This window comes from Glycomyces paridis, from assembly GCF_004912155.1.
GTDB lineage: Bacteria > Actinomycetota > Actinomycetes > Mycobacteriales > Micromonosporaceae > Glycomyces > Glycomyces paridis.
Genome location: NZ_STGX01000024.1, coordinates 1 through 57,671, shown reverse-complemented (window position 1 = coordinate 57,671; position 57,671 = coordinate 1). Strand labels below are relative to the sequence as shown.

Below are 57,671 nucleotides of genomic sequence, written 5' to 3'. Positions count from 1 at the left end.
CGCCCCGCGCCGGCGCCGGGCCCAAGCCGGCCCCGGTCGACCCGCGCGCGTGGTGGACCGACCGCGTCAACGAGCTGTGCGACCGGACCGGGGCGGCCGAGCCGCAGCGGGTGCCGCCCACGCGGCTGTTCAACGAGCTGCTCAAGGCCGCCGCGGACGGCAACGCCGAGGCGTACTGCAAGCGCCTGCGCGACGCCGGGCCCGAGACCGGCGTCAAGATGCCCGGCCTCGCCTGGCCGCTCGTGCGCACCCTCGCCGCCGAGCACCTCGGGCGCACCCCCACCGGCCGCGACGCGGCTGCGCTGCGCGACAAGTGCACTGACAAGGTCCGCTCGCTCGTGCCCGGGGCCGAACCCGACCACATCGGAGCGGCGCTCGCGTCCGCCTGCACGCTCGGGCGCGGCGACGACGCCGGGGACGCCGCCCGCACCGCGGCCCTCGGCCCGGTCCTCGTCGCCGCCCTCCACCGACTGAGCAAGACCGAGCGGAAGGCGTGAACATGAGCAGCTGGCGCAGAAGACTGGTGGCGGCCATGGGCGACGAGCTCGGGCGCGCCCGCGGCGAGGCCCGGCTCCTCGCCGAGCGCGCCGCGGCGCGGGCGGAGACCGAACGCGCCGGCGCCGAGCGAATCATCGCCGAGGCGGGCCGCAAGCAGACGCAGCTGCGCACCATCCACGAGAAGATGACGGCCACACTCGAAACCCGCCAGGCCGCCGCGGTCCGCGGCGGCCACGCCGCCGCACTCGCGGCGGCGGCCGCGGCCGCCCCCGCCGCGGCGGGGGAGCCCTGGCCCGCATGGCGACTCGATTCAGGGCTCGGCCGCGGGCCCGCGCCGCTGTTGCGGGTCGGGCGCATCCAAAGCAGCGAACTCCCTCCGGGGGCCCCCTCCCCCCTCCCCACCCCACCCACCCAGTTGCATGCTCGTTCGAACGGCTTGCCTAGTGCGGTCGGCGATGCGGGGGCCGAAGCCGTGGACGGCTCGTACGGGGCCGGGGCTTCGGGTCGCGGTGCCGCTGACGGTGCGGGTTTCGCGAATGGGGTATCGGGTCGTTTCGCCTCGTCTCCTTCCTTGGCGCCGTCGGGTGACGTAATCGTGACAGAAGGGTACGACAATTCGGGGGCTGCGGTGACGACGGTCTCATTGCCGGCGCTCGTGCCGTTGCTCGACCGTGCTCATCTGCGCATCGATTCCGATGCGGTCCATGCGCTTCCGGGGCTGCTGCTGCGCGCGGTCGGGTCCGTTCCGGCCGGGCTCGTGCGGCTGCACGTCTACGACCCCGAGCACCTCGGGGGGTCGCTGTCGGCGTTCGCGGCGCTCGGCAAGGCCGGGCTGCTCTCCTTCGTGGGGCCCTCGGGCCTGCGGGAGGCGCTTGACTCGCTCGTGGAGACCGTCCGGCGCGTCAACGCCGACGTGCTCGCCGGCGAGCACGCCAGCCTCGCCGACCTCGCCGAGGCCACCGGCAGGCGCCCCGAGCCCTGGCGCGTCCTCGTCCTCCTCAACGCCGACCTCGCCGCCTGGCCCGCCCACGACCAGGCCCAGCTCGCCCGCCTGCGCCGCACCGGCGTCGCCGCCGGCGTCCACCTCCTCGTCGTCGGCGACGACACCGCCGGGCCCGCCGACCTGCCGCGCCTGTGCGCCACCGGCTACACCGGCCTCCACGCCAAGGAGCCCGCCGCGCTCGTCCTCGACGGGCCGCCGCCGCAGCGGACCGTCACCGCCGCCGCCAAAGCCGTCGCCGAGAAGCACCGCGCCGGCAGGGAACCCGCCCGGCTCGTCGACCTCCTCCCGCAGCGCCTGTGGTCCGCCTCCTCCGCCACCGGGCTCACCGCCGCCATCGGCGAGACCCCCGCCGGCGACGTCGCCCGCCTCGCCCTCGGCGACAACCCGCCCCACGCCCTCGTCGGCGGCCCCTCCGGCTCGGGCAAGACCAACCTCCTCTACGCCTGGATCGCCGGACTCGCCTCCCACTACAGCCCCGACGAACTCGCCCTCTACCTCCTCGACTTCAAAGAAGGGGTCTCCTTCGCCCGCTTCGCCTCCGGGCGGCGCGACCCCACCTGGCTCCCGCACGTGCGCCTCGTCGGCGTCAACATCAACGACGACCGCGAGTTCGGCCTCGCCCTCCTGCGCCACCTCAAGGACGAGCTGCGCCGCCGCGCCGAGGCCGCCAAAGCCCACGAGGCCACCAAGCTCGAAGAGCTCCGCGCCGCCGACCCCGAAGGCCACTGGCCCCGCATCGTCGCCGTCGTCGACGAGTTCCAGGTCCTCCTCGAAGCGCGCGACGCCGTCACCGACGAGGCCGTCCAGCTCCTCGAAGACCTCGCCCGCCGTGGACGCAGCCAAGGCATCCACCTCGTCCTCGCCTCCCAGGACATCGCCGGGATCGAAGCGCTCTGGGGCCGCCCCAGCCTCGTCGCCCAGTTCACACTCCGCATCGCCCTCCCCAAGGCCCGCAGGGTCCTCGCCGAGAACAACCACGCCGCCGACACCGTCGCCCGCTTCCACGCCGTCGTCAACGACGAGTCCGGCCACACCGCCGCCAACACCCCCGTCGCCCTCCCCAACGCCGGGCACGCCGACGCCTGGGAGCCCCTCCAGCGCCGCCTCTGGGAGGCCCGGCCCGCCGGGAACCTCCCGCCCGCCCTCTTCGACGGCGACCTCGTCCCCGACCTCACCGCCGCCGCCCCGCCGCCCGAGACCGCGCTGCTGGGCCAGACCATCGACGTCGCCGCCGGCGGCGCCGCCCTCGCCCTCCACCGCGCCCCCGGCCGCAACCTCGCCGTCCTCGGCACCCGCGCCGTCGAAGCCGCCGACATCCTCGCCTCCGCCGCGCTCACCGCCGCCATGGCCGCCCGGCGCGACGGGCACCGCATCGGCGTCGACCTGTGCTGCCTCGAACCCGACACCGCCACCGCCGCGCTCGCCCTCGCCGCCGCCCTCGAAGCCGAGGACGCCGAAGTCGACTGGCACGACGACCTCGCCTCCCTCGCCGGCGACTGGGAGGCCCGCTGCGACGGCGCCATGCGCCTCAACCTCATCTACGCCGTCGACGCCGGGTCCGCCCGCCTCGACGCCCCCGGCACCGCCCGCCTGCGCGCCATGCTCATCGACGGGCCCGAACGCCACCTCCACACCCTCGGCTGGTGGCGCTCGGTCCCGCGCCTGCGGGAAGACCTCGGCGGCTTCTCGGCCCGCTTCGACGCCGTCGACGCCTGGCTCGCCCTCGACGTCCAGGGCCCCGAACTCGCCCCCCTCTCGCCCGCGAGCGGCGGCCCCGCCTGGTACCCGCGCGAGCGCCGCGGCCTCTACTTCGACCGCGCCCGCCACCGCGCCCCCCAGGTCGTCATCCCCTACCGCACCGCCGCCCTCCTGCCCCAGCCCGCGGCCGTCCTCGACCCGTCCTGAAAGGCGCGCCATGCCCAACGACACCGCGTACACGGACGCCGTCACCGCCTACATGCGCGAACGCGCCGAAGCCGAAGCCGAGACGCGCGCCGCCGACGCCGCCTACCGGGCCGAGACCGAACGCCTCGCCGCCGCCGTCGAGGACGCCCGCAACGCCCGCGACCAGGCCAACCGGGACGCCGTCGCCGCCGCCACGCTCGTGGCCGAGACCGACAAGAACGTCGCCGTCCTGTGGCGCTCCCTCGGCGACTTCGTCGGGCACCGCCGCACCGGCCCCACCCCCTCCGCCGGGACGCCCGACCCCGCCCCCGACGCCGACCGCGTGCGCGCCCGACTCGAACGCTCCGGGCGCCTCCTCGCCCTCGCCCGCCAGGGCGAACTCCCCATCGAGGCGCCCCGCCACACCGAGGCCACCGCCGCCGCGATCGGCGCCGGCCTCGGCGCGCTCGCCGTCGCCGCGGCACTGTGGATCCTGCACGGCGACGACTCCGCGGTCCGAGGGGCCCTCGCCGCGCTGACCCTCTTCCTCGGCGTCGCGACCGGCCCCGTCGTCCTCGGCGTCTGGCTCACCTGGCAGTACCGGGTCCGCCCGCGCCCCGGCCAGACCCTCGCCTGCGTCGGCGCGGCCGTCGCCGCCGTCTGCGCGCTCGCCGGAGTGTTCATGCGGGGACTGTGAGTCGAATCCGGGGCGCCGCTTCGGGGCCGCGGGCCGCGGTGAGCACGGCCTGGGTCGCGGCGGCTTGCCGCGATGGGGTACACCTGGAGCGTCACCGAAACGTGAGGAGACCCGTCAATGGCCGCCAACGACGACACCGGCTCGTGGCACTACGGACCTCTGCCGTCCACTGACGACGCCCCGGCCTGGATCTACGGGATCGTCCCCGACGGGTGGATCGCCGGCATGCCGGAGGTGACCGTCGACCGCGACGAGATGATCATCATCTGCCCGCTGCCGACCCCCGACCACCCCGCCGACGCCACCGAGTCCGACCGCGCCGCCACCGAGGAGGGGCGCATCTCCCGGTTCCGGGAGGCCACGCGAGACATGCGCGTCCAGATCGCGCAGCAGCTCCAGTACCGCTACCACCGGCAGTCCTCGTGGGGCGCGCGCTGCGGCAGCACCACGATGGTCTTCACCCACCAGTCCCTGCCGGTCACCACGCGCCTGCGCCAGCCCGAACGGCTCGTGCTCGACACGCTCGTCGGCTCCGGCGTCGCCGCCTCCCGCTCCGACGCGCTCGCGTGGTGCGTGCGCCTGGTCGAGCAGCACGCCGAGGACTGGCTCAAGGAGCTGCGCGAGGCGATGCTCAGCGTCGACGAACTGCGCCGCCGAGGCCCGGTCGTCTGAAGCGGCAAGGTCTGCAACAGCATGGTCTGAAGCTGCATGGTCCGAACCGGCACTGTTTGAAAGAGCACGGACCGGACGCATACGACGATCCGCGAGCGGCGGAGGCGCCTCAGGCGCCTCCGCCGCTCGCGTGTTCAGCGCAGCAGGAGGTAGAGGGCCGCGAGCGCGGCGAGCGCCAGCACCGGGAGCGCCACGCCGACGGTCAGCGTCTTGGCCCGGCTGGGGTGCGACTGGGGTTCACGGTGCGCCATGGACTGCTCCAACGGTTCGACACTCTGTTCCTGTTGTGCATCTTCGCGCACGGGGGACCGCCGTGCGGTGATTCGGGGCAAATGGGCGTGCCGTGCGGGCGTCATCGGGTCGTGATCGCGATCTAACGCGCTCGTTCCATGATCGAAACCGATCGCATTAGTTGCGAGTATCCGTCAAATTCAGTCGACGGTGATCGATACTGAGCGGTAAAGCAGAAACGACAGGTATTTGTGCTCGTTGCGAGCTTGAATGCGCAACTTGTGGGAATCCTCTGGTGGAGGCCCTGATCAGCGCGGGACCAATCGAGCACGAGTCCCTGCGCGTTCGCCGGAGTTCCCGTAGCGTCCGAAGGACCGGCCCCGGCCGGAGCGCCCGCGACAGTGCCTTGCGCCGCCCGGCGGCGGCGCACTCAGACCGCAGAGCACCGAAGGAGCCACCGTGAGCACCGAAGCAGCCGAACCCGCGACCGGACTGACCGATCCTCCGACCCGCCACGCCCGGCTGGTCGCGTGGGTCGGCGAGGTCGCCGAACTGACCGACCCCGACCAGATCGTGTGGTGCGACGGCACCAGGGCCGAATGGGAGCGCCTGACCTCGGAGCTCGTCGCGTTCGGCTCGCTCGTGCCCGTCCCGGCGAAGCCCGACTCGTTCCTGGCGCGGACCGACCCCGACGACGTCGCGCGGGTCGAGGAGCGCACCTTCATCTGCTCGGCCGACCCCGAGGACGCCGGGCCCACGAACAACTGGACCGCGCCGGACTACATGCGCGAGACCATGACCGGGCTGTACCGCGGTTCGATGCGCGGGCGCACGATGTACGTCGTCCCCTTCTGCATGGGTTCGCTCGACGCCGAGCAGCCGATGTTCGGCGTGGAGCTGACCGACTCGGCGTACGTCGCGGCGTCGATGCACATCATGACCCGTATGGGCGCCGAGGTCCTGGAGCGGATGGGCGAGGACGCCGAGTTCGTGCCGTGCCTGCACTCGGTGGGCGCGCCGCTGGAGGCGGGCCAGACGGACGTGCCGTGGCCGTGCAACGAGACGAAGTACATCTCGCACTTCCCCGAGTCGCGCGAGATCTGGTCGTACGGTTCGGGTTACGGCGGGAACTCGCTGCTGGGCAAGAAGTGCTACGCGCTGCGGATCGGCTCGGCGATGGGCCGCGACGAGGGCTGGCTGGCCGAGCACATGCTCATCCTGCGCATGACCAGTCCCGAGGGGAAGGTCTACCACGTGACGGGGGCGTTCCCTTCGGCGTGCGGCAAGACCAACCTCGCGATGCTGGAGCCGACGATCCCGGGGTGGAAGGTGGAGACGCTCGGCGACGACATCGCCTGGCTGCGGTTCGGCGAGGACGGGCGCCTGTGGGCCTCCAACCCCGAGTTCGGCTTCTTCGGGGTCGCGCCGGGCACCGACTACAAGACGAACCCGAACGCGATGCGCACCATCGAGAAGGGCCACACGCTGTTCACGAACGTGGCGCTCACCGACGAGGGCGACGTGTGGTGGGAGGGCATGGGCGAGCCGCCGGCGCACGCGACCGACTGGAAGGGCCGCGACTGGACCCCGCAGTCCGAGGAGCCCTCCAGCCACCCGAACAGCCGGTTCTGCACGCCGGTCAAGCAGTGCCCGGTGCTCGCCGACGAGTACGACGACCCGCGGGGCGTCCCGATCGACGCGATCCTGTTCGGCGGGCGCCGCGCCACGACGATCCCGCTGGTGACGCAGGCGCGCGACTGGGTGCACGGGGTGTACATGGGCGCGACGCTGTCCTCGGAGACGACCGCGGCCGCGGTCGGCCGGGTCGGCGTGGTCCGCCGCGACCCGATGGCGATGCTGCCGTTCATCGGCTACAACGCCGCCGACTACTTCGGCCACTGGATCGAGATGGGCAAGGCCGCCACTGACGAGGCGCTCATGCCGCAGGTGTTCTACGTCAACTGGTTCCGCCGCGGCGAGGACGGCCGGTTCCTGTGGCCGGGGTTCGGCGAGAACTCCCGGGTCCTCAAGTGGGTGGTCGAGCGGCTCGAAGGTCGCGCCGAGGCCGTCGAGACCCCGATCGGGTACTGCCCGACCCCGGAGTCCCTCGACGTCGACGGGCTCGACCTGGACGAGGCCGACCTCAAGGCCGCCCTCCTGGTCGACCACGAGGAGTGGGCCGCCGAGGTCCCGCTCGTCGAGGCCTGGTTCGCGCGCTTCGGCGACAAGCTCCCGGCGACGCTCTGGAGCGAACTCGACGCGCTCAAACAGCGCCTCGACGTCCGGTAGCCCAGGGGCGCAACGAGAACGCGAATCACAACAAATCGGGGCCGGGGCGGCGGACGCCCCGGCCCCGCCGTGCGCGGGCCGCCACCGGGCGAAGCCTGCGAGCCCCGAACGCGGGGAGCCTACAATTGCCGGTTGTGGCGATCTCGAACCTGCTTTACCGGATCTACGAGCGTCGGCTCGCACGCGAGCTGACCGGCCAGCCCCTGCCCAGGCACATCGGCGTCATGGTCGACGGCAACCGGCGCTGGGCCCGCGACATGGGGCTCACCGACCCCAACGACGGCCACCGCGCCGGCGCCCGGCACATCGAGCGGTTCCTCGGCTGGTGCGACGAGCTCGGCGTCGAGCACGTCACCATCTGGCTCCTCTCCACCGAGAACCTCACCCGCCCCAAAGACCAGCTCGACCCCCTCCTCGACATCATCGACGAGCTCGCCGGCGAGCTCGCCGACGACGACCAGCCCTGGCAGCTGCGCATGGTCGGCGCCCTCGACCTCCTCCCCGAGGAGCACCAGGCCGCCCTCAAACGCGCCCAGCAGCGCACCGCCGACAAACTCGGCATGCAGGTCAACCTCGCCGTCTGCTACGGCGGCCAGCGCGAGATCGCCGACGCCGTGCGCTCCTTCATGCACGAGCAGGCCGCCGCCGGCGCCAGCCTGGAGGAGGCCGCCGACGCCCTCGACGCCGACTCCATCGCCCGCCACCTCTACATGACCGGCCAGCCCGACCCCGACCTGGTCATCCGCACTTCCGGCGAGCAGCGCATCTCCGGGTTCCTGCTGTGGCAGTCGGCCTACTCCGAGTTCTACTTCTGCGACTCCAACTGGCCCGACTTCCGCCGCGTCGACTTCCTCCGCGCCGTCCGCTCCTTCGCCACCCGCGACCGCCGCTACGGCAAGTAGCGCCGCCGCGGATTCCTGCGCATCGGGCTGCGTCAGCTCGGGCGGCCGCCGCGTGTAAGCGGGTATGGCACATCCGACCCCTACCCGAGGAGTCCGCTTGGCGCGCCTTTGCGATGCCGATCCGCCCGCTGCGACGGCGGGCGGATCCCCCCGAACCGACCGCCACGCCGACTTCGACGAGTTCTACGCCGCGAACGTCCGGGCCCTCACCGGCCAGGTCTACGCCTATACGGGCGACTTCGCCGAGGCGGAGGACCTCGTGGCCGAGGCCTTCTGCCGTGCGCTGGCCCGCTGGAAGCAGGTCCGGGGGTACGAGCACCCGGTCGCCTGGGTCCGCCACGTCGCCTGGAACCTCGCCACGAGCCACCTGCGCAGGCGTACCGTCGCGCAGCGCTTCCTGCGGCGCCAACGGGAGGTTCCGGCCGCCGAGGGGCCTGACGGCGACCGGGTCGACCTGGTCAAGGCGCTCGCAGGGATCGGCGACCGGCACCGCAAGGCCTTGATCCTGCGCTACATGGCGCAGATGACGGCCGCCGAGATCGCCGCCCAGGAGGGGGTCGCCGAGGCGACCGTCCGCTCCTGGCTCACCCGGGGCAAGAAGGCCGTGGCCGAGCGCCTCCACTTCGACTTCGAGAGGGACCTGTGATGAGCACGCCCGAGCACCATCGCCTCGACCAGGCGTTCGCCGACCTCGCCGACGCGGCCGCCGTCATGGCCGACCCGCCCGCCACCGCGATGCTGCGCCGCCGGGTGCGCCGCCGCCGTGCCCTTCGCGGCGCGGCCGCCGCGGCGACGGCGGTCCTCGTCGCCGCGCCCGCCGTGTGGCTGCTCCAGCCCTTCGCGGGGGAGGAGCCACCGCCCGCCGACCCGGCGCCGCTGGCCACCTACGGGGATCTGGTCGACGCTTCGATCGACTTGCCCAGCTTCTATGCGGAGGGACACGGGACGTGTCGGGGCGAGGGTCCGGTGACACTGGCGGGTGGAGCCGACGGCAATCCCGGCATTGTCCCGTACGAGGAGGCGGGCGAGTTCCCGCCCGATGGGCCGACGCTGGTCAAGGTGATCCATGCGCCGCTGGAGGAGGGCGGTCCGGCATCGGCGGTGGCGTTGGTCCGATGCTGGAGTGACGGTCCCGAGGCGAGTCAGGTCTTGGTGATCGAGCCGGACGGCGCCGGCGGCTGGGCGGTCGCCGATCGGCTGCTGACCTCCGTCGAGGCCGGTGCGGCCCTAGCGAACATCGCGGTGGATCCCGCCTACGGTGTGGTGGTGCTCATGGAGCCGCCGCTCTCCGAGTACTCGGAGGACCAGGATCTGACCCGGTTCGTGCGGCTCCGGCCCTTCGACGCCGAGCCGCGGGTGGAGCTCGAAGTCCCTGAGGCGCCGCCGGCTGATCTGTCGTTCGGCTTCCATCGAGTGGAGGACCCTGACGGCACCTGGGCGGTGACCGCCGAGGTGGAGAACACCGGCGAGCAGGCCACGGCCGCGACCGAGCTGCTGCTCTGCGGCAACCAGCAGATGTGGCTCGACGGAGTGGAACTGCCGGAGTGCGGTGACGACCCGGTGCTGCTGGAGGTCGGTCCGCTGGAGCCGGGCGAAGCGTGGACTTCCTCATGGACGTTGGTCGTGGACGAACCGATGGAGCTCCACTACGGGGTGACCCTCTTCGCGATGGCGGTCGCACCCGTCGAGGTCGACAGCGGCCTGGTACACGGCCTGTACGGCAGCTATAACAAGCACTCCATGATCGCGGAACTGAGGGGCCTGTTGTAGCGGCGATCCCTGCGGGCCCCGGACGGCACTGCCGTCCGGGGCCTTCCGTGTCGCCCGGGGGATGATCGGGACGCGTTGAAAAATCCTGTTCGGCGGTGCGTCATTTTCGCGGCGGCGTTCGTGTGGGGGGTGCGATCGGACGGACTGGGTGCCGATCCCGTGAGGAAAGGAACCGGATGACCGCCAGACCGATGGACCGACAGTCCACTGTGTCTCACTTTTCGGCCGTGTCCTCCGCGGCCGGGGCCGACTTCGACGGGTTCTACGCCGCGAACGTCGGGCAGATCACCGCGCAGATCCGCGCGTACGTGGGGGACCTCGCCGAGGCGGAGGACCTGGTCGCGGAGGCGTTCACGCGGGCGCTGGCGCGTTGGAAGACCATCAGCGCCTACGACAACCCCGCCACGTGGGTGCGACGGGTCGCCTGGAACCTGGCGACCTCGAAGCTGCGCCGGGGCGCGGTGCTGCGGCGGCTGCTGCGCACGCAGCGGCAGGCGAGTGCCGAAGGGCCGCAGCCCGATCGGATCGACTTGGAGTACGCGCTAGCGCAGTTGAACGTTCGCCATCGCAAGGCGGTGATCCTGCGCTACATGGCGGGGATGACGACCGCCGCGATCGCCGAGCAGGAGGGCGTGGCCGAGTCGACCGTCCGCTCCTGGCTCACCAGAGGAAAGGCGGCGCTCGCCGAGCGCCTCCGCATCGAGGAATACGAGGAGCAGCGATGACCACCCCGCGACGAGACCCCCTGCACGCCATGTTCGACCGCTACGAGGAGCGCACCGTCGCCGAGACCGAGCCGCCCACCTCCGGGCAGCTGCGGGTGCGCCTGCGCCGCCGCCGCGGCGCCCAGGCCGCGGTCGCGGGCATCGCCATGGCGGCCCTGGCCGTCCCCGCGGGATGGGCCCTCCAGCAGGCCGGCGCCCAGGGTGACCCCGCCCTGGAGACCGCCGCCGCCGGGGCCTCCGGCGGCTGCACCGAGGACCCGGTCCACGGCCAGGTCCCGACCGGCGGCGAGCAGCCGACCGACAGCGGCGAACAGCCCACGGACGACGGAGGCGACTCCACTCCGGGCGGCGAGCAGCCCACCGACGATGGCGAGCAACCCACGGACGACGGAGGCGACTCCACTCCGGGCGGCGAGCAGCCCACCGACAGCGGTGAACAGCCCACCGAGGAGGCGACGCCTTCCGGCGAGACGCCCACCCCCGGGGAGGAGGGGACGCCGTGCGAGGAGCAGCCCACGCCGGACGGCGAGGAGCCGACGCCGGGGGACGGGCCGGTCCACGACACCGTCGAGTCCGTCGTGGGCGACCTGACGGTGTACACCGACGTCACCGCGATCGAGGGCGGCTGGGAGGTCGCGGTCACCATCCGCAACGAAGGCGACGAGACCTCCGCGCCGTACGTGATCGTCGACTGCACCGCGTCGGGTGTCGAGGACGTCTACCGCGAGGTCGGGGAGTGCGCGTCGGTGGTGCTCGACGACGAGGGCGAGACCCTGGAGCCCGGGTCCGAGCACATCGTCATCTACAGCGTCACCGAGGCCTGAACCTGAACGCGAAGCGCCCCCCGGAAGCCGTGCTTCCGGGGGGCGCTTCGACGTGTCTAGGCGACCGTCACGCCGGCCTCCTTGAACTCCTCCAGGGTCGCCGCGCGGGTCTCCTCGGCGACGGCCGCAGTGTAGTCGAGCAGCACCGTCGTCGCGTAGCCCTCGGCGACCGCGTCGAGCGCCGTGGCCCGCACGCAGTGGTCGGTGGCGATGCCGACGACGTCGACCGCGTCGACGCCGTGCTCGCGCAGCCACGCGTGCAGGCCCGTCTCGCCCGCCGAGCCCTCGAAACCCGAGTACGCGGCCTCGTAGGCGCCCTTGTCGAAGACGGCCTCGGCCAGCGAGTGGTCGAAGTCGGGGTGGAAGCCCGCGCCGGGCGTGCCGACCACGCAGTGCGGGGGCCAGGAGTCGCGGAAGTCCGGTTCGGCCGAGAAGTGCGGGCCGGGGTCGATGTGCCAGTCGCGGGTCGCGACCACGTGGTCCCAGCGTTCGGGTTCGGCGCCGATGAGCGAGGTGACCGCCGCGGCCACGGCCGCGCCGCCCGCGACGGGCAGCGACCCGCCCTCACAGAAGTCGTTCTGGACGTCCACCACGATCAATGCCCGGCTCATGTCTCCGATCCTATTGGCATTCGCGCACCGCTTCAAGCCGCGGGGAGGCCGCGACCCGGTCGAAGGGGCCCGAACCGCCCGCGGCGGACAGGGAAACGGCCCGGGAGGCTCCCCTCCCGGGCCGTTCATGTCGCAGCGGGGTCAGTGACCCTTGACTTCCTTCACCAGATGGCCCCACTTCTCGTCGAAGACGGGGCGCTCGGAGCGGATGCGCGGGAGGCGGTCGAAGTTGCGCAGCGGCGGCGGGCAACTGGTCGCCCATTCGAGCGAGCCGCCGTAGCCCCACGGGTCGTTCGTCTCGACCACGCGCCCGGCCTTCCAGGACTTGAACAGGTTCCAGATGAACGGCAGCGTCGACAGGCCCAGCACGAACGCGCCGATCGTCGAGATCATGTTCAGCGTCGTGAAGTCGTCGGTCTTCAGGTAGTCGGCGTAGCGGCGGGGCATGCCCTCCGCGCCGAGCCAGTGCTGGACGAGGAACGTGGTGTGGAAGCCGATGAACGTCAGCCAGAAGTGCACCTTGCCCAGCCGCTCGTCGTACATGCGGCCCGAGACCTTCGGGAACCAGAAGTACACGCCCGCGTAGACGGCGAACACGATGGTGCCGAACAGGACGTAGTGGAAGTGCGCCACCACGAAGTAGGAGTCCGAGACGTGGAAGTCGACCGGGGGGCTCGCGAGCAGTACGCCCGAGAGGCCGCCGAGGAGGAACGTCACCAGGAAGCCGATGCTGAACAGCATCGGCGTCTCGAAGGTCAACTGCCCCTTCCACATGGTGCCGATCCAGTTGAAGAACTTGACGCCCGTGGGGACCGCGATGAGGAAGGTCATGAGCGAGAAGAACGGCAGCATGACCGAACCGGTGGCGTACATGTGGTGGGCCCACACCGCCATCGACAGGCCCGCGATCGCCAGCGTCGCGGCGACCAGGGTCTTGTAGCCGAAGATCGGCTTGCGGCTGAAGACCGGGAAGATCTCGGAGACGATGCCGAAGAACGGCAGCGCCACGATGTACACCTCGGGGTGCCCGAAGAACCAGAACAGGTGCTGCCACAGGATCGCGCCGCCGGTCTCGGAGTCGAAGACGTGCGCGCCCAACTGGCGGTCGGCCATGACGGCGAGGAGCGCCGCGGCCAGGATCGGGAAGACCAGGATCACCAGGAGGCTCGTGATGAGGATGTTCCAGGTGAAGATCGGCATCCGGAACATGAGCATGCCCGGGGCGCGCATCGTCACGATCGTGGTGATCATGTTGACCGCGCCGAGGATGGTGCCCAGACCCGAGATGGTCAGGCCCACGAACCACATGTCCGCGCCGATCCCCGGGGAGTTCACCGCGTTCGACAGGGGCTGGTAGGCGAACCAGCCGAAGGACGCCGCGCCGCCGGGGGTGATGAAGCCCGAGACCGCCAGGAGCGAGCCGAGCAGGTACAGCCAGTAGGCGAACGCGTTCAATCGCGGGAACGCCACGTCGGGCGCGCCGATCTGGAGCGGCACCAGGTAGTTGCCGAACGCGAACACGATCGGGGTCGCGAACATGAGCAGCATGATGGTGCCGTGCATCGTGAACAGCTGGTTGAACTGCTCGGAGGACACGATCTGGAGTCCCGGCTGGAACAGCTCCGCGCGGATCAGCAGCGCGAGCACGCCGCCGATGGCGAAGAACGCGAACGACGTGACGAAATAGAGCAGGCCGATCTGCTTGGCGTCGGTCGTTCGGAGTGTGCGGGCGAGCCAGGAGCCGTTCGGCTCGCGGCGCACCGGCCACGGCCGCGCGACGACAGGCGTTGGCTCCAGCTTGGGCTCAACCGTGGTCACCTGTGGGCCTCCAGATTCGTTTTCCAGGTAGCGAACGCAGCATAGCTCCGCGAACGGCCGCCAGTGCGGAGGGGCGTTGCGGAAGCGGCGTGGCGGTGCGTGACCGCCTACTGCGTTTTCAGTGGTACTCCCAGGTCGACCGAGCGACCGGGCATAGGGGAGGGGCGCCGCGCGCGGTACGTCCGAGGGCGTGCCCGCGCGCGGGTGAGCAATGTCCCAGCGGTTCAGATACCGCCGCGGGCGTCGGGTTCCAGGGCCGCGTACACGCGCTTGACCAGGAGGGCCGTCTCGTAGCCGACCTGTCCGAGGTCGCAGCCGGCGTTGGCGAGGACCGCGAGCTGGGCGCGGTCGCCGACGGCCATGAGCAGCAGGACGCCCTCGTCCATGTCGATGACCGACTGGCGGATCCGGCCGGCGTCGAGCACCTTCGCCGCACCGGTCGTCAGGCTCGCGAGACCCGAGGTGATCGCGGCGAGCTGGTCGGCCCGGTCGGTCGACAGACCCCGGGAGGCGGCGATGGCGAGGCCGTCGACGGACACCGTGAGCGCCTCGGAGACGTCCGGGACCTTCTCCACGAAGGAGGTCAGGAGCCAGTCGAGTTCACCGACGTTCTTGTCCTTGCTATCCATCTCGCTGCTTTCTATTGGCGTTGTTCATGTGCGGCGGCCGCCGCGATGCCTGAGGCGAAACCGGCGAGCCGGTCCCGGATCTCGGCCGGATCGAGGTCGGCTCCGCCGCCGGGGCGAGGGGCGGGAACGGAGCCGGGGAGCAGGCGGGTGCCCGGCGCGCGACGGGGCAGTTCGGCGCCGTTGACCCTGCCTGTGGTTTCGAGTGCTCGGTTCACCTTCCTGAAGGTAACATCCAGCGTCTCGGGGCCCGGTCCCGCAGTGGGCCGGGAGCCGTTGGCGCCGTTGAGTGTTCCTCCGGCGACAGGGCGTGGTTCCGGGGTGGTCCCGGCCTTGCGCGGGCGCGGGACGATCGGTTCGACCGAGCCCTGCGCCGAGCCCTCCGCGCCCGTGCCGGTCACCGGCAGGTTCGCGGCGGTCGCCGAGAGCGCCCGGCGCGCGGCCGAACCGCCCACGGAGTCCGGGGACAGGCCCACCGGGTCCTCGGCGTGCGCGCTCGCCGGGATGCGCACCAGCGCGAGCGTCCCCTTGCCCATCGTCGAGTGCAGCTGCACGCTGATCGAGTGCTCGGCGGCGAGGCGGCCGACCACGAGCAGGCCCATGGTCGCCGTCAGCTCCGAGTTCAGCTGGGTCGGCTCGGCGAGGCGCCGGTTGATCGCCGCCATCGGCTCGGGCGCGAGGCCGATGCCGTCGTCGGCGATCGAGATGACGATCTCCGAGCCGGTGCGCCGCGAGGTCACCCGCACCGACTGCGTCGGCGGCGAGTAGGCCGCGGCGTTGTCGAGCAGCTCGGCGAGGATGCGCACGAGGTCCCCGGCGGGCTTGGTCTCCAGGCGGGCGGCCACCGGGTTCTCGACCACGACGCGCCCGGCGTCCTCGATCTCGGCCACGGCGTCGCGGACGATCGCCTCCAGTCCCGCGGGGTGGCTGTAGCGGCGCTGAGGGTCGCCGCCGGCGAGCAGGAGCAGGTTCTCCTCGTTGCGGCGCATACGGGCCAGCAGGTGGTAGACGCTGCGCCACTCGTCGGGGACGGCCTGGCCCGGCGCGCCCTCCACGAGCGCCTCCATGACCTGCTGCTGGCGGCGGATGAGGCTCTGCCCGCGGCGGGCGAGGGTCTTCATCATCGCCTCGACGTCGATGCGCAGCAGCGCCTGGTTCGCCGTCTGGCGCAGGGCCTGGTGGTGGGCGGCGCTGAAGGCCTCGGCGAGGGAGTCGAGCTCGTCGGCGTAGCGCGAGTCGGTCGCCATGATCGTCTGGCGCTTCGCGGCCTGGAGCAGCCGGTCCACCTCGTCGGCGTTGCCCGCCTGGGACACCGCGGCCACGGTCTTGGGCAGTGTGTCGTAGGCGGCGGTCAGGGTCGCTTCGCGGACGCCGTCGACGCGGAGGCTGATGCGCCGCGCCAGCATCGCCGCGGAGATGATCGCCGTCAGCGCCAACACGAGCACCAGCGCGAGCGTCGTCAGCAGGGTCCGCGAGGAGGCGTCGCGCATCGCCTCGACGTCCTCGTAGAGTGCGTCGATGATGGAGCCCTGCGTCGTGTCCAGGGAGGCCACGATCGCGCCCTGGGAGGTGAGGAAGTCGTCGGGGGAGATCGAGGGGATGTTGCCGCGCAGGTAGACGCCGAGGGCCTCGCGGGCGGCGCGGGCCTCGTCGGACTCCGAGGTGCGCTTGTAGACGGCGCTGGTCTCGGCCGAGGCGTTGGCCTGGAACTCCACGATCTGGCGGTCGAAGGACCCCGAGAGGTAGGAGACGGTCCCGAGGGTCTCCTTGCCGACCGACAGCGACCCGTCCTGGGCGAGGATGGCGAGGTCGGCGCTGACGGTGAACTGGATCTCGGCGGCGATCCGGCTGGCCTGCATGACCGCGGCGAGCGAGTCGAGGTGGGAGGAGACCTGCGCGTCGTCGACCAGGCGGGGCAGGATCGAGGCGACGCTGACGACCTGGTCGGCCACGTCGCGGTAGACGCCGTAGCCCGACTCGACCTCCTCGTCGCCGAAGTCGGCGTCGCCGGAGGCGAGCGAGTCGAAGGCCGCGCGGGCCGTCTCCAGGTCGGCGACGTCGGCGAAGAGCTGGTCGAGGTCGTCTTCGAGGTCGGGGAAGCGGGCCGCGGCGGCGTCGGCGATCGACTCCAGGTCGCGGAAGGCCGCGTCGGTCTCGCGGCGGGCGACCGCGGCGTCGAACTGGCCGCCGCCGCCGTCGATGACGGTGCCGACGAGGGGCCCGGCCTCGGCCCGGTGGGCTTCGAGGGCGCGGTTCAGGCCCGCGGAGAGTTCGGCGAGCACCTCGGCGTCCGTCGCGTCCTGGTACTCGTCCCAGACGCTGACGGTCTGGAAAAGCCCGAGGACCAGCATCCCCATGAGCGCTGCCGCGATGGGCAGCATGAGCTGCATGCGGATGGGGAGTCGACTGGTGCGCGGCCGGGCTTTACGGGACATCGAGGGGCGTCCTTTCTGAGGGCGACGATCCGCGCTGCGGCGTGCTGCTGACCATCTTCGCCTGTGGGTGCAGGGCCTCGTGAGGCGGGGCTCACCCCACGAGCGGGCGTGTCTCTGGGTAGCGGTACAGGCGGCGTCGGGTACGCAGCGCCAGTGAGGCGGCGAACAATACCGGACCGACGCGGCCGGTGTACATCGCGATGGCCAGCAGCCACTTCGAGGGATCGGAGAGGTCGAAGGTGATCCCTGTGGACTGTCCGACGGTGGCGAAGGCGCTGGTCACCTCGAACATGACGGCGGTGAGTTCGGTGTCGCGCTCGAAGTGCTGCATGAGGAACACGCCGAAGGCGTTGCAGGCGATGAACACCAACGCGACGGTGAGGGCCTCGCGGATGACGGCGGGGCCGATGCGGCGGCGGAAGGCGTTGACGTCCCGCTCGCCGCGCAGCTCCGCCCAGATCACCCACAGCAGCACGAAGAACGTGGTCACCTTGATGCCGCCGGCGGTCGAGGCCGAACCGCCGCCGATGAACATGAGGATGATCGTCGCTAGCAGCGAGTCCTCGTTCATCGCGCCGACGTCGATGGAGTTGAAGCCGGAGGTGCGGGCGACGGCCGACTGGAAGAACGCCGGCAGGAACCGGTCGTGCCAGGGCCACTGGCCGAGCGTGGCGGGGTTGGTCCACTCGAACGCCAGGAACGCGACGGTCCCGCCGACCAGGAGGATCGCGCTGCCGGTCAGGGTCATCTTGGTGTGCACCGACCACCGCCTGCGGCGTCGGCCCCGGCGGGTGAGTTCGAAGACCACCGGCATGCCCAGGCCGCCGAGGATCGTCCCGGCGGCGAGCGGCAGCGAGATCCACGGGTCGGTCGCGAAGCCCATGATCGAGTCGGAGAACAGCGCGAACCCGGCGTTGTTGAACGCCGACACCGAATGGAAGACCCCGAGCCACAGCGAGTGCGCGCCGTACCCGTACGAGCCGAACCGCGCCGTCAGGATCGCGGCGATCACCAGCTCGCCGGCGGCCGTGAACGCGAGCGTGCGCAGGAGCACCGACCGCACGTCGCCGAGGTCGAGCGCGACGCTGTGCTCGGCGCGGGCCATGAGCGTGGTGCGCAGCCCGAACCTGCGGGAGACGAGGAGGCCGAGCAGCACCGCGCTCGTCATGAGCCCCAGGCCGCCGATCTGGATGCACGCCAGGATCACGACCTGGCCGAACGTCGACCAGTGAACAGGAGTGTCCACTGTGGCGAGACCAGTCACGGACACGGCCGAGGTCGCGGTGAACGCCGCGTCGGTGAGGCGGGTGGCCCCGGGTCCGGCCTGCGAGACAGGGAGCATGAGGAGTCCGGTGCCGGCCAGGATCGCCGCCAAGAATCCCAGCGGGATGACGCGCACCGGCTGGGAGAGGAACGCCTTGACCTTCGCGCGCATGTCAGGTGGTGGAGGCGAAGGCCTCGACCTTCGTGGTCGCCCCGGAGACGATGAGGGTGTCCTCGGCGGCGATGACGGTGTCGGGCGTGGCGTACGTGAAGTCCTGCCCCGGCTGCTTGACGCCGACGACGGTGACGCCGTACTTCGAGCGCAGCTTCGACTCCGCGAGGGTGCGCCCGACCGCCTCGGCCGGGGCCTTGGTCTTGACGATCGCGAAACCGTCGTCGAACTCGATGAAGTCGAGCATCTTGCCGCTCACCAGGTGCGCGACCCGCTCGCCCATCGCCGCCTCGGGGTAGACGACGTGGTGGGCGCCGGTGCGGTGCAGGATCTGGCCGTGCTTGGCGTTGATCGCCTTCGCCCAGATCTCGCGGACGCCGACCTCCTCGCACGCCAGGACCGTCAGGACGCTCGCCTCGATGTCGGTGCCGATCGCGACCACCACGTGGTCGAACTCGCCGACGCCCAGCTGCGCGAGCACCGCCGCCTCCGTCGAGTCGGCCTGCACCACGTGCGTGAGCGTCTCGGAGGCCTTCTGCACGATGTCGGGCCGCTCGTCGACCGCGAGCACCTCGTGGCCCAGGCGCGTCAGCGACTCGGCGACGGCGGACCCGAAGCGGCCCAGGCCGATCACGGCCACGGTCTCCTCAGTCGGGCTCTCGCCCCTACCGAACAGGTTCATCAGTCCACTCTCTTCGACGGGTGAGGGCGCGAAGGCGCCGCGAGGCCTGATTCTGCCACCAGCGGCGCCCCGGCGGGGTGCGCACTCCGGCCCGGCGCCGGCCTCATCCGACCAGCGGCCGGGCGTCGGGGTAGCGGTACATGCGGTGGCGCGGGCGCAGCGCCAGCGAGGCCGCGAACAGCACCGGGCCGACGCGCCCGGCGTACATCGCGATGGCCAGCAGCCACTTCGAGGGCTCCGACAGCTCGTACGTCACGCCGGTGGACTGCCCGAGCGTCGCCAGGGCGCTCGTCACCTCGAACATGATCGGCATGAGCGGCAGCTCCGGTTCGAACCGCTGCATGAGGAAGATCCCGAACGCGTTGCAGGCGATGTAGACCAGGGCGATCGTGAGGGCCTCGCGGATGACCGACGGGTTGATGCGGCGGCGGAACGCCGTGACGTCGGGCTCGCCGCGCACCTCGGCCCAGATCACCAGCAGCAGCACGAAGAACGTGGTCACCTTGATGCCCCCCGCCGTCGAGGCCGAGCCGCCGCCGATGAACATGAGGATGATCGAGGCCAGCTGCGAGTCGTCGTGCATGGCGCCGACGTCGATCGAGTTGAGGCCCGCGGCGCGCACCATCGAGGTCTGGAAGAACGCGGGCAGGAACCGGTCGTACCAGGGCCACTGGCCGAACGTGGCCGGGTTCGACCACTCGAAGGCCAGGAACACCAGCCAGCCGCCGACCAGCAGGATCGCGCTGCCGGTGAGGGTGAGCTTGGTGTGGACCGACCACTGCCTGCGGCCCCAGCGGCGCCGCGTCATCTCGAAGATGACCGGCATCCCCAGGCCCCCGAGGATCGTCGCGAAGCACAGCGGCAGCGAGATCCACGGGTCGGTCGCGTAGCCCATGATCGAATCCGAGAACAGCGCGAGACCGGCGCTGTTGAAGGCGCTGCCCGCGTGGAAGATCCCGTACCAGGTCGCCGTCCCGGCGTCGAACCCGTACGTGGAGAAGCGGACCGCCAGGATCACCGCGGTCACCGTCTGGACCGCGAGCGAGACCGCGCCGGTGTGCAGCAGCACCGACTTGACGTCGCCCAGGCCCAGCGCGGGGCTGATCTCCATGCGCGTCATCAGCTTCGTGCGCAGCCCGAGCTTCTTGCTGACCAGCAGGCCGATGAGGACCGCGCTGGTCATGATGCCCAGGCCCCCGACCTGGAACAGCAGCCAGATCACGAGCTCGCCGAAGCCGCTGAAGTGCACGGGGGTGTCGAGCACTGCCAGGCCGGTCACCGAGACCGCGGAGGTCGAGGTGAAGAACGCGTCGGTGAAGGAGTACCCTGCGCCGGTGCTCGCCGCCGGGAGCATGAGCACGAGCGTGCCCGCGAGGATGACCGCGAAGAAGATCAGCGGTATGAGCCGTGCGGGGTGACGGAAGAACGCCTTGATGTTCGCGCTCATGGACGGCGGGTCCGGTCCGCGCCGCGCGGGTCGGCGGGCGCGGGCGACGGGTTCCTCGGAACGGGTGCTGGCACGGTGTCTGATTCTGCCACCCGCCGCACCCGCGCGGGGTGCGCGGCCCGGGCGCGACCCGCCGCGGGCGCGAATGAGGGGGGCGGTCGATAACCCCTCATGACCGCCCCCCTCGAACACCCCTAACACTCTCCAAGGATGGAGGAGACTCCAATGCTACTCCCGTGGACCGTCCTCAAGGAAGTCCCGAAGCCGGACCGGTTGCCGCTCAGACCTTCTCCTCGCGCACCGCTTCGGCGCCCTCGGGCTCGCGGAGCTTCGCGTGCGCGGGCGGGACGGCCGCGGGCGTCGCCGACCGGCGGCGCTGGCGGGCCACCGCGCGGGGCCGCGGCGCCCGCGCGCCCTTCGCCTTCGGCTTCGCGGTGCGCCGGGCCGACCGCGGCAGGATCAGCGCGATCAGGCCGATCGCGATGAGCCCCACCAGGCTGGGGACGACCGTCACGCGCGCGATGAGCGACTGCTGCGACAGCAGGAACACCGTCGCGTCGAGCACGAACGCGGCCGAGGCGACCACCGCGAGTGCCGAGGCGACCCGGTTGAGCCGCTGGTCGAGCGCCTCGGCGCGGTGCGAGGAGGCCGCCACGAGCGAGTTGCCGACGTAGCCCAGGAGTTTGTCGGCCCGGGACTCGGTGTCGTCGAGACCGATGCACTGTCGCGCGGCCATGTAGGCGACGCGGTGCTGCTGGCCCGACTCGATCCGGTAGGTGTCGAGGTAGTGGTAGTCCGACCAGACCCGGTCGAGGAAGTTGCGGAAGGCGTGCACGTCCGCCATCTTCGGGTCCTCGCGCGCGAGGTCGACGAGGATGCGGCGCCCGCCGAGCACCGCCCCGATGAGCAGCGACTGCTGCGCGGTGGCGATGTCGGTGGGCTCCATCATCGTGAGCACCTCCGCGAGCGGCAGGTCCGGGTCGGCGTCCCACGCGTACGTGTAGGACAGCAGGATGCGGCACTTGGGGCCCGTGACCAGCTCGGCGAAACGCGGGTCGCAGGCCCACGGCGGGTCCTCGGTCACGAAGTGGCAGTTGTAGCGCACCGAGCGGCGGTCCATGGGGGACTCGGCGCCGCCCAGGACCCGGTCGGGGCGAAGCACCAGGTCGCTGATGAGGCCGCTCTCGACGGCCGCGGCCAGGACGGCCGCGAGGATCGGCGTGTCCGCGTCGCGCAGCGTGTTGTTGACGCGCGCGTCGAGGGCGTCGAGCTCGTGCACCGGCATCGCCCGCAGGTCCGCGTCGTGGCGCAGCGCGTAGCTGACCAGGACCGAGCCGGCGTCCAGGACGCGGGCGCGGCAGCCGACGATCTCGACGCCGGGGAGGTTCACCTTCGCGGTGATCACGCCGGTGAGGTCGAGCTCGGTCAGGGCCTCGGGGTTGTACGCGAGCGACCCGAGCGTGCCGGGCACGGCCCGGACCCGGCCGTGGCCGGGGACGTCCACGGCGTCGGGCGTGTCCTGGGGCGCGGTGTAGTGCAGCGGGTAGGACCGCGTCTGGACGTGCAGGACTCCGGTCACGGCGCCGCCTTGAAGGGGGTGACGGCCACGTACTCGGGGATGAGGTCGTCCTCGGGCACCGACACGGCGCCCATGTACCGCTGCTGGAGGTCGTCGGGGCCCTGGTCGTCCACGGCCTCGCCCAGGAGCGAGGGCAGCTCGCCCCGCGCGAAGTACGTCGCGTCCTCGGGGATCGACCGGTCGCGGAACCAGTCCCGCTGCTTCGCGAGGACCCGGTTGCTCTCCGCGAAATCAGGCCAGTACGTGATGATCGTCACCGTCTTGGTGCCGAAGCGGCTGCCCAGCCCCGCGAGCGCCCGCGCCGCCACCGGCGGCAGGTAGTAGAGCATCCCCTCGACCAGGAACGCGACCGGCCGCCCCGCGGCCACCTCCCGCACCGTGTCCGCCAGCGCGTCGATCGCCGCCGTGCTGCTCAGGTCCGCCGTCAGCAGGCGCACGTCCCGCTCCGGCAGGACCCCCGCCTCCACCAGCTCCGCGATCCGGCGCCCCTTCGCCTCCGCGATCCGCGGCAGGTCGATCCCGAGCGCCGTCGTGAACGGCAGCTGCCACGGGTAGGACGAGAAGCCCGCCCCGCACTCGACCAGCACCGTGTCCGGGTCCTCGCGCAGCGCCGCCGCAAGCGCCTCGAACACCCGCCGGCGCCGCAGCGACACCACCAGGTCGTCGTGCGGGTAGACGGTGTCGGCGTACTCGTCCCACAGGTCGCGCACCGCCGGCCGGTCCGTCTCGGGTATCCACGCGCGGGCGGTCTCGTCCCCGGCGAGGTCGGGCATGCGGGCGCGGGACTCGTTGACGAGGTAGGCGGTCAGCTCCACCCCGTGTCGTAGGGACGATGAACCGGAGTCGGTACGGCTGCTCATAACCTCACTATGGCAGACCGGCGCAAAGAATGCGTTCCACCATCACGCCCGCCCAAACCACGCGGCCCGCCCGCCCGTGGGCCGCACCTCGCCGACCGGGCGCAACCCGGCCTTTGCGCCGAGCGTGGATTCCCAGTGGCGCTAAAATGCTGCCCAGAAGCGACACGGGAGGACAGGCCGGCAGTGACCGATCGCAGCAGTGGGACGCACGCGCTCTCGGGCGCGCGCCAGGTGGGCCGCCTCGCCCCCGTGCGCCGCACCTCCACCGTGGACCTCATCGCCGAGCGCCTGCGCGAAGCGGTCGTCGAGGGCTCGCTCCCGCCCGGCGCCGCGCTCGGCGAGGCCGAACTCGCCTTCCAGCTCGGCGTCAGCCGCGGCCCCCTCCGCGAAGCCATGCAGCGACTCACCGCCGAAGGGCTCCTGGTCATCCCGCGCCGGCGCGGCCTGGCGGTGCGCACCATGACCGCCGAGGACGTGCGCGACGTCCACTGGCTGCGCGCCCGCATCGAACCCGAGCTCGGCCGCCGCATCCTCGCGCGCCCCGCCGCCGAGCGCAAGACCGTCCTGGCCGAGCTCGGCGCCGAGGTCAAGCGGATGCAGCGCGCCCTCAGGAGGGACGACGCCCGCGCCCTCGGCGACGCCTACCTCGACTTCCACCGCGCCCTCGCCGCCTGGGGCGGGTCGCTGCGCCTGGCGCGCATGATGGGCACGCTCCTCATCGAGACGCGCCTGTGCGCCTTCTCGATGTACGAGCACTTCGAGGTCCACCGCGACCTCGTCCCCGAGCACGTCGCCTTCGTGGAGGCGCTGGCCGCCGAGGACGCGGCCCGTTTCGCGGCGCTGGTCGAGGCGCACCTGGAAGCGGAGGTGCGGCGCCTGCTCGACGAGCCCGCCGTGGCCGCGGACGAGGACGACGAGCGGCTGCTGGCCGAGACTCCGGACGAGCCGCAGCCGCTCGACCGCCTCGACCTCCCCGAGGGCCTCTGAGCCACCGCCGGTCCCGGGACCTCCTGTCCCGCAACCGGAACGAGTCGTGTCAACTTTCCGACACACCGCATTCCACTGCTGGACCGACCGTTATGCGACCGATATAAAGAGGGCTCCGACACCCGGACAAAATTCGAGACGGAGCCCAAAATGTCCCACCCCAGGCGAATCTCCACATTGGCGGCCGCACTGGTCGCCGCCGTCGTGTCAGCGCTGGCGTTCACGGGCGGCACCGCCCAGGCCCAGACGATCGAGTACGTCGCCCTCGGCGACTCCTACGCCTCCGGCGTCGGCACCCGCTCCTACATCGACGACGGGACCGACTGCAGCCGCTCGGCCCTGGCCTACCCCTCCCTGCTCGCCGACGAGCTCGGCGCCGACCTCGACTTCGCGGCCTGCTCGGGCGCGAAGACCGGGGACGTGCTCACCGAGCAGCTCGGCGGGCTCTCCGCGAGCACCGACCTCGTCACCATCACCATCGGCGGCAACGACACCGGATGGTCCGGCATCGTCCAGCAGTGCGCCTACCCCTACCCGTGGACCTGCGACAGCCAGATCGCCGCGGCCGAGACCTTCATCCGCAACCAGCTGCCCGCCAAGCTCCACGCCGTCTACGACGCCGTCGAGGACGCCGCGCCGAACGCCCGCGTCATCGTCCTTGGCTACCCGCGGCTCTTCAACGGCGAGCAGTGCAACGTCATCACCCGCATCAGCCCCGCCGAGCAGGCCGACCTCAACGACGCGGCCGACCTCCTCGCCCAGACCATCGGCGCCGCCGCCGGCAGCCGCGGCTTCGACTACGTCGACGTCCGCGACGCCTTCGACGGCCACACCGTCTGCGACGACGCCGAATGGCTCAACGGCCTCTCCTGGCCCATCTCGGAGTCCTTCCACCCCAACCAGACCGGTCAGTCCAGCGGCTACTACCCGCTCCTGTCCGCCCTCGTCTGAGGCACCCGCCCGCCGCCCCTCACGCGGCGGTCGACAAGGGCCCCACCGGAACTCCGGTGGGGCCCTTCGTCATCGGGCGGGGGTCACTCCCCGCTGAAGAACGAGTCGTCGCAGATGAGCCAAACGCCGTCCTCCTTGACGAAGTCCAGCGTGTCGTCGGACTCGGTCGGCTCGGCGGTCCACGAAGTCACGTTGAACTCGTCGTCGAACTCGGGGACCGGGAAGTTCATCGAGATGTGGACGTCCACCGTCGCGGCGTCGCCCTCGACGTTCTCGCCCTTGACCTCGTACTGGAAGTCGGGGTCGATGTCGACCGGCGGCACCTCGGTGCCCATCTCCTCCTCCAACGTGCTCATGTCGAAGCCCGAGGCGAACTCCTCCATGCTTTCGCGGGTGTCGGCGCAGAAGTACACCTTCAGCTCGTCGACCGCGGCCTGCGAGGCGTCGGCGTCACCGGAGTACGAGGTCTCCATGAAGCCGCCGACCTCGGAGAGGAACTTCTCCGCGACGTCCGACGGCGAGTCGGAGGCCGACGGCGCGCCGCCGCCCCAGGGCTTCAGGACCAGGAGGACCACCGCGGCGATGAGGACCACGGCGCCGATAGCGGCGCCGACGATGAGGCCGGTCTTCTTCTTCGGGGCCGGCGGGAGCCCGCCGTAGCCCGGCTGCTGGCCGTAACCGGGGGGAGGCGGCGGCTGCTGGCCGTATCCGGGCTGCTGCCCGTACCCGGGAGGAGGCGTCTGGCCGTAGCCCGGCTGCTGGCCGTACCCGGGCTGCTGGGGTTGCTGCCCGTACCCGGGTTGCTGGCCGTACCCGGGCTGCTGCGGCTGCTGCCCGTAGCCCGGCTGCTGCCCGTACCCGGGCTGACCTTGCGGAGGTTGCTGGTTCGGGTCGAATCCCGGCTGCTGGGGCGGGTAGGCCATGACGATTCCTCGAATGGTCGGGAGTGTGTCGCGCCAGGCTAACACGCGGACGCCATCGCCAGTGGCGTCCGAACGGGAACGGCAGGGGCGGTGCGGGAACCTTCCGGTCCCCGCACCGCCCGCGTCCGCAATGGAGGCCCGGTCTCGCGCGGGACCAGGCCTCTTCGTCCGTCAGCCGCCCTCGCCCTCGGCGGGGGCCTCCGTCTCGTACCGCTGCACCTTGCTGTCGTCCATCACCAGCTGCTTGCGCGCCTCGTACGGACTCAGGTCCGCGCCCTTGGGGATCATCTGGATCATCGTGTCCGGCACCGAGATCGAATCGACGCCCTTGTACCCGAGCAGGTTCTGCGTCGCGTCGGTCTCGCCCTCGTCCACGAGGCCGAACTGGAAGCCGAGGCTGTCGACCAGGTACGTGTTGCTCTGCACCGTCGCGCCCGAGTTGGTGCGCGAGTCGGCGAGCACGGCCCGGCCCGGCGGGAGCACGGTCTGGGCGGTGAGCCCGTCGACGCTGGAGTGGATCTCCCCCTCCTTCGTGAACTCCACCGAGCGCGCCTCGTCGACCAGCAGATCGGGAGCCGTGTCGTACAGGGCCACGTTGATCTCGGTCTCGCCGTCCTGCGGGTCGACCGGGTCGTAGACCGTGCACAGCGCCGGCCGGCCGCCCTCGGGCTCCCACACCGTGTCGCTCAGCACCGCCTTGGGGAAGTTCGGGTGCCCGTAGCTGGCCTGCGCCCCGAATTCGGTCAGGGCGGTCGGGCTGACCGTCAGCGGCGAGCCGTACTCGGCCTCCAGCAGGGCCTCCTGCGTCTCGGTGATCGTGGAGAGCTCGTCGCCCTCGTCCTCGGTCTGGAGGAGGACGTAGAAGCTCCCGGAGATCTCAAGCGGCCAGCCGTAGGGGACGGGCGTGCCGTCCTCGGCCTGCACGCCCTGCGCGGAGTTCTGGGTGAAGTACTCGGGAAGATCGACTTCGAGCGGCGAACCCGGCAGGATCGTGTTGATGACGTTCTCGTTCACCGCGATCGCCTGCCCCTCGGTCAGCCCCAGCGCGCTGAGCACCTCGGGGTCGTCGATGAGGTAGCTCCGGTCGTTCCACAGCAGGTAGTAGATCTCCTGCTCACCCTCGGGAACGTCGATGGCCGGAGTGATGAGGACCCACTTGTCGTCGCCGAGCCAGAAGGTCGGCTCCTCCATGTCGGTGATGACGAGCTGCGTGAGCTGGTGGGTCCGGACGCTCCCGTCCTCGCGCGGCATCGAGCAGGCGTTCCAGTCCTGGTCCTGGAGCAGCTCCTCGGCCGTCGGCGGCTGCGCGGGCACGTTGTCGATCCCGACCATGAAGCCGCGCGGGATGTCCTTGAGCGACGTGGCCTTCAGCGACTGGACCGGCGGATCGCCGTCATACGGCTGGAGCAGCAGCAGCGCCGAGGTGAAGTTCGTGACCGGCCACAGCTTCGCCTCGTTGTCCTCGTTCGGCTCCTTGCCGTCCGCGGTCGTGTACACGTAGATCGCGCTGGAGCCCTTGACCTGGATGATGTGGTTGAACAGGGGCGCGTCGTTGCCCTTCCCGAACAGGGTCGCGACCGCGAAGCCGCCGAAGATCACCACCATCACCATCACCGAAGCGAAGATCGAGACGCCGATGCGCCGCAGCGGCCGCTCGATCGAGTCGGGGTTGGCCAGCACCAGCGCCTGGTTCATGCGCGAGGTGATGAAGCGGTGGGCCTCCACCTGTTCGCGGCGGGAGCGCATCTGGGCCATCGGTATTCGCCTCTCTGGGAGTCGATGTCAGGGAGTGGGGTCAGCCTCGCAGCGACAGGGCGATCGAGTACAGGTCGCAGACCCAGCCGACCAGCGGCAGGATCGACACGATGAGCAGGGCCTCGATGATGTCGAGGGCGCGGCCCCAGGTCGGGGCGATCTTCTTGCCTGCCACGGCCAGGCCGTAGACCATCGCGATGAGCGTCAGCAGCGTCAGCGCGCCGAGGATCACCGTGAGCCGGACCAGGATCGAGTCGGTGCCGAAGAACACCGCGGCGAGGGAGGCCGCGAGGGAGCCCATGCCGCCGGCGAGCATCACGATGCGCCCGGGCCGGTCCTCCACCGTCCGCGAGCGGCTCAGCAGCACCAGGCCGAGGATGACCGCGAGGATCAGCCCGGGGGTCTGGCCCGAGAACGCCAGCGCGATCGCCGAGATGAGGCCGACCACGGAGGCGAACGAGTACAGGGCCTCCAGGTAGTTCCCGGCGTGCTCGGAGAGCTTGAGGATCCGCTTGCCGTCGATCGCCTCGGCGTCGCCCTCCTTGAGCTCCTCGGTGGTCGCCGGGAGCTGCGGGGTGGGGACCATCGCCATCGACAGCGACAGGCGCGGGGCGGCCGGGAGGATCGCCAGCGCCAGGGGCGCGGCGATGCCGGCGGCGGTCGCGGCCGAGCTGTCGGGGATGACCATCATCAGGGCGGTCGCGATGCCCAGGACCACGGCGCCGAGGATCGTCACGATGAAGACCGGCGCGGAGGCCATGTCGCCGACCGCGACCATCGACAGGACGCTGAACAGCAGGATCGCCGAGGCCGCGATGAGGACGTGGGGGCCCTCGAGGTCGAACAGGGCGGTGTCGCCCCCGGCGATGAGGAGGCCGCCGACGCCCGCGTACAGGACGGCGGTGACCCCGAAGTAGGTGGCGGCGCGCGAGTCGCCGACCGCGCGCGAGAGCAGGGCGGCGGCGCCGACGAGGACCGCGGCGATGCCGAGTCCGACGATCGCGCTCGCGAGGTGCCCGGTGAGGAGGATCGCGACGGCGCCGACGGCGAGCGCCGCGGTGCCGACGCCGACGCTGAAGCGCTTGGTCGCGAGGTGGTCCCAGCGGTTGCCGCGCTGCTCGGTGGCGGTGGCGACGGCGTCGATGATGTCGTCGAAGACGACTTCGGGCTTGGCGGCGTCGGCGGGGTTGAGGTAGAGCATCTCGCCGTCGGTGATCCCCAGCTGGGAGCAGGAGTGACCGGTGTCGAGGGCGTCCTCGCCGAGGCGGGAGAGGATCCAGCCGCCGTTGTCGCCTGCCTCGTCGATGTAGTACTCGCCGGCCTGGTGCAGGATCGTCGGCAGCAGGTCGGAAAGGGGGACGTCTGAGGGCAGTGCGAGGTCGATCCTGGTGCGAGGACTGACGATCGTCACCCTTGAGAGAGTGGCCGACTTGGTGCTCACCGCGTGAACCTCCGGGTCAGGTCGGTAATCGGGGGACCGTTCAAGGATAATTCCCTCGTGCAACGGCGGGTGTACCGGCCGTGTGGCGATACGGTTCTACCCTGTTAGTGCGATACTCGACTGAGCGCACGTACAACCTTTATACGGCAAGACCAGATCACGTCTCGCCAGCGTCGCCGCGAACGCCGAGGCACGGCTCGCGGGCAGCCTCGCGGCTCCCGCGGGGCGTCGATCGGACGCGAGCGGTGCACGCATCCCCCGGTGACCACAAGGACCCTCTGTGACGACCAAACTCTTCCGCAGGCCTCCGCGTAAACGCGGGCCGCAGGCTCCGCGAGGCGACATCCTCCTGGAGGCGCCGCCGGACATGCCCGATCCGCAGCCCAAGAACATCTCGCAGTATCTGATGATCCTGCCGATGCTCGCGGGCGCCGCCGCGATGGCGATGATGATGATGATGCGGACCACGGGCGGTTCCGGCTCGGGCGGCAACAACACCATGCGCATCGCGATGGGCGCCATGATGGGCATCTCGATGGTGGGCATGATGGCCACCAGCATGGGCGGCAACCGCGCCCAGAAGAAGGCCGAGTTCAACGCCGACCGGCGCGACTACATGCGCTACCTCAACCAGGTGCGGCGCCGCGCCCGCAAGGGCGCCGAGCGGCAGTGGCGGGCGGCCCGGTGGCGCCACCCGGACCCGAAGGCCCTGTGGTCGCTGGTCGGCTCGAGGCGCATGTGGGAGCGCCGTCCCAAGGACGACGACGCGCTGGACATCCGCGTGGGCATCGGCAAGCAGCGCATGACGATGAAGCTGGTGCCCCCCGAGACGAAGCCGGTCGAGGACCTGGAGCCGATGACCTCGATGGCGCTCAGGCGCTTCGTGGCGGCCCACTCGAACGTGATCGACATCCCCCGGTCGATGAAGTACACCGAGGCCGGGCGGCTGGTCCTGCGGGGCGACCGGGCCCTGGTCCTGGACAACCTGCGCGCCCAGCTGGCGCAGCTCGCGGTGCTCCACTCGCCCGACGACGTGATCGTCGCGGTCGTCGCGGACAACGAGCGGATGCCCGAGTGGCACTGGATGAAGTGGTTGCCGCACCTCCAGCACCCCAGCGCCGAGGACGGCGCGGGCCCGGTGCGGATGTTCTACAACACGACCACGCAGCTGGAGACCTCGCTGCGCGACCAGCTGTCGAGCCGCGGCGCCTGGTCGCCGGGCGCGGGCGCGGGTGAGGGCCAGGCACAGCTGGTCGTCATCCTCGACGGCGGCGAGGTCGACCCGACGGGCATCATCGCCGCCGACGGCATGGCCGGGGTCACGGTCTTCGACTTCTCCGGCTACCTGCCGCGCAAGCCCGGTCCGCAGATCAAGCTCTACGACGTCACCGAAGAGGAGATCTACACCGACCAGGCCGGGCGCCGCCGCGTGCTCGGCAAGCCCGACCGGCTCTCGTACAACCAGGCCGAGGGCGTGGCGCGGTCGCTGTCGCCGTGGCGCCTGTCGCTGAAGAACGCGAGCGGCGCGACCGAGTCGGGCGACGAGGACGCCTCGCCGATGGCGAACCCGTCGAGCCTGCCCGAGATGCTCGGGTTCAACGACTCGGCGGCGCTCGACCCGGCGATCCACTGGCGCGAGAAGCCCGTCAAGGACTACCTGAAGGTCCCGATCGGGCCCGGCCCGGACGGGGCGATCGTCGACATCGACTTCAAGGAGTCCGCGGTCGGCGGCATGGGCCCGCACGGCCTGCTCATCGGCGCGACCGGTTCGGGCAAGTCGGAGGTGCTGCGCACCATCGTGGGCTCGCTCATCGCGACGCACTCCTCCGAGGAGCTCAACTTCATCCTCGTCGACTTCAAGGGCGGCGCGACCTTCGCGGCCCTCGACGACCTGCCGCACGTCAGCGCCGTGATCACCAACCTCGCCGACGAGATCGAGCTGGTCGACCGCATGGCCGACGCGCTCGAAGGCGAGCTGGTGCGGCGCCAGGAGGTGCTGCGGGCCAACGGCAACTTCACCAACCGGTGGGAGTACGAGAAGGCGCGCAAGGCCGGGCAGCCGCTCGACCCGATGCCGACGCTGCTCATCATCGCCGACGAGTTCTCCGAGATGCTCGTCGCCAAGCCCGAGTTCATCAACCTGTTCCTCCAGATCGGCCGCATCGGCCGCTCGATCGGCGTGCACATGCTGCTCGCCTCGCAGCGGCTCGAAGAGGGCAAGCTCAAGGGCCTGGACACGTTCCTGTCCTACCGGGTCGCGCTGCGCACGTTCTCCGCGCAGGAGTCGCGCACCGTCATCGGCTCCGGCGCGGCCTACGAGCTGCCGCAGGCGCCCGGCCACGGGTACCTCCAGGTCGGCACCGAGGACCTGGTGCGCTTCCGCGCCGCCTACGTCGGCGGGACCTACAAGCCGCCGAAGCGGGTCGCCTCGCGCGCCGAGCGCATCGCGGCCGTGCAGCACAAGGTGCAGCGGTTCCTGCCCGGCTTCGTCGAGCTCCCGCCCGAACCCGAGGTGGAGGAGGAGCCCGAGGAGGAGGTGCCGGCCGAGGCCGAGGACGAGAACGAGAAGCTCTCCGACCTCGAGGTCATGGTGAACAACTGCATCGGCATGGGCCGCCCGGCCCACGAGGTGTGGCTGCCGCCGCTGGCCGAACCGCCGACGCTCGACCAGCTGCTCCCGCCGCTGGAGGCCGACCCGCAGCGGGGCCTGACCCCGAAGGGCTTCTCCCTCAACGGGAAGCTCCACGCCGTTCTCGGCGAGGAGGACCGCCCCTTCGAGCAGCGCCGCAGCCCGTTCGTGGTCGACCTCTCCGGCGCCCAGGGCACCGTGGCCATCGCCGGCGGCGCCCAGTCGGGCAAGTCGACGATGCTCCGCGGCATGATCGGCTCGCTCGCGCTCCTGCACACGCCGCGCGAAGTGCAGTTCTACTGCCTCGACTTCGGCGGTGGCACCCTGCGCGGCATCGAGGACCTCCCGCACGTCGCGGGCGTCTTCGGCCGCCAGGAGGAGGAGGGCGTGCGCCGCACGATCCAGGAGGTCACGAGCATCCTGGACGACCGGGAGGCCTTCTTCACCGCCAACAAGATCGACGGCATGGGCTCCTACCGGCGCATGAAGGCCGAGGGCCGCTTCCAGGAGGACCCGTACGGCGACGTCTTCCTCGTCATCGACAACTGGATGACGCTGCGCGAGGACTTCGAGCCGTTCGTCGACCAGGTCCGCGCCATCGGCAACCGCGGCCTCGCCTACGGCGTGCACGTCATGGTCACCTGCACCCGCTGGGGCGACATCCGCATGAACATGCGCGACATGTTCGGCCTGAAGCTGGAGCTGAAGCTCTCGGACAACATGGAGTCCGAGATCGACCGCAAGGCGGCGGCGAACGTGCCGAAGAACCGCCCCGGCCGGGGCCTGTCGCTCCAGAAGCTCCACTTCCTGGCGGGCGTGCCGCGCATCGACGGCGTCCGCGACGGCGACAACCTCCTGCCGGGCGTCGAGGACTTCGTCAAGAAGGTCAAGCAGGCCTGGCGCTTCGCGCCGTGCCCCGAGGTGCGGCTGCTGCCGCGCCAGCTCAAGGCGTCCGACTTCCTCCAGGCGGTCGACCGCTCCAAGCCGGGCATCCCGATCGGCCTCAACGAGGCCGGGCTCAAGCCGGTGTACCTCGACTTCCAGACCGAGCCGCACCTGCTCGTCTTCGGCGACTCCGAATCGGGCAAGACCAACCTGCTGCGGCACATCGCCCGCGAGATCCAGGCGAACTACACGCCGCAGGAGGCCAAGGTCATCATGGCCGACTACCGGCGCGGGATGCTGGAGGAGATCGCCAAGCCGACCCTGCTGGACTACGCCATGTCGGGCAAGCAGTTCGAGAACTCGGTGAAGAACCTCCGGGGCCCGATCGAACGGCGCCTGCCCGGCGACGACGTCTCCCCGGCGCAGCTGCGCGACCGGTCCTGGTGGACCGGCCCGGACCTGTACCTCATCGTCGACGACTACGAGATGGTCGCCCAGCGCGCCAACCCGATGTCGCCGCTCGCCGAGCTCATCCCGCAGGGCCGCGACATCGGCTTCCACGTCATCATCGCCCGCCGCGCCTCCGGCGCGTCCCGAGCGATGATGGACCCGATCGTGGGGCAGATCAAGCAGCTCGAATCCCCGGGCCTGCTCATGAGTGGCCGCAAGGAGGAAGGCGCGATCTTCGGGAAACTGCGGCCCAGCCCGCAGCCCCCGGGCCGCGGCACCCTCGTGCGCCGCAAGGACGGCGAACAGCTCATCCAGACCGCGCTGCTCCCCCCGAACGGCTCCGCCTAGGCAAGACCCCGCGGGGCCGCCGACGCAACCGGTCGGCGGCCCCGCGGCGTATCAGGTGCAGCAAGGCAACCACCCCCTTCGCCGCACCCACGACAAGGGCCCATATGAAACCAATGCTCACGCACCCCGGCGTCGAGACCTCACCCATCGAGGCGCCCACCGACCTCCCCCGCCGCCGACTCCCCGCGACCGTCCTCGCCCTCCAGGCACTCCTGCTCGCCGAGACCGCCGCGCTCGTCTGGATCTGGCTGTGGACCTGGCACGGCGTCCAGGCCTACGCCTGGCCCGGCGTCGACAACGGCCTGTTCGAACGCGGCCTGTCCTACCTGCTCATCCTCGCCCCCGCCGTCCCGGTCAACCTCCTCGCCGCGATCTGGCTCGGCCGCGGCGGACGCCGCGCCCGCCTCTACCTCGCCGCCGCCGGGACCCTCGCCGCCGTCCAGCTCGTCCTGCTGCTGACGCCCTCGGCGATGCCCGTGCGCGAGGCCATGAGCGACGGCGCCGCCGCCGTCGGCATCCGCTTCCTCCTCGTCGTCGTCCCGATCCTGTTCGCGGGCGTCGCCGTCAGCGCCCACGCCCACACCCGCGCCTGGCTCGGCGACGGGCCCGTGCGCCCCCGCAGCCGCATCGCGGGCGTCGAGACCGCCGTGTGGTGCCTCGCGCTCGCCCTCGCCGTCGGCACCGGGACCGAGGCGCGCGAATGGGCCGAGGCCGCCGCCGCGCCCCAGGACCAGCTCGGCCGGTTCGCCGAGCCCGGCACCTGGGCCCGCCTGGAGGACGCCGTCGCCGACACCGTCGCCGGACTCCCGGCGTTCACCGGTTTCGTCTCCCGCGCCGTCGAGGTCACCTCCTGCGACTACGCGAACCCCGCGGGCCTGTCGACCTACCGCTACGCCCTCGAATACGGCCTTCACGCCGCCGAGGCCGGCGCCGACGAGGCCGCCATCGCGGCCCTGTGGGCCGAAGGCGACCACCGCCTCACCTACGACGGCGAGACCCTCGAAGGCACCCGCCGCATCACCGCCGAGCGCCTCTACAGCGCCGACGACGAGGTCTTCACCCTCACCCTCCGCTACACCGGCGGCGAGGTCCCCCTCCTCCACCTCGAAAGCCCTTGCGTCGAGCGGACCGACCACACCCCCGAATGCCTTCCGGCCCAAGGCGACCCCGAGACCGACACCGTCGAGGGCCTCCGCTGCCCCGACCTCGGCTGACCGCCGGGCCTGGCGGCGGCCCCCTATCATCGGGACATTCCGGCTCCTCCGACCGATCCCCTCGTGTCACTGGAGCCAACGACATCATCGGAGTGTCAGCCGTGTCCGATCACCCCCGCCGCCCCGCGGCACCCCCGACCGACTCGCGGAAGGACCCGGCGTGAACGCGGGCACGGTCGTCGGCGGCCGCTTCCGACTCGACGAGCGCCTCGCGACCGGCGGCATGGGAGCCGTCTGGCGCGGCTGGGACCTGCGGCTCGAACGCCCCGTCGCCGTCAAGGTCCTGCGCACCGACCTCGAGGACGAGCACCGGCCCGTCGACCGCTTCACCCGCGAGGCCACCACCCTCGCGAAGCTCACCGGCACCGGCTACGTCGAGATCCACGACTTCGGCGAGACGGAGGTCGACGGCGAGACCGTCCTCTTCATCGCCATGGAGCTCATCGCCAACGGCTCCCTCGGCCGCCGCCTGGACCGGTGCGGCACCCTCAGCGCCCGCGAGACCCTCAAGGTCCTCGCCGAGGCCGCCGCCGCGCTCGACAAGGCCCACCGCCTCGGCGTCGTCCACCGCGACGTCAAGCCCGCGAACCTCCTCATCGACGACGACGGCCACGTGCGCGTCGTCGACTTCGGCATCTCCCTGCTCGAATCCGGTTCGCGCCTCACCCCCTCCAGCGCGGTCTTCGGCACCCTCGACTACATCGCGCCCGAGCAGCTGCGCCGCGGCGCCGACGTCACCGGCAGGGCCGACGTGTACGCCCTCGGCGCCGTCGCCTACGAATGCCTCACCGGCGCCCCGCCCTTCGACGGCGCCGAAGCCGCCGTCAAGATGCACGACGTCCTCTGGGAGGACCCGCCCGCCCTCCCCGACGCCGTCGACCCCGAGACCGCCGCGATCGTCATGCGCTGCCTGCGCAAAGCTCCCGCCGAGCGCTTCGACTCCGCCGCCGACCTCGCCGCCGCCTGCCTCGCGGCCCTCGGCGAACCCGGCGCCGACCTCGACACGGCGCTCACACCGCCGCCCGAACGCGTGCAGCCCGAACCTGCCCAGCCCGAACCCGAGGCTGCCGCGACCGAACGCGCGAAGCGCCGCCGCCCCTGGCTCCTCCCGATCGTCCTCGTCGTACCCGTCGCGGTCGCCGGCACGGTCATCACCCGGCCCTGGCAGTACCTCCCCGACGCCGAGGCCGCTGGCCAGAACCCGACCACCGCCGTCGAGCAGACCACCGAACCGGACACCACCGGCCCCGCCACCACGTCCCCCACCATCGAGTCCACCACCAGCGCAGCTCCCGAACCCCAGCCCGGCGGCGACGCGACCCGGACCGAAGGCTCGGGCGACTCCGCCGGATCAGAGGACTCGGGCAGCACCGGCGACACCGACCCCGACGACGAGGGCCCGAACCTGCCCGGCAGCGGTGTCCACCGCGCCCGCCAGGCCGCCAGCGGCCTGTGCATGACCTGGGGCCCCGAACCGGGCAACGAGGACCGCAGCGTCATGGTCCTCGGCGACTGCTCCGACACCGAACCCGACCTCAATTGGGTCGAGTCCGGCGGCGCCTACGAGATCGAGATGCGGCGCAGCGACTGGACGCCCTGCCTCACCGTCGACGAGGGCGGCACCGAGGACGGCATGCTCCTCGGCATGGACGGCTGCGACGGCCTCGACGCCCAGACCTGGGTCCTCGTGCCCGCCGGGAACGCCTTCCAGATGCGCACCGAAGCCAGCGACAGCCTCTGCCTCGCCGTCCTCAAGTCCTCCGACGCCGACGAAGGCGACGCCCTCGCCCTCCAGAACTGCAACGCCTCCGACGCCAAGCAGCAGTGGACGATCCTGTGAACGAAGCGCACCGGCCGAAGCCGCGACCGCACTTCGACCACCCGGGCGGCGACCACTCCTGGACCGCCAACTACCCCCGCCCGGTCCTGTTCATGACGGCGCTCCTGGGCTTCCTGGCCGCCGCGGGCCCGCTGACGGCGATCGCCGTCGCGAACACGATGAGCCCCTCCCCGGCCCGCACGGCCGCCGTCTTCGCGCTGCCCGCCCTCTCCCTCTTCGCCCTTGTCGGCATGATCCAGCTCTTCAAGCGCCGCAACGGCGGCCGCGCCCTCGCCTTCCTCCTCTCCCTCGCGCCGCTCGCCGCATTCGTCTTCCTCACCTCCACCGGAGCGATCGGCGTCAACGAATACGAGGCGTTCGACTCGTTCCTCAGCCTGGTCGCCATGTTCGCGTTCCTCGTCGCCGGCGCGGTCCAGCCCTTCCGCAAGGAGGGCCGCGACTGGCTCGCGAAGCCCCTGGGCCACTACCAAGGCGAAGGCGACGAACTGCGCACCCAGATCCCCTTCCCCCTCGCTCTCGCCCTGGCCGCCCTGTGGATCGGCATCACCGCCACCCTCATCGGCGCCCCGCTGCTCCTCGCCGACCCCGCAGTCCTGACCGGCCTCGCCCGACCCGATCTCGACACCGCCCGGCAGATCCTCTGGACCCTCCTCCCCTGGGCGCTCCTCCAAGCACTCCTCTGCCTGCTCATCGCCCACCGCAACAACACCGCCCGCCGCCTGACCGCCGCCTCTGCCCTCCTCGCCACCCCCGCCGGTGCCGCCCTCGGCCTCCTCGTCTGGCAATGGACCGGCTCGAACACCCAAGGCGCGGCAACCGGAGCCCTCCTCGCCGCCGGAGCACTCACCTGCTGGATCCTGCTGACCCACAACGCCAGCGCCGCCTGGTGCACCGAGCCCACACACCCCCACCACTCCTGACCGCCGGGCAGGACCCCTGCCCGGCGGCGGGCCGCTAGCCTGAGCAATGCCTGGTGACCGACGCCCAGACGCGAGTCGCCTCGGTGATGATGCGATCGGCGTGCAGGTTCGCCCATTCGACCTGGAGCGGTGCGGCGACCCGCAGGCCCGGTTCGCCCGTGTCGAGGCGGATCACCGAGCCGAGCACCTCGGACTCCTCCCACGGATCGGCGAGCGTGACACGAAGCCGCGCTTGCGGAACGATCGCGGCGAAATGCAGGCGCCGACCGTCCACGAGCACGGTCGCCACGAAGGAATCGAAGCTCATAGGGCCACCTCCCGGAGGCCGTAGGCGGCGTCGAAGTGCCGCTCCCATTCCAGGACGAACGCACTCATCGGTGCGGTGCGGTGTCCTCCTTGCGAGGGCACCCCGCTCAGCGGCCCCGGTTTCGGGAGCTTCGACCCGACCGGTTCCACCACTTCAGGTTTCGACCCGCGCTGCTGCGACCCGCCGGGCGCCGGACGCTTCGGCGTCGGCCGACTCGGCGCGCCTACCAGCTCCAGCACGAACGAGAGCAGGACCCGGATCGCCAGCGCGATCCGTTCGGCGAACCCGACGGTCTTGACGTGGTGGGCGAGGTGCAGCGCTGCGGAGTCGGCGATGAACGAGTTCCAGGCGTCTTCGCGCAGCCTCCCGAAGTCGTACCGCTGAGCGTCATCGCCGCTCCAGCCGTCGTCGTCCCGGTACCGGGTGCGCGGCGGCGGGCCGTCGCCGCCGCGACCGGACCCGGGTGTGGGCCTTCTGTGTTCGGCCCCTTCACGAGTGAACCCGGAGTGCGGAGCGCCCTCGCCCTGGGGTGGATCGGGCAGCTCCCCGCTCCGGTGCCTCCCGGTCCGCCGGTCCCGATACCAGCCGAAGGAGCCGAACGGCCCGGGATCGAGCGGGTCGCGGAGGCGGCTAGGACCGGCGCCGAACTCCATCGAATCGATGTCGAACACGATCTTCGGGCACGGCGAATCAGCAGGCCAGCGCCCGAGTGAACCCCCGGAATGCCTGTTCCCAGACAGCCCGAAGGCAGGTATGGTCGTAACTGCCACAGGAGGAAACTCCCTTGGTGCAAGGGCCGCCCGGTGGGCTTCGGTGACCAAACTTCAGACCACCGGGCGGCATGTGTACTTGAACCGCGGGTCCATCTCCGAGGAGGTGGGCCCGCGTTCATCATGTTGAGGCCCTTACCCGACCTTTGTCAACCCTCGACCACGGCGTGTCACCAACTCCAATCAGGACACTGCCATTCGGTTCGTGGCAGTGGCGCTTTAGCCTGGTGCGCAACCCAACGCGCCGATCGCGCGCGATCGCACCCCGGGAGGACCCCCGAATGGCCTCGGAGCCGGCACCCTCGAAGCGCCCCAGGCTCGGATCATCTTGCAGCGCGAGGGGAAACGCCCCCTACCTGTGCCGCGGCAGGTACTCGTAGCCGACGACTTCCTCAGAGTTCACCCGCGGTCTCGCTGCGAACCACCCCGGCTTTGGCACCGCCCCCGCTGACCATGCGCCGCCGCACCGGAGCGTTCATACTGGTGCTCGCGCTGCTGCCTGCCCTCGGTGGAGCAGGGTCCATCGTCTAGAGCCTTGCGCAGGAGCGCCGCGAGGCCCACCTCATGGACCTCAGCCGCACCATCGCGCTCGACCTCTGCGACCCCGACCGCAGGTCCGCCGTCGAACACGCCTGGCCCACCGCCACCATCGAAACCGACCCCGGCTGGAGCCCTTCGGTCCCCTTTTTCGCTTGTAACAGCTCTACTTCCACCCCAACGCCATCCCCACCACCGAAGCCCCCGACCGCACCCAACAGGCGACAACCGCACTACTCGACCCCCTGGACCATTACCCCCTCGCCCTGATCTCCTAATCGCACCGACTCCTGCTACCCGTTGCGGCGCGCGATCGCGCTGTCCCTGATATCTTCGGCGACTTCGAGATTGACCGCCTCGAACTGCTCGAACGCGGTGCTGAACCTGTTCCACTCCTCGTCAGTGGTCGAGTCCTCCATGCCGAAGCCGATGCGGAGGTCGATGGTGATCTGGAGGTTCTCGTACTGGAAGATCGAGATCATCTTGCCGCGGTAGGTCCCACCCTGCATCCGATCCTCTCCTTCGACAGTCTTGGTCGTATAGTTCAGGATCGCCCAGTCCCATCCCTCAAGCTGCGTCTTCTCCGGGACCTCGGCGAGCTCCTCCTCGGTGAGGAAGCAAAATCCGACACAGTCGAAGTCGATTGAGATCCAGAGGCTGTGCTCGATCACGACCGCCAGCAGCGCACTGCATTCCTCGCTCTCTTCAACGCAGAGGTCGTCGAGGTCCGGTTCAGTACCACAGGTGGAGAAGTCCTCGTTGGCGACGCCTAGGTCCGCCAGCTTGAAATCCACGAAGGGCCTGTATACGAAGTCTTCGGCCATGATCGAGTTGTACGACGTAATGTCGATCTGCTCGCATTGATCTAGTATCGCAAGGAGTGGCGGCGGTTTCGCGTCGTCGGAATCGAGTGCTGCGATGGTGATCGTTGATCCGACTATCACCGCGAGGGCGAGGGCGAGGGTTAGGCTGAGGCCGATCCTGCCCTTCATTCGGTCAAGGAAGCTGTTCATCAGAAGAGCGATTCCACTTCCGGCAGGGTCAGGTCTGCGAGGGGGGTTGTCGCGATTTCCTGAATTAGCTCGCTGATTTGGGACTCTGCATTGTCAAGCGCCTGGTTGAACCCATCGAAACTCTTGCCCGTCTGGGTGCTCAAAGCTTCCAGCACCGACTCAGGCTGCGCGATTCCGTTCTCCTCGTTGGTGGTCTTGGTCATGTCCACCAGGTTTGTCACAGCTTCGACGCTTCCGATCGGATCGGTTTTGATAGCGGTTGCGGCTTTCAGCTCTTTGGCGAAGTCAGAGACCTGGGTGATGCTGAACGCCATGGACCTCTCGACATCGTCTGCGATCTGCTTGAGGCCCTTGACCGCCTCCAGCACCTGGGAATAGATGTCCTGACGCGTGGTCAGGAGGATGCCGTCGTAGAGCATGAAGTGGTTGTTGAGAAACGATGTGGTGTTCCAGACCCAGGTCAAAGCACGTTCGATCTTCAGGATCGCTCGGCTCCTCACTTCTCTGGCCAGCTCCGAGTCCCAGTTGTCCTCGCCCAGGTCGGTGACGACCGTACCGATCACGCCTCGAAGGTAGGCTTCCGTGGAGTTCCATTCGAGGTCGCCGAGAGTGTTCGACATTCGACGCAGCCAGTCCTCGAAGTCGGAGCGGTCCTGTTCGTGAATCTCCTCGACGGCAGTTCGGATCTCTGCGATACGAGAGCCCGCGCCGCCAGCGATTCCCTCCGCCGTCTCCTGCGCGGTGGGCGCCGGGATCGAGAAGACATGTCCGTTGTAGCTCGCCATCGGATGGCCGTCGGTCATGCCCATGAGACCCTTCAGGATCTCGGCGAAGGTGTTCTCATCGTCCTTGAGCTGGTACACGATCTGCGCATGTGCGTAGGCCTTCTCAAGTTCGAGCCAAGCCGAGTCCCAGACGTCTGGCGAATAAGTGCCGGGCAGATCCTCGAAATTGGGTTCTTGCACGCCGATGTTGCTCATGCCATGCCCTCCTAGTACACCGTGATGCGGTTGCCGTCGGGATCGGTGCCCATATCGATCCCTCCGTCGGGCGACGGCGGTTGCACCAGTGGCCGACTCGCCTCGTTGGCCGCGTACGCCTCGGCGTCGAACTGGTTGAGCTCCTGCATAGTCTCTTCGTCGGCCGTCTCGTACTTGTCCGCCTGCTCCTTGATCCTGGTTCCGAGCTCGTCGAGATTCTCGACCAGCGCGTAGGCGAGCTGTTCTAGGACCGATTTCAGGTCGGACCAAGCAGTGACGAAGGCGGCCTCCGAGCTGGTGCCCACGGATGCCGGCGAAGGTGTCGTCTTGACGCCGGCGCACGCGCTCTCAAGGTCTTCGGAGATGCCGCACAGCGTGCCGCCGGCGAATCGAATCGAGTCGGGGTCGGAGACGAGGTCAGACATGAATGGGGTCCTTCATGTTGGGGGAACGATTGGTTCACGGTGCTCATCGTGAGCGGTCCGCTCCTGGGCGAGTCTCTGCTTCGCCTCGCAGCGAGGGTTCGCGGGAAGACTGGGTGGCGAACCCTTCTGCCAGAAGGGGCGGATCTGCGGAAGGCCTCGGGCGCCGTCGATCGAGGTGAAACTGATCGTAGCGAGACCACTCCGCTACCGGTGGTCCCGAATCGATCTCGTGCAATTCCGCAACCGTATCGTTACAAACTCGCCTGAACCATTGCATGGAAGACTTCTCGCTCGAATCGGGTTCTGACGATCACCATGATCATGGGCAGCCTTTGAGCCTCGGCGGATCGATGCGTCCAAGCTGTCAGTTTGCTGAGCGAGTGCGATGCTGTCAGCATCCGCCCTGGTCGGGGCGGCCTGCGGGACATGCGGGTTCGGAGAGGGTCCGGTATCTTGTGGGGCAGAGCGGACAGCGCTGTAATGACAGGCATACGGAAGGGGTCCACCCCATGGCAACACCTCTCACGCCGAGCCCTCCGAATCCACAACCCGCGCAAGCCGAGTCGAGGCACGGAGCGCGCACCGCGATCAGCGCCGGACTCATCGCGGTCGCCGCCGCGGCCGCCGTCACCACGACGCCCGGCATCGCGCTCGCCCAGGACGACACGCTGGCGCAGGACAACGCCTGGGCCACCGACCTGATCGAGGTTCCGGCGGCATGGGAGACCACCAAGGGCGACGGCGTCACCGTCGCGGTGATGGACACCGGCATCAACAAGCACCCGTTCTTCGAGGGCAGGGACATCCTGCCTGGCTACACCGTGTTCTCGGATGAAGAGGACGCCTGGAACGACCTGGACGGGCACGGCTCCGCCGTCGCCGCCGGCGTGCTCATGACGGCGCCCGAGGCCACGATCCTCCCGGTCCGGCTCGACAGCGGCGACGCAGGATTCGGTGGGGCGCTAGGGGACGCCGAGTTCGACGCCTTCCGCTGGGCGGTCGACAACGGCGCGGACGTACTGGTCGTGCCCTGGTCGATCGTCGGTGAACGCGACAGCTTCACCGGAGAGCATCTCGAAACCCTTCAGTACGTCATCGACAAGGGCGCGATCATCGTCGCCTCCTCCGGCAACGACCCGTCCCGCGATGTCATGTACCCGGGCTTCGTCCCAGGGGTGCTTACCGTCACCGGGACCGACAGCAGCGGTGAGGTCTGGTTCGACAACACCACGGTCGGCCCGGAGGTCGAGGTGGCCGCACCGGCCGACGCGATGGTCGCCCCGGTGCCGCAGGACAGCGCCTCCGGCAACTCCGAGCTGTACGTCGACGTCACCGGCGGTACCTCGATGGGGGCCGGACTCGTCGGCGGCGTGGCCGCACTGACCTGGTCGGCTCACCCCGATCTCGATGCGAGCAACGTCATCCAGCGCCTGATCCAGACCTCCGGCGACGGCGACGGCAGCCGGAACGACGACTCCGGTTACGGGCTCGTCAACGCCGACCAGGCCGTCAATGCCGAAGGCGTCGAGACCGTCGAGGAGAACCCCCTCGGATACCCGATGGGCGAGGCCGGGGCGAGCGGCGCGACGCCCGACGACGAAGCGACCGACTCTGCGGAGGAGGAGACCGGCCCCGGTACCTCGTCGGCAGGACCCTCGGCGGTCGGCGCCGAAGGCAGCAAGGAGTCCAACCTCTCGACCGTGATCGTGATCGCCGCCGCCGTCGTGCTCGTCGGGGCCGCGATCGCCGTATGGCTGGTGCTGCGCGGGCGCGGCCGGAAGTCAGCGGCCGCAGCGCAACCCGGAGCGTTCGACTCCGGCGCCCCCACCGGCTACCAGCCGCCGCCGACTCCCCAGCAGCAGTACGGACCTCCGCAAGGCGGCCCCCAGCCGGGCTACGGCGCTCCGCCGCCGGGACAGCAGGGCTACAGCAGCCCGCCCCGCGGCCAGCAGGGCTACAACCAGCCGCCGGCGGGGGAGCAGCAGAGTCCGCCCTGGCGTCCCGGCGATCCGAACCGCCGGTGAACCAAAGGGCCCCAAGCGTTAGCGCATGGGGCCCTTCGCTTCGAACCTGAATCCGAGAACGGAACGAGGGGCGGATGGCCAGGCCATCCGCCCCTCGAACTACGTCTGGTCGCCGTCAGTCCTCGTCGTCGAGTTCTTCCTGCGCCACGTTGTTGCGACCCCACTCGACGTCGTCCTCGCGGAGCCACGTCTCGCGCGTGTAGGTGTCGTCGTCGTCATCGTCGGCGTATCCGGACCGGGTGCCGCCTCGCGGGTTGTTGCCGCTGCCGCCCCTGATCGCGCTGCGGCTGGACGAGGAGAGCCCTCGGCCCTGGTTGCCGCCGCGACCGCTGGAACCGGAGCTGCCGGAGCGGGCGCCGTTCGTACCGCCGGGCTTGGTGTTCGTCGCACCCGCACGGGCCGGGCTCGTGGTCGAGCCGCCGCGACCGGGGGCCGATCCCGCTGCGCTGCCTGCGGCGGGGCCGAAGAGGCCCGTGCTCGCGCCGGTGAGGCTGCTGCTCCCGCCGAAGCTGGGAGAGCCCATCCCGGGTCCGCCGCCGGTGGGCGTGTAGCCGGTGGCGCTGGCCAGACCGCCGATGTCGGAGTCGATGTCGCCGTACGAGCCGGGGTTCCAGGAGTTGTCGACCGGGTCCAGGTCGTCGGAGTTCACCAGACCGTCGCCGTTGGTGTCGCCCGCGACGGAACCGGGCGCGCCCGGGCCGTTCCCGCCGACGTACCCGGGGGTCGTCAGCGTCCCGTCGGCGAACACGCCGCCGGTCGGAGGCTGATACGAGCTGTTGCCGGGCAGGTCGCTCGGGGGCGGGGGCGGGGGCTCACCGAAGTCGGTCTCCTTCGCCTGCGCGTACACGTCCCCCAGGTCCGCGACGATCTTCGCGAGCTCCTGGTGCTTCGAGTCCAGCTCGTTCAGCCACTCCTGCTCCCACTGCGGCTTCTTCGAGACCGCCTCGGGGTCGGAGGAGGGGACGTTCTTCTTGCTCTCGACCCAGTCGTCGTAGTCCGTCTCCAGATACGCCGGGTTCAGCGACTCGGAATTGGTCTGAGCGGTCCGCAACGAGTTGGCGAGGTTGGGGATCTTGAGCTCCCCGACCGACTTCATGCCGTTCTCGGACTCGACGCTGTACTGCTTGATGACGTTCATCCGACTCTCGAATTCCTCCGAGGCGGCGCCGGTCCACTGCGTGCGCAGGGTGCTGACGTGGGTGTCCAGCTCTTCGCGGGCGGCCTTCATGCCGCTGGCGGCAGAAGTCCAGATGGAACCCGCGCGCTCGACGGCCCAGTCGTTGCCGGCGTGGAGCATGTCCCACAGCTGCTCATGGGTGTACGAGCTCTTGTAAAAGTCTTCGCCTTTGCCTTTGGCGACCATCTTCGGCTCCTTCCTTGGGGGTCAGGTCTTCAGCGACGGAACAGGGCTAGAGCATCGGGGGCTCTTCTTCGCCCTCTTCGGTCGCCTCGCCGTCGGTGCCGGCGTTGCCGTCGTTCTCCGAGCGCACGTCCTCGACGTCGGTCTGGGTGATGCCGCCGTTGTTGTTGAACTCGTTCTGGACCGTGCCGAGGTCGTCCGAGACGTTCCCGTCGTTCTCCAGGTAGCTTGTCTTGATGTCCTGGCTGACCACGCGCCCGGTGTCGAGCCCGTGGTAGACCCGGTCGAGCTGCTCGGCCCGGGTGGGGTAGTAGACCGTCCGGTACGCCTCCTGGAGCTCGACGGCGTCGTCGAAGGTGCCCAGTTGCAGGTTGACCGCGTCCACGTCCTGGAAGGCGGCCATGCTGAGGTAGTCGTTGTTCCAGTTCTCGCGAACGCTGACCACGGTGCCCTGCATCAGCTTGTCGCGGAAGAGGCCGAGGTCGCTGATGGTCGTGTCCATCTTCGAGATGAACTCGTCGAACGACTCCTCGGTCATCTGGAACGTCTGGCCGGTGGAGTCCGTCACCGTGTAGAGCTTGGTCTGCTTGCTGTAGCTCGCACTGGCCATGTCCTCGGGAAGCAACGTCATCACCTCGGTGAAAGTTCAGGTTTGTCTGGGGGTATCGACCTGGGCCGCTCGGCGATGCGCGACGGGCACGGCCGCTCGATATGTGCTGCATCCAGCATAGCGAGCCGGGACCACCGGGCCCTCGCAGGCCGCTCGACCCGGCGCGACCGGCAGCCGCCGGCCGGACCCGTTCCGTCGCACGGGTGATCGCCATTGTCGCCCGGTCGCCCGATCGGGGGAGGGAGCCCAGCAGAGCTGGCACAAAGTGGGGATACACGCGGCTTGTGACGCCCAGTAAACTCAGAGACGCACCGCCAACCCGGTGAGTTTGCACGGACGGGTTATGGTGACTGCGGAATCGATCAAAAACTCACTGGGATACCCCTGACGGCCCCGCGCCGCAGCCCCGGTTTATCACTTGGAGGTGAACATGGCCGGTGTCGCAATGGACACAGAGACAGTCGCTCAAGCCGCGACTGACACGGTCAACGCCAAGCTCTCGGTCGACGGCAACCTCGACCGACTGAAGGCCCTTTGCGACGAGCTCGCCGCTTCCTGGTCCGGCCAGGGCGCGACCGCGTTCGCCAACGTCATGATGGCGTGGGACGCCGAGGCCGCGAAGCTCCTCGATGCCCTCCAGGACATCGCCGACAGCCTCGACTCCTCCGCAGCGCTCCAGGCCGAGCAGGACGCGGAGTCGAACTCCGAGTTCGGCGCCTTCGACGGCGAGCTCTAGCCCACAACCCCCGACTCAAGGAAAGAGGTGAACCATGTCCGGTCGCATTGCAATGAGCTACGAGGAGCTCGACGCCGCCACCGCTGAGATCGCGTCGCAGTCCGGCGAGATGACCAGCACGCTCGCTGACCTCCGTACCCAGCTCGACGGTATGGACTGGGAAGGCGGCGACAAGGCAGCCTACGAAGAGGCCAAGGCCCAGTGGGATGCCGCTTACGAGAAGATCAACGACATTCTCGAAGCCGTCGGCCGCGCCGTCAACAACGCGAAAGAGCGCTACCAGGAAGCGGAAGCCGCGAACACCGCGCGCTTCGCCTAACGGCCTCGCAGCTCAGAGACACTCGAAAACCCGGGCAGGTCCAAGGACCTCCCGGGTTTTCGCGTACCCCCGGGCGGTCATGGGGCCCAGCGCACCGAGCCCGCCGGGAACCCGGACACGGAGAAGGGGCGGGGCCTGCAGGCCCCGCCCCTTCGCGGTCTCAGCCGCGCCTCAGTCGCTCGCGAGCTTCACCGGCAGATTGTCGGGCTTGCGCGTGCCGGGACGCCAGCCCCGCTTGCGGCCCTTGGGAACGATCTTGCGAAGGACCAGCACCAGGGTGACCAGCAGCAGCGAACCGCCGACGCTCGCCCAGGCGATCGTCTTCTCGAACGCGAGCGGGTCGTAGTCGACGTTGATCGCCGCGATCGAAGACGGCTCGCTCTGCGGAACCTCCTCCGAACCGCCCGACTCGTCCTCGTCCGGCGCCGCCCACAACGCGAACGGGTCCTCGTCGCCGAGCGGCGTCGTCAGGGCCCCCGCGACGTTGAGCACGCCCTGCCCGAGGTAGATGCTCGGCGCACCCGGCGGGTGGATCGCGGTCTCCTTCAACCGGTGCTCGACCCAGCTCGGCGTGATGTCCTTCCCGTACTGCGCCTTCAGAAGCGCGGCCGCACCGGCGACGTAGGGAGAGGCGAAGCTCGTCCCGGACTGCTGTGAGACCCAGCCGCCGCCCGGATACGGGATCACCACGCCGTCTCCCGGGGCGACCAGATCGAGGTGCTCGCCGTAGTTGGTCTTGGGGTACCAGTTCCCGGCCTGGTTGTGCGCCCCGACCGCGATCACCTCGGGGTAGTTCGCCGGGTAGTACGTCGCCTTGTCGGCAGGGAGGTCGGTCAGGTCCATGTTGAGGGTGCCGTTCCCGGTGGCCGCCACGATCACGACGTTGGCCTCGATCGCGCGCTTGACGGCCGCCTCCAGCGGATCGGTGTCGGGAAGCGCGATCGAGATGTTGATGACGCTCGCGCCGTTCGCGACCGCGTCGTCGATGAGGCTGGCCACCATGTTCGACTTGCCGAAGTCCGCGCCTTCATCGCTCACGAAGGCGCGCATCGGAATGATCTCGGCTTCGGGCGCGACACCGACGAACTGCTCGCCCTGCGAGGTTCCCGCGGCGATCGCGGCGACACCCGTTCCATGGAAGTACCCGTCGCATCCCCCGTTCTTCGTGGGGTCGTAGACGTCCCAGCCTTCCAAGATCCGGTCGCCGAAGACGTCGGTGCGCGTGGCCTCGACTCCCGAGTCGATGATCGCGATGATCACCGGATCGCCCGAGTCCTTGAAGGTGCCCCGATTGACCTGGTGCGCCTCTTCGAGGCCGATGAAGTCGCCGGCCCAGTCCTTGGAGGTCAAGGGGTCCTTCTCGCCGGAAGCGGTCTCACAGGTCTTGATATCGTCGCCGGCCATTTGATCCGTGGTGAACTCCGCATGGGCCGGAGTCGTCGCCAGCAGGACCGTTCCCGCCGTCGCCATTGCGACGGCGACGGAATAGAGGGGAATACGCGGGAGGATTCGCACCCGCACAGTCTAGCCCCGCAGCGCCAGCGGGCAGGTCCGCCCGCATTCGGCCCGGCGACACGGCAAGGGCGGGGGACCAAGAGGTGGACTCGTCCGCATACGATGGGTACGACCACTCACCTTCACGATGGAGACGTCGCCAATGACGATGCTTCAGGCGCAGCAGCAAGCTCGCGGCACCGCGTCCGTGCAAGCCCAGCAGAGCGGCGGCCCGACACCCGGCGAGTCGGTCGTGTTCACGACCAGATCCTCCGGCCGGCTCGGCCCGCTCACGGTCGCGCAGCTCATCACCGTCGAACTCGCGCTGGCCGCCGCTTTGACGTGCCTCGCCTTCGGGATGATCCCCGCGGCCGCCGGAGGCGGCGTCGCGCTCGTCGTCCTCATCGTCGTCTTCTGGCGCAAGGGCGACTACTGGTGGTACCAGACCTGGCCGCTCAAATCCCGCATGAAGCGCCGCATCCGCGCCCTCGACCCCGAGCAGCTCACCGAGGTCCTGCACCGCATCGCACCCGACCTGGGCATCACCGGCATCGAGGACCGCGACGAGAACGTCGGCATCGGCCACGACAACGGCGGCTGGTTCTCGGTCATCGAGATCGGCACCACCGACGAGGGCACCAAGGCCGTCCCGCTCGAACGCCTCGAACGGCTCTTCGACGAGACCTCCGTGCCCGTCACCGCCGTCCAGCTCATCGGCCACACCACCCCGGTCGGCTTGAGCGCCTACGACAACAGCCCCGCCTCGCGCTCCTACCGCGAACTGCTCGGCGACTACCCCGCCGTGGTCCACCACAAGGCCTGGCTCGCCGTGCGCCTCGGCGCCCGCGACGCCCGCGAGGCCACCGCCGAACGCGGCGGCGAGGTCGACGGCGTCTACAAGGCGCTGGCCTCGACCTCGCAGCGCGTCAGCAAGCTGCTCGGCAATGTCGGCGTCCCCAACCGGATCCTCGACGCCGAGGGCGTGCGCGAGGCCGTGCAGCAGTCGCTCGGCGTGGCGTTCGCGCCGGTCCCGGGCGAGCGCACGGCCGAGGAGTGGAGCCACTGGTACGCCGACGGCCTGCGCCACGTCGCCTACCGCATCACCCGGTGGCCCACGGACGCGGTCGCTCTGCACCGCACCGTGGACGCGCTCTCGGGCATCCCGGCCGCGTTCGTGACGGTCTCGACCGTGGTCACCGCCGGCACGAACGGCAAGGTCAACCCCGACGGCCGCGTCACCGGGCGCCAGCTCGGCGTCGAGGGCATCGTCCGCCTCGCGCTCGACCAGGCCTCCTGGGAGTCGGCGCAGAACCAGCTGCTCAACGTCGCCGACCAGCTCGGCGTGCGCCTGCAGCGCCTCGACGGCGAGCACGGGCCCGCCGCCTACGCATCCGCCCCGACCGGAGGAGGACCCCGATGAGCGACCGCGGCAACGGCAACGTCTACGGCGGCGGGACCTACCAGGGCGGCACCTATCAGGGCGGCTCCTACCGCTCCGGCCGCCACTCCGACGACGAGGAAGAGCAGCCGCAGGGCGCCGACCAGCGCCGCAATGTGGACGACGAGGACTCGGGCACCGTCAAGGTCGCACGCCAGGGCGGCCAGACCGGTTCGGCCCGCCCGCCCGCACCGTCTTCGCCTCCGCAGGGCGCCGTCTACGGCCAGGGCGGACAGCAGGCACCCACCGGTCAGCAGGTTCCGACCGGGCAGCAGAACCCCACCGTCTACGGGCGTCCGCCCGAGAACCCCGCCTCCGCGCGCCAGGGCCAGCCCCCCGCCGCGCCGCCTGCGCCTCCGAGCGCGCGCACCGGCGCGCAGCCGCCCGCGGGCGCGAGGACCGGCGCCCAGCCGCCGCGCCCGCCTTACGGGGGCCAGGCGCAGTCGCCGCAGCAGACGCCGCGTCCGCCCGAGATGCGGCAGACGCCGCCCGCCGGGCAGCCGCAGGCGCCGCAACCGCCCGCGCCGCAGCCGGTCTCGCAGCAGCAGCGCCCGCCGCAGCCGCCGGCGGGTCCGCCGCCCGGGATGCCGTCGGCGCCCCCGAACCAGTACGGCCAGCCGCGCCGCCCGCCGCAGCCCGTGGCCCCGTCGCAGCCGCCGATCGCCCCGGTCTCCGCGGCGCCGGTGTCCGCGCCGTCGATCTCACCGGTCTCGGTCCAGCCCGTATCGGCCAGTCCGATCTCCGGGCAGCCCATGTCGGGCAGTCCGGTCTCGGGGCAGCCGTACTCGGCGCAGCCCGCGTCGGCCCAGCCCTACTCGGGGATGCCGTACTCCGGCGCGGCCCCGATCACCGGCGGCCCGATCAGCTCCCTGCCGACCTCGGCGGGCCTGTTCGGCGTCGGCTCGGTCTCGGCGGGCCCCACCGAGGGCACCGTCTACGGCCTCCCGGTCACCGACCGCGCGGTCGAGACCGCCTCGGACGCGGGCAAGGCCATCGAGTCGGTCAGGTCGAACCCGCAGATCCCCACGGCCCGCGCCCTGGAGCTCATGACCTCCGCCAGCCCGCCCTCGGGCCTCGTCATCGGCCGCGACGCCGAGCAGCTGCCCGTGGTCGCGCCGTTCTTCAGGCCCGAAGAGACCCGCATCAACCTGATCGGCGGCGTCTACCTGGCGCGGCTCCTGGTCTTCCGCGCCCTGGCGATCGGCACCCGCGTCGCGGTGTGCACGACCCGCCCGCAGGAGTGGAACGGCCTCGGCGAGACCGCCACCGGCCGCGGCGACCGGCTCGCCGTCCTCCACGGCGACCAGCCGGTCACCGTCGAGGCCAGCCAGCACTCCCCGGCCCTGTACGTCTACGACGTGGGCGAGCGCGGCTCCCAGACCAAGCCGGTCCTCGGCCCCTGGCGCACGCAGCTGACGGTCCTCCCGCGCCTGACGAACTTCGCCGACTCGCTCACCGGCGAGGCGCACATGACGGTGCTTCAGCGGCTCACCGCCGAGGAGGCCCAGGTGGCGCGTTCGGCCATCCGGGTCAACCAGGAGGTCCTGCAATGGCTCCAGATGCTGCACGACGACATGATCGCCATGCTTCGCAAGGGCCAGAAGGAGCGCTACCTGTGGTGCTCCCCGACCTCGATCGAGTCGCAGATGTTCGGCGCCCCGATGCGCACCTACTGACCGACTGCACGTGAAAGGGGCGGGGCCGAACGGCCCCGCCCCTTTCCGCATGTCTCACGTCAGCTCTCGGCGCGCCAGTTCTCCAGGTACGTCGCGGCCAGCCCGGCCGCGAGGTCCGTCAGGCCCTGCTCGTCCAGCTCGGCGTCCTTCGCGACCGACAGCCGCACCACCATGTAGACGTTGTCGTCGTGGACGTGGAGGTGGTAGTTCGAGGTGCCGTCGGCGACCACCCGGGCCACCGCCGCGTTCTCGTCCCCGACCTCGGGGGCGGGGTCGACCGCGGTCCAGGCTTCGCCCAGCTCGCCGATCTCACGGGTGCCGAGTTCGAAGTTGACGCTCGCCTTGGCCTCGGTGTCGAAGACGGTGCCCTCGATCTCCAAGAGCGCCGCGGCCTTCTCGGGCTCGCCGTACGTGAGGGAGCACGACTGCACCCAGCCGCGGCTCTTCTCCTCGCCCGCGGGTGCTTCAACGGGTTCGGCGCCGTCGACGACCGCTTCGAGCGTCGTCCTGTCGATCAGCGAGCACGGGGCCTCGCTCCCGGCGTACGTCAGCCCCTCGGCGGCGGCCTGGCCGGCGTCCTCCTCGGCGGGGCGGTTCATCCACCACCAGGCGCCGCCGCCGACGAGCGCCAGCACGAGGATCCCGATGAGGATCTTCGGGATCGGGCTGGACTTGCGGGCCCGGCTGCGGACCTTCTGGAAGTCGGAGCGGCGGCGCGGCTCCTTCGGCATGTAGCCGAGGCGCCCGATCGTCGTGGTCTCGGCGCCGCCGCCCCAGTCGCCCTGCGACCGGTCGTCGGCGAACGCGGCCTCCTCGAACGGCTGGTGGGAGCCCCTGGACGGGGCGCCCTCGGGGGCGCGCTGAGGCGAGGCGGGCGTGCCCGAACCCCGCTGGTCGCCGCGCGGCGAGGAGCCCGGGAGCGGCCCGGTCTGCGCCGAACGCGGCGGCTCGGCGCCGGTCTGCGGCGAGTACTGCTGCTGCGGGGACTGGTACTGGCCGGGCTGCTGTCCCCGACCCGCGCCGGGTCCGCCAGCGGAGGGTCCGCCCGCGCGGGGTACACCGCCGCGCGTTTCGGGCGAGGGCCGTCCGGCCTGCGGCATCTGATGGCGGCCGGTCTGTCCCCGGTCGTAGCCGCCCTGGTCCTGCGGGCTCTGCCCGGCCGAGTACGAGGGCCCCGGGCCCTGGCGGTCCTCGGGCGGCCCGCCCTGCGGTCGACCTGCTCGCGGCCGCCACTGGCCTTGACCGGATCGCGACCCGTCCTCGGGCTGCTCGCCATATGCCGGGCCAAAGGGTGAATTGCCGCTCACAATGATCCTCCGCGAATGATTCCCGGCGTGTCGACTTGACGCCGCGGTAGTCACGGCCAGCTTAAAGGGGGCCGCCTATTTCCCCGCCCGGGGGAGCGCGTCGACGAGGCCCGCGCCCAGATCCTCCGTCAATCGCCCCACATCTCCGTCTTTCGGGGCCGTGCCGGTGAAGAAGACGTTGAGGCTGATGGTGGCGTTCGCCTCCTGGGCGTGCAGGCGCACCTCGGTCTCCTCGCCCTCGGCGATGGTCGCGACCGCCGCCTGCTCCCCGACGCCTTTGGCCGAGGAGGTCTCGTGCCCTTCCGAGGCCTCGAACTCCAGCACGCCCGCGTACGCGGCCCGCGCCTTCGAGGGGTCCTCGTAGACCTGCACCGTGGCGAACACTGTGACCAGCCGGTACGCCTCGTCCCCGGCGTACTCGGCCGAGTAGGTGCAGTCGAACGTGCGCACCTTCTCCTCGGACCGGTCGGCGGGGTTGCGCGCCTGCTCGGAGTCGGCCCACGGCGCCAGGAGCTCGGCGTCCACGACCAGTTCGCACAGGTCCGCGATCTTCCCGCCGTCCACCGACGGGCGCTCCTCGTCCATCCCGGAGGCCCAGAACAGCGCCGTCCCGCCGCCGGCGAGGAGGACCGCGACCACCGCGAGGGCCCATCCGGCGCTCGCGAGCTGCCGCAGCCGGTCCGCACCGCGATGGCGCCCCTGGTAGGTGGAGGGCTTCCCGTCCGCCCGGGGCTCCTGGGACTCGTCCGAGTCGATCACCTGGAGTGCGATGGTGTTCGTCCTTGCTTCAGTGGTCGCTGCCGACACGCCGGTTCACAGCCTATCGAGTGCCTGCGACACGGACCACGCTCCGACCGTGCCAACCACGAGGAGTCGTGTTTTCTCACCCGTTCGTGCTGTTTCTCGTACACCTGTCCCGAGCCTGCGCCGAAGGCGTCCTCGCAGGTCGCCGCACGCGATCCCGACGACCCGGCACTGAGAGGCACGGCACCGGCTTTCCGTCCCGCTCGGCGAATGACGCAGAGTGTGCGATACTCGACCTTGTCGCGCCGCGGTTGTACGAGGTGCGACCCGAAGATGTCCTGTCCGCGCCCCTCACGACGGCGACGGACTTGACGACTCGGCTGGGGGCAGAGGTGTTTCCCCAGTGCGAGTTGAGGCTTTCAGTGCGGCCCGAACGGCATGAACTCAGCGCCGGAGCAAGGCTCGCCAGCCTCCAAGGCGAAGCGAGCCGGATGCCGGCCTCGTCAGGTCGGGAGGACCGCACTCAGATGCCGCGCCCGTGCGGCAGCGGACGCACACCGCGTCACGCGCCCGGGCGGCGGCTGGAATGGAGATAAATTCGTATGCGCGAGAACGAGCCGCGCGAACAGGTGCCCGTGGTTGCGGTCACCTTCATGGCTCCCCAGAAACCCAAGAACGACGAGCCGGCGGCCGAGCCGCCCCGCGCTGAGCGCTCACGCGCCGCCGCGACGCAGGCCGCGCCGATGTTCGCCCCACCGCCGAAGGCGCAGCCCAAGGCCGCCGAGCCCAAGGCCGAGCCGGTGAAGCGCGAGCAGCGCGACACCCGCGAGGACGAGCCCGAGCCGCGCCGCGGCCAGGCCAAGAAGGCGCAGGCCAGGAAGGCCCAACCCCAGCAGGAGCAGCCGCAGGCGCGCAAGCGCACCCGCAGCCGCTCCGAGAACCGTGCCGCCGAGTCCAAGGCGGAGCGGCCCGAGCCGAAGGCCGAAGAGCCCGTCGCCGAGGACTTCGACGACGACGAGTTCGACGACGATGACGACTCCGAGGCCGGCCGCCGCAGGCGGGGCCGCCGGGGCCGCCGCGGCCGCGGCCGCGGCAAGGGCGTCGACGGCGCCGCCGACGACGAGGGCGACGAGAACGACGACGAGGACCGCGAGTCCGACGAAGACGACGAGGAAGCCGGGACCGACGGTCCCGAGGTGACCCGCCGTCGCCGCCGTCGCCGCCGCCGCGCGGGCTCCGAGGACTCAGACCGGTCGCGTCCGGAGGAGTCCGAGGACGACGCCGAGGTCGTCGTCAAGGTCCGCACGCCGCAGCGCCGCACGTCCTCCAACGAGGAGGTCCGCGGTGTCTCCGGCTCCACGCGGCTCGAAGCGAAGCGGCAGCGCCGCCGCGACGGCCGCAAGTCGGGCCGGGGCCGCGTCCAGGTCGTCAGCGAGGCCGAGTTCCTCGCCCGCCGCGAAGCCGTCGAGCGCCAGATGGTCGTCCGCGTCCGCGGCGGCAAGGCCCAGGCCGCCGTCCTGGAGGACGGCATCCTCGCCGAGCACTACGTCTCGAAGTCCGGTGCCCAGGGCCTGGTCGGCAACGTCTACCTCGGCAAGGTCCAGAACGTGCTCCCGAGCATGGAGGCCGCCTTCGTCGACATCGGCCGCGGCCGCAACGCCGTGCTCTACGCCGGCGAGGTGAACTGGGACGCGACCGGCCTGGCCGGGAAGGCCCGCTCGATCGAGCAGGCCCTGCGCCCCGGCGACCCCGTGCTCGTCCAGGTCACCAAGGACCCGGTCGGCCACAAGGGCGCCCGCCTGACCAGCCACGTCGCCCTCTCGGGCCGCCACCTGGTCTACGTCCCCGGCGGCAACGCCTCGGGGATCTCCCGCAAGCTCCCCGACCGCGAGCGCACCCGCCTGCGCGCGGCGCTCAAGAAGCTCGTGCCCGAGAGCGCGGGCGTGATCGTCCGCACCGCGGCCGAGGGCGCCGGCCCCGAGGAGCTCGCCCGCGACATCTCCCGCCTCCAGATCGAGTGGGAGGAGATCCAGGCCAAGTCGAAGAAGAGCAGCGCCCCGGCGGTGCTCCACTCCGAGCCGGACGTGCTCATCCGGGTCGTCCGCGACGTCTTCAACGAGGACTTCAAGGAGCTCCTGGTGGAGGGCGACGAGGCCTACGACGAGATCCACAGGTACCTGGAGTCGGTGTCGCCCGAGCTGCTGCCGCGGCTCAAGCACCACACCGGCACGAAGGACGTCTTCGCCGAGATGCGCGTCGACGAGCAGCTGCTGAAGGCGCTGGACCGCAAGGTCTACCTGCCCTCGGGCGGCTCGCTCGTCATCGACCGCACCGAGGCGATGACCGTGATCGACGTCAACACCGGCCGCTTCACCGGCGAGGGCGGCAACCTCGAGGAGACCGTCACCAGGAACAACCTGGAGGCGGCCGAGGAGATCGTGCGCCAGCTGCGCCTGCGCGACATCGGCGGCATCATCGTCATCGACTTCATCGACATGGTGCTCGAATCGAACCGCGACCTGGTGCTGCGCCGCCTGACCGAATGCCTGGGCCGGGACCGGACCAAGCACCAGGTCACCGAGGTCACCTCGTTGGGCCTGGTCCAGATGACGCGCAAGCGCGTCGGCCAGGGCCTCATCGAGGCGTTCTCCGAGCCCTGCGACCACTGCAAGGGCCGCGGCGTGGTCATCCACACCGACGAGATCCTCGGGAACGGCCGCAAGAAGGGCAACGGCGGCGGAGGCGGCAACGCCAACGCCAACCAGGGCCAGCAGAACCAGGGTGCCGGCAAGAAGAAGAAGGACAAGGCCAAGTCCGGCCAGCAGGCCCAGCAGCAGCAGGGCCAGCAGAAGAAGCAGGACAAGGCCGAGGCCCCCGTGAAGTCGGCGGCGGCCGAGACGGCGAAGATCGCCGCCTCGCTCGACCACGTCCACGACGGGGACGACGACGCCCACGCCGAAGAGGCCGCGCACGAGCCGCGCGAGGCCGAGACCCCCGCTGCGGCGCAGGCCCACGAGGCGGGATCGGACTCCGGGAACGGCGAGGAAGCCGGAACCGGGACGGCGACGGACTGAGCCGGACGGGCGCCGCGGACTGTGACGTCCGCGGCCCCCGACCCGGCCCGATGCCTGAACCAGCGGGTACATGACGTACCCTAGTGAGCGGCCTATAGAGCCCTCAGCTTTTGACCCCGTCAGCGGGGATGAACGCGGAGCTCGATCGGCGGCCCAGCCGCGGCGACGTTCAACGGAGCCGGGGGTTGGCGGTCACGGTGAAGCTTGCGAACCGGCGACCGGCATGGTGCGCTAGCACCGCGAAATTTGACAGACACCGTTCCCCTGCGGGGAACTCATTTCCCCGCACCGGGGAGGACCCAAGGAGACCGCGTCGACATGTACGCAATCGTCAAGACTGGCGGAAAGCAGTACAAGGTCGCCGAAGGAGACGTCCTCGAAGTCGAGAAGCTTCAGGGCGCGCCCGGCGACACGCTTACGCTGCCTGCGGTGTTGCTCGTCGACGAAGGCACTGTGGTCACCGACGCCTCCGGCGTCACGGTGAGCGGTGAACTTCTCGAGCACACCAAGGGCCCGAAGATCAAGATCCACAAGTACAAGAACAAGACCGGCTACCACAAGCGACAGGGTCACCGCCAGCCGTTGACCCTCGTCAAGGTCACCGGCATCACCAAGTAAGGGGTTGGACAATGGCACACAAGAAGGGCGCATCCAGCTCCCGCAACGGGCGTGACTCCAACTCGAAGCGACTTGGCGTCAAGCGCTTCGGCGGTCAGCACGTGAGCGCGGGCGAGATCCTCATCCGTCAGCGCGGCACCAAGTACCACCCGGGCGACCTCGTCGGCCGCGGCGGCGACGACACGCTCTTCGCCCTCGCCGAGGGTGAAGTGCTGTTCTCGCAGAAGCGCGGACGCAAGCTGGTCAACATCGTCCCGACCCCCACCGAGGTCGCGGCGTAAGACCCGAGCGGCAACGCTCACCGGAACCAGGGGGCCGGGCCCGTCGAAAGACGGGCCCGGCCCTTTTCCGTACCCGCCTTCGGCACCGCCGGCCGGCACCGGCATCCGGACCTCTCCTATAAGTACCGAGCGTTCACCGTCGAGCCCCTCGGATGTCGTACCCCTCCCGTACGTTCGGATCAGGACCCCGCGACGACGGAACCTCGCCTCCACCGGAGGAAGGCCGGCGCCCCGAACCGCGGATCGGATTGCGCCGCAGCGGTATCACCGCAGCTCAATTCGGTCGCGAGCGGAAAGGGGACCCCCCTGTTCTATGCCCTCAGAAGGCGTGTAATGTTGTCTTTGCCCGCGGGGGAACGGAACAGCCGAAAAGGCCTGGTCCGGAAGCCGCCGGAGACCAGCGACAGACTCATTGAGTCAGGCGCGGTCCGGAAGCTGAATCGCGGGCGTCTCTGAGACTCACAAGAGGCTCGATCGAGTGTGACACAGGTTAATCGACCTAGAGTTTGCACAGCGATCTGAGACTGTTAGAGTTGCGAGGTTGCTCCGGCTGAGGCCGAATCCCTTAAGTGGATCGAACTTGGTTATGGCGTGTTGTTTGAGAACTCAACAGGGTGTTTGGATGGT

General features: G+C 70.5%; 46 protein-coding genes (1 of these 46 running past the window's edge). 24 read left to right on the top strand and 22 right to left on the bottom strand.

The window, feature by feature from the left end; genetic code table 11:
* From E9998_RS23915 to E9998_RS23870, 10 genes are all read left to right on the top strand, one after another.
* On the top strand, positions 1-497 hold the 3' portion of the coding sequence (locus E9998_RS23915; protein WP_136532261.1) for a hypothetical protein. It extends 274 nt beyond the left edge of the window; only the last 497 of its 771 coding nucleotides appear in the window; its start codon lies off the left edge, out of view; its stop codon occupies positions 495-497.
* 2 nt (positions 498-499) lie between these two features.
* A complete protein-coding gene (locus tag E9998_RS23910; protein WP_240037734.1) occupies positions 500-3,406 on the top strand; it encodes an FtsK/SpoIIIE domain-containing protein in 2,907 nt (968 codons plus the stop codon).
* A gap of 10 nt (positions 3,407-3,416) precedes the next feature.
* Positions 3,417-4,082: a hypothetical protein gene (locus E9998_RS23905; RefSeq protein ID WP_136532260.1), complete on the top strand. Its 666-nt coding sequence runs from the start codon at positions 3,417-3,419 to the stop codon at positions 4,080-4,082.
* Positions 4,083-4,199: 117 nt separating this feature from the next.
* Positions 4,200-4,754 carry a hypothetical protein gene (locus E9998_RS23900; protein WP_136532259.1) on the top strand — a complete coding sequence of 185 codons (555 nt, stop codon included), beginning with the start codon at positions 4,200-4,202 and terminating at the stop codon, positions 4,752-4,754.
* 723 nt (positions 4,755-5,477) lie between these two features.
* The gene (locus E9998_RS23895; protein ID WP_136532298.1) at positions 5,478-7,274 is read left to right on the top strand and encodes a phosphoenolpyruvate carboxykinase (GTP); all 1,797 of its coding nucleotides are present in this window, start codon (positions 5,478-5,480) and stop codon (positions 7,272-7,274) included.
* 134 nt (positions 7,275-7,408) lie between these two features.
* Positions 7,409-8,176 carry an isoprenyl transferase gene (locus E9998_RS23890; protein WP_136532258.1) on the top strand — a complete coding sequence of 256 codons (768 nt, stop codon included), beginning with the start codon at positions 7,409-7,411 and terminating at the stop codon, positions 8,174-8,176.
* Between the two features lie 97 nt (positions 8,177-8,273).
* Positions 8,274-8,822, top strand: coding sequence for an RNA polymerase sigma factor (locus E9998_RS23885; protein WP_204745629.1), 549 nt, complete (start codon positions 8,274-8,276; stop codon positions 8,820-8,822).
* The gene (locus E9998_RS23880) at positions 8,822-9,946 is read left to right on the top strand and encodes a hypothetical protein (protein WP_136532256.1); all 1,125 of its coding nucleotides are present in this window, start codon (positions 8,822-8,824) and stop codon (positions 9,944-9,946) included. Before E9998_RS23885 ends, E9998_RS23880 begins: the two co-directional genes overlap by 1 nt.
* Positions 9,947-10,173: 227 nt before the next feature.
* The gene (locus E9998_RS23875; RefSeq protein WP_204745628.1) at positions 10,174-10,671 is read left to right on the top strand and encodes an RNA polymerase sigma factor; all 498 of its coding nucleotides are present in this window, start codon (positions 10,174-10,176) and stop codon (positions 10,669-10,671) included.
* Positions 10,668-11,495, top strand: coding sequence for a hypothetical protein (locus E9998_RS23870; protein ID WP_136532255.1), 828 nt, complete (start codon positions 10,668-10,670; stop codon positions 11,493-11,495). The genes E9998_RS23875 and E9998_RS23870 overlap by 4 nt, the downstream gene beginning before the upstream one ends.
* Before the next feature lie 56 nt (positions 11,496-11,551).
* Here the strand turns inward: E9998_RS23870 and E9998_RS23865 are convergent, their stop codons facing one another.
* The 9 genes from E9998_RS23865 to E9998_RS23825 all read right to left on the bottom strand — a co-directional run bounded on the left by E9998_RS23865 (position 11,552) and on the right by E9998_RS23825 (position 22,988).
* The gene (locus E9998_RS23865; RefSeq protein WP_136532254.1) at positions 11,552-12,106 is read right to left on the bottom strand and encodes an isochorismatase family protein; all 555 of its coding nucleotides are present in this window, start codon (positions 12,104-12,106) and stop codon (positions 11,552-11,554) included.
* Between the two features lie 141 nt (positions 12,107-12,247).
* Positions 12,248-13,924, bottom strand: a complete 1,677-nt coding sequence (gene ctaD / locus E9998_RS23860; protein ID WP_136532253.1) for an aa3-type cytochrome oxidase subunit I — start codon at positions 13,922-13,924, stop codon at positions 12,248-12,250.
* A gap of 224 nt (positions 13,925-14,148) precedes the next feature.
* Positions 14,149-14,553 carry a roadblock/LC7 domain-containing protein gene (locus tag E9998_RS23855; protein WP_136532252.1) on the bottom strand — a complete coding sequence of 135 codons (405 nt, stop codon included), beginning with the start codon at positions 14,551-14,553 and terminating at the stop codon, positions 14,149-14,151.
* An 11-nt stretch (positions 14,554-14,564) separates the two neighbouring features.
* Positions 14,565-16,985: a sensor histidine kinase gene (locus E9998_RS23850; RefSeq protein ID WP_136532251.1), complete on the bottom strand. Its 2,421-nt coding sequence runs from the start codon at positions 16,983-16,985 to the stop codon at positions 14,565-14,567.
* A gap of 91 nt (positions 16,986-17,076) precedes the next feature.
* Positions 17,077-18,420, bottom strand: coding sequence for a TrkH family potassium uptake protein (locus E9998_RS23845; RefSeq protein ID WP_136532250.1), 1,344 nt, complete (start codon positions 18,418-18,420; stop codon positions 17,077-17,079).
* 1 nt (position 18,421) lies between these two features.
* Complete coding sequence (locus tag E9998_RS23840; RefSeq protein WP_136532249.1) at positions 18,422-19,102, bottom strand: potassium channel family protein; 681 nt, start codon at positions 19,100-19,102, stop codon at positions 18,422-18,424.
* Between the two features lie 103 nt (positions 19,103-19,205).
* Positions 19,206-20,549 (bottom strand): TrkH family potassium uptake protein, encoded by a 1,344-nt coding sequence (locus E9998_RS23835; RefSeq protein ID WP_136532248.1) that lies wholly within the window; start codon positions 20,547-20,549, stop codon positions 19,206-19,208.
* A 280-nt stretch (positions 20,550-20,829) separates the two neighbouring features.
* The gene (locus E9998_RS23830; RefSeq protein ID WP_136532247.1) at positions 20,830-22,128 is read right to left on the bottom strand and encodes a hypothetical protein; all 1,299 of its coding nucleotides are present in this window, start codon (positions 22,126-22,128) and stop codon (positions 20,830-20,832) included.
* Complete coding sequence (locus E9998_RS23825) at positions 22,125-22,988, bottom strand: class I SAM-dependent methyltransferase (protein WP_136532246.1); 864 nt, start codon at positions 22,986-22,988, stop codon at positions 22,125-22,127. Before E9998_RS23825 ends, E9998_RS23830 begins: the two co-directional genes overlap by 4 nt.
* Positions 22,989-23,171: 183 nt before the next feature.
* On the opposite strand from E9998_RS23825, the gene E9998_RS23820 reads away from it, so the two are divergent.
* Positions 23,172-23,975, top strand: a complete 804-nt coding sequence (locus E9998_RS23820) for a GntR family transcriptional regulator (protein WP_158299974.1) — start codon at positions 23,172-23,174, stop codon at positions 23,973-23,975.
* Positions 23,976-24,125: 150 nt separating this feature from the next.
* Positions 24,126-24,926, top strand: a complete 801-nt coding sequence (locus tag E9998_RS23815) for an SGNH/GDSL hydrolase family protein (protein WP_136532244.1) — start codon at positions 24,126-24,128, stop codon at positions 24,924-24,926.
* A gap of 83 nt (positions 24,927-25,009) precedes the next feature.
* Here the strand turns inward: E9998_RS23815 and E9998_RS26000 are convergent, their stop codons facing one another.
* The 3 genes from E9998_RS26000 to eccD all read right to left on the bottom strand — a co-directional run bounded on the left by E9998_RS26000 (position 25,010) and on the right by eccD (position 29,015).
* The gene (locus E9998_RS26000) at positions 25,010-25,849 is read right to left on the bottom strand and encodes a nuclear transport factor 2 family protein (protein ID WP_204745627.1); all 840 of its coding nucleotides are present in this window, start codon (positions 25,847-25,849) and stop codon (positions 25,010-25,012) included.
* 171 nt (positions 25,850-26,020) lie between these two features.
* Positions 26,021-27,604: a type VII secretion protein EccB gene (eccB, locus tag E9998_RS23805; protein WP_136532243.1), complete on the bottom strand. Its 1,584-nt coding sequence runs from the start codon at positions 27,602-27,604 to the stop codon at positions 26,021-26,023.
* A 40-nt stretch (positions 27,605-27,644) separates the two neighbouring features.
* Complete coding sequence (gene eccD / locus E9998_RS23800; protein WP_158299973.1) at positions 27,645-29,015, bottom strand: type VII secretion integral membrane protein EccD; 1,371 nt, start codon at positions 29,013-29,015, stop codon at positions 27,645-27,647.
* Positions 29,016-29,325: 310 nt separating this feature from the next.
* Here eccD and eccCa point away from each other — a divergent pair, with 310 nt between their 5' ends.
* From eccCa to E9998_RS23780, 4 genes are all read left to right on the top strand, one after another.
* The gene (gene eccCa, locus E9998_RS23795) at positions 29,326-33,357 is read left to right on the top strand and encodes a type VII secretion protein EccCa (RefSeq protein ID WP_136532241.1); all 4,032 of its coding nucleotides are present in this window, start codon (positions 29,326-29,328) and stop codon (positions 33,355-33,357) included.
* Between the two features lie 104 nt (positions 33,358-33,461).
* On the top strand, positions 33,462-34,571 hold the full coding sequence (locus E9998_RS23790) for a hypothetical protein (protein ID WP_136532240.1): 1,110 nt from the start codon (positions 33,462-33,464) through the stop codon (positions 34,569-34,571).
* 160 nt (positions 34,572-34,731) lie between these two features.
* Positions 34,732-36,411 carry a serine/threonine protein kinase gene (locus E9998_RS23785; protein WP_136532239.1) on the top strand — a complete coding sequence of 560 codons (1,680 nt, stop codon included), beginning with the start codon at positions 34,732-34,734 and terminating at the stop codon, positions 36,409-36,411.
* Complete coding sequence (locus E9998_RS23780) at positions 36,396-37,331, top strand: hypothetical protein (protein ID WP_136532238.1); 936 nt, start codon at positions 36,396-36,398, stop codon at positions 37,329-37,331. The genes E9998_RS23785 and E9998_RS23780 overlap by 16 nt, the downstream gene beginning before the upstream one ends.
* Positions 37,332-37,365: 34 nt before the next feature.
* On the opposite strand, the gene E9998_RS23775 is transcribed toward E9998_RS23780, so the two are convergent.
* The 5 genes from E9998_RS23775 to E9998_RS23755 form a co-directional block, all read right to left on the bottom strand.
* Entirely contained in the window at positions 37,366-37,638 is a 273-nt protein-coding gene (locus E9998_RS23775; RefSeq protein WP_136532237.1) for a hypothetical protein, read from the bottom strand.
* Positions 37,635-38,309 carry a hypothetical protein gene (locus tag E9998_RS23770; protein WP_136532236.1) on the bottom strand — a complete coding sequence of 225 codons (675 nt, stop codon included), beginning with the start codon at positions 38,307-38,309 and terminating at the stop codon, positions 37,635-37,637. The genes E9998_RS23775 and E9998_RS23770 overlap by 4 nt, the downstream gene beginning before the upstream one ends.
* A gap of 929 nt (positions 38,310-39,238) precedes the next feature.
* Entirely contained in the window at positions 39,239-39,937 is a 699-nt protein-coding gene (locus E9998_RS23765) for a hypothetical protein (RefSeq protein WP_136532235.1), read from the bottom strand.
* A gap of 20 nt (positions 39,938-39,957) precedes the next feature.
* Positions 39,958-40,938: a hypothetical protein gene (locus E9998_RS23760; RefSeq protein WP_136532234.1), complete on the bottom strand. Its 981-nt coding sequence runs from the start codon at positions 40,936-40,938 to the stop codon at positions 39,958-39,960.
* A gap of 11 nt (positions 40,939-40,949) precedes the next feature.
* Positions 40,950-41,363 (bottom strand): WXG100 family type VII secretion target, encoded by a 414-nt coding sequence (locus E9998_RS23755; RefSeq protein ID WP_136532233.1) that lies wholly within the window; start codon positions 41,361-41,363, stop codon positions 40,950-40,952.
* A gap of 509 nt (positions 41,364-41,872) precedes the next feature.
* On the opposite strand from E9998_RS23755, the gene E9998_RS23750 reads away from it, so the two are divergent.
* The gene (locus E9998_RS23750; protein WP_158299970.1) at positions 41,873-43,387 is read left to right on the top strand and encodes a S8 family serine peptidase; all 1,515 of its coding nucleotides are present in this window, start codon (positions 41,873-41,875) and stop codon (positions 43,385-43,387) included.
* Between the two features lie 115 nt (positions 43,388-43,502).
* On the opposite strand, the gene E9998_RS23745 is transcribed toward E9998_RS23750, so the two are convergent.
* The gene (locus E9998_RS23745; protein WP_136532231.1) at positions 43,503-44,750 is read right to left on the bottom strand and encodes a WXG100 family type VII secretion target; all 1,248 of its coding nucleotides are present in this window, start codon (positions 44,748-44,750) and stop codon (positions 43,503-43,505) included.
* Positions 44,751-44,796: 46 nt separating this feature from the next.
* Complete coding sequence (locus E9998_RS23740; protein ID WP_136532230.1) at positions 44,797-45,378, bottom strand: hypothetical protein; 582 nt, start codon at positions 45,376-45,378, stop codon at positions 44,797-44,799.
* A gap of 424 nt (positions 45,379-45,802) precedes the next feature.
* On the opposite strand from E9998_RS23740, the gene E9998_RS23735 reads away from it, so the two are divergent.
* Both E9998_RS23735 and E9998_RS23730 read left to right on the top strand, forming a co-directional pair.
* Positions 45,803-46,093, top strand: coding sequence for a WXG100 family type VII secretion target (locus E9998_RS23735; RefSeq protein WP_158299969.1), 291 nt, complete (start codon positions 45,803-45,805; stop codon positions 46,091-46,093).
* A 52-nt stretch (positions 46,094-46,145) separates the two neighbouring features.
* Complete coding sequence (locus E9998_RS23730; protein WP_204745626.1) at positions 46,146-46,412, top strand: WXG100 family type VII secretion target; 267 nt, start codon at positions 46,146-46,148, stop codon at positions 46,410-46,412.
* 171 nt (positions 46,413-46,583) lie between these two features.
* Here the strand turns inward: E9998_RS23730 and E9998_RS23725 are convergent, their stop codons facing one another.
* Positions 46,584-47,816: a S8 family peptidase gene (locus E9998_RS23725; protein ID WP_158299968.1), complete on the bottom strand. Its 1,233-nt coding sequence runs from the start codon at positions 47,814-47,816 to the stop codon at positions 46,584-46,586.
* A 253-nt stretch (positions 47,817-48,069) separates the two neighbouring features.
* On the opposite strand from E9998_RS23725, the gene eccE reads away from it, so the two are divergent.
* Positions 48,070-49,326 carry a type VII secretion protein EccE gene (gene eccE / locus E9998_RS23720; protein WP_158299967.1) on the top strand — a complete coding sequence of 419 codons (1,257 nt, stop codon included), beginning with the start codon at positions 48,070-48,072 and terminating at the stop codon, positions 49,324-49,326.
* Entirely contained in the window at positions 49,323-51,020 is a 1,698-nt protein-coding gene (locus tag E9998_RS23715) for a hypothetical protein (protein ID WP_136532225.1), read from the top strand. Before eccE ends, E9998_RS23715 begins: the two co-directional genes overlap by 4 nt.
* A gap of 59 nt (positions 51,021-51,079) precedes the next feature.
* Here the strand turns inward: E9998_RS23715 and E9998_RS23710 are convergent, their stop codons facing one another.
* On the bottom strand, positions 51,080-52,120 hold the full coding sequence (locus E9998_RS23710) for a flagellar basal body-associated FliL family protein (RefSeq protein ID WP_136532224.1): 1,041 nt from the start codon (positions 52,118-52,120) through the stop codon (positions 51,080-51,082).
* A gap of 282 nt (positions 52,121-52,402) precedes the next feature.
* Positions 52,403-53,134 carry a hypothetical protein gene (locus tag E9998_RS23705; protein ID WP_136532223.1) on the bottom strand — a complete coding sequence of 244 codons (732 nt, stop codon included), beginning with the start codon at positions 53,132-53,134 and terminating at the stop codon, positions 52,403-52,405.
* 539 nt (positions 53,135-53,673) lie between these two features.
* Between E9998_RS23705 and E9998_RS23700 the strand changes: the two genes are divergently transcribed.
* The 3 genes from E9998_RS23700 (at position 53,674) to rpmA (ending at position 57,044) form a co-directional block, all read left to right on the top strand.
* Positions 53,674-56,145: an Rne/Rng family ribonuclease gene (locus E9998_RS23700; RefSeq protein ID WP_136532222.1), complete on the top strand. Its 2,472-nt coding sequence runs from the start codon at positions 53,674-53,676 to the stop codon at positions 56,143-56,145.
* 318 nt (positions 56,146-56,463) lie between these two features.
* The gene (gene rplU / locus E9998_RS23695; RefSeq protein WP_030144752.1) at positions 56,464-56,763 is read left to right on the top strand and encodes a 50S ribosomal protein L21; all 300 of its coding nucleotides are present in this window, start codon (positions 56,464-56,466) and stop codon (positions 56,761-56,763) included.
* Positions 56,764-56,774: 11 nt separating this feature from the next.
* Positions 56,775-57,044, top strand: coding sequence for a 50S ribosomal protein L27 (gene rpmA / locus E9998_RS23690; protein WP_136532221.1), 270 nt, complete (start codon positions 56,775-56,777; stop codon positions 57,042-57,044).
* Positions 57,045-57,671: the final 627 nt, after the last annotated feature.

Bases quoted from the DNA above. Each gene is read 5' to 3' on its own strand.
- E9998_RS23910 (WP_240037734.1), top strand. From the start codon at position 500: ATGAGCAGCTGGCGCAGAAGACTGGTGGCGGCCATGGGCGACGAGCTC.
- E9998_RS23905 (WP_136532260.1), top strand. From the start codon at position 3,417: ATGCCCAACGACACCGCGTACACGGACGCCGTCACCGCCTACATGCGC.
- E9998_RS23900 (WP_136532259.1), top strand. From the start codon at position 4,200: ATGGCCGCCAACGACGACACCGGCTCGTGGCACTACGGACCTCTGCCG.
- E9998_RS23880 (WP_136532256.1), top strand. From the start codon at position 8,822: ATGAGCACGCCCGAGCACCATCGCCTCGACCAGGCGTTCGCCGACCTC.
- E9998_RS23870 (WP_136532255.1), top strand. From the start codon at position 10,668: ATGACCACCCCGCGACGAGACCCCCTGCACGCCATGTTCGACCGCTAC.
- E9998_RS23865 (WP_136532254.1), bottom strand. From the start codon at position 12,106: ATGAGCCGGGCATTGATCGTGGTGGACGTCCAGAACGACTTCTGTGAG.
- E9998_RS23855 (WP_136532252.1), bottom strand. From the start codon at position 14,553: ATGGATAGCAAGGACAAGAACGTCGGTGAACTCGACTGGCTCCTGACC.
- E9998_RS23850 (WP_136532251.1), bottom strand. From the start codon at position 16,985: ATGTCCCGTAAAGCCCGGCCGCGCACCAGTCGACTCCCCATCCGCATG.
- E9998_RS23845 (WP_136532250.1), bottom strand. From the start codon at position 18,420: ATGCGCGCGAAGGTCAAGGCGTTCCTCTCCCAGCCGGTGCGCGTCATC.
- E9998_RS23840 (WP_136532249.1), bottom strand. From the start codon at position 19,102: ATGAACCTGTTCGGTAGGGGCGAGAGCCCGACTGAGGAGACCGTGGCC.
- E9998_RS23835 (WP_136532248.1), bottom strand. From the start codon at position 20,549: ATGAGCGCGAACATCAAGGCGTTCTTCCGTCACCCCGCACGGCTCATA.
- E9998_RS23825 (WP_136532246.1), bottom strand. From the start codon at position 22,988: ATGAGCAGCCGTACCGACTCCGGTTCATCGTCCCTACGACACGGGGTG.
- E9998_RS23815 (WP_136532244.1), top strand. From the start codon at position 24,126: ATGTCCCACCCCAGGCGAATCTCCACATTGGCGGCCGCACTGGTCGCC.
- E9998_RS26000 (WP_204745627.1), bottom strand. From the start codon at position 25,849: ATGGCCTACCCGCCCCAGCAGCCGGGATTCGACCCGAACCAGCAACCT.
- eccB (WP_136532243.1), bottom strand. From the start codon at position 27,604: ATGGCCCAGATGCGCTCCCGCCGCGAACAGGTGGAGGCCCACCGCTTC.
- E9998_RS23790 (WP_136532240.1), top strand. From the start codon at position 33,462: ATGAAACCAATGCTCACGCACCCCGGCGTCGAGACCTCACCCATCGAG.
- E9998_RS23775 (WP_136532237.1), bottom strand. From the start codon at position 37,638: ATGAGCTTCGATTCCTTCGTGGCGACCGTGCTCGTGGACGGTCGGCGC.
- E9998_RS23765 (WP_136532235.1), bottom strand. From the start codon at position 39,937: ATGAAGGGCAGGATCGGCCTCAGCCTAACCCTCGCCCTCGCCCTCGCG.
- E9998_RS23760 (WP_136532234.1), bottom strand. From the start codon at position 40,938: ATGAGCAACATCGGCGTGCAAGAACCCAATTTCGAGGATCTGCCCGGC.
- E9998_RS23755 (WP_136532233.1), bottom strand. From the start codon at position 41,363: ATGTCTGACCTCGTCTCCGACCCCGACTCGATTCGATTCGCCGGCGGC.
- E9998_RS23750 (WP_158299970.1), top strand. From the start codon at position 41,873: ATGGCAACACCTCTCACGCCGAGCCCTCCGAATCCACAACCCGCGCAA.
- E9998_RS23745 (WP_136532231.1), bottom strand. From the start codon at position 44,750: ATGGTCGCCAAAGGCAAAGGCGAAGACTTTTACAAGAGCTCGTACACC.
- E9998_RS23740 (WP_136532230.1), bottom strand. From the start codon at position 45,378: ATGACGTTGCTTCCCGAGGACATGGCCAGTGCGAGCTACAGCAAGCAG.
- E9998_RS23735 (WP_158299969.1), top strand. From the start codon at position 45,803: ATGGACACAGAGACAGTCGCTCAAGCCGCGACTGACACGGTCAACGCC.
- E9998_RS23730 (WP_204745626.1), top strand. From the start codon at position 46,146: ATGAGCTACGAGGAGCTCGACGCCGCCACCGCTGAGATCGCGTCGCAG.
- E9998_RS23725 (WP_158299968.1), bottom strand. From the start codon at position 47,816: ATGGCCGGCGACGATATCAAGACCTGTGAGACCGCTTCCGGCGAGAAG.
- eccE (WP_158299967.1), top strand. From the start codon at position 48,070: ATGACGATGCTTCAGGCGCAGCAGCAAGCTCGCGGCACCGCGTCCGTG.
- E9998_RS23715 (WP_136532225.1), top strand. From the start codon at position 49,323: ATGAGCGACCGCGGCAACGGCAACGTCTACGGCGGCGGGACCTACCAG.
- E9998_RS23710 (WP_136532224.1), bottom strand. From the start codon at position 52,120: ATGCCGCAGGCCGGACGGCCCTCGCCCGAAACGCGCGGCGGTGTACCC.
- E9998_RS23700 (WP_136532222.1), top strand. From the start codon at position 53,674: ATGCGCGAGAACGAGCCGCGCGAACAGGTGCCCGTGGTTGCGGTCACC.
- rplU (WP_030144752.1), top strand. From the start codon at position 56,464: ATGTACGCAATCGTCAAGACTGGCGGAAAGCAGTACAAGGTCGCCGAA.
- rpmA (WP_136532221.1), top strand. From the start codon at position 56,775: ATGGCACACAAGAAGGGCGCATCCAGCTCCCGCAACGGGCGTGACTCC.